Consider the following 57,671-nt stretch of genomic DNA (forward strand, 5'->3'; position numbering starts at 1 on the left):
GAGTTGATGAGTTGATGAGTTGATGAGTTGATGAGTTGATGAGTTGATGAGTTGATGAGTTGATGAGTTGATGAGTTGATGAGTTGATGAGTTGATGAGTTGATGAGTTGATGAGTTGATGAGTTGATGAGTTGATGAGTTTTAAAAAGGGTATATAAGGTACGAAGAATAAGATTCCCTCCTTCGAGGGAATTACATAGATTATGTGAGGTGATTGAGTGATTTTCGCTTTTCGCGAAAATAGTATCGAAATTACCTATTAGAAATAGAGTAACACTCTATTGTATGTTCTAAAAAGCTCCTTCCCTTGTAGCCAGAAGGTGGCTGTATCGAGGTAACGAGATACAGACGGAAGGGAGGGTGATCGAAATGACTATGCAAAAAACCAGTAATCTTCCACGGGTTTTTTAGTCCATTTTTGGAGGTGTTCTAAAATTTCTTTCTTCCCATCTGGAGAAGAAACAACAATGAGAATCTGTGGATTTTCTATGGTAGGAATGGCATCAAAAGATTGCATGCGTACATCATAAATATCTTTGCCTATCTGTTTTTGATTATTAGAAACCCAATGAAAAGTATCTTTATAAGACTGTAAGATCTTTGCCATATCTTTTCCATTACGACCTGCTCCCCAAAGTACCAAAGGTCTACTGTAATCACGATCGATCTCATAGAAGAAGCGCATTTTTAACTCAAAATAGCGATTGTCTTTATATTCCTCCCACGTTCTGGAAATACGATTAGAACGATCTCTCCAGTGATGTAAAATAATAGCTATTCCTATAACTTTTAAACCATGACGATACATCCTAAAACAGAGATCATAATCTTCTGGATATACAATGGGATCAAAAGCACCTACCGCATCAAAATCTTCTTTATGGATAAGCCAACAATGTGAAGGAATCACACATTCCTTATAAATTTGTTGGTAATGCGTGCTTGTTTTTGCGACTTCATTCAGCCAACGTTCGTAGCGTAAAAAGCCATCGCCTACTTCGCCTTCGTCTACAAAATGTTCTGTGCCTCCAGCAATGACATGACCTTTTCCGTATTTATGCCATTCGTCTACCAGCACTTGAATTTTATAATCTGGCATTTTATCGTCAGAGTCCATGCGATTGATGATTGTGCCTTTGACTTCTCGATATCCGTATTGTAAGGTTGGGATGAGTTTAGGCGTATCACTATGAAATACACGTATTCTTGAATCTGCTTTCGCGAAAGCGTCCAAAATCTCAGGCGTAGCATCGGTACTATGATCATTTACAGCAATGAGTTCCCAGTTTTGATAGGTTTGCGCTATGATGGAATCGATACAGGCATGTAAATACGGAGCCGTATCTTTTACAGCCATGATAATAGAAACGAGGGGTTGTGAATTCATAGGTTGTTATAATCGCTTTCGCGAAAGTAACTAAAGCTTCTAATATAGTCATAAGAAATACTCAAGATAAAAGAGAGAATTTCCACGCTATAACCATGACTTAGGTAGATTTTTAGTAATCTCTATGTTTTCAAATGTACTGCTTTCTCTTGCGCCATGTGTTTTGACCCAATCTACCATTTTTTGAATACCTTCTTGTAATGAGATTTCTGGTGATGGATTAAATACCGCTTTAAATTTGGAGTGATCTGAATACGCATGAACGACTTCTTCTCGTTGTTCAAGATGGTCTATGTGCACTTCTGTGTTCATTGCCGTAGCAATTTCTTGTGCCAATTCATTGACGGTAGTAGGAATATCACTTCCGATATTGAAGGTTTGATTATACGCTTTCGCGAAAGCGGAAGCCTTAGCAATATACGGAGCAACATCATCTATATAAGTAAAAGCACGACTTTGATTACCATCTCCAAAAACGGTTAACGATTCATTTTTTAGTATCTGATTCATAAAAATACCAACCACATTTCGATATTTATCTCCGATGTTTTGATGAGGTCCATATACATTATGGGGTCTAAAAATGATATAGTTTAAACCGAATAGTTTCTGAGCATTTTCTAAATCTAGCTCGACGGCATATTTGGCAATACCGTATGGATCTTCTGGTTGTGGTTTTTGCTGTTCTTTTAACGGTAATTCCTGATCGCCATATACAGCAATAGAAGAAGTGAAGACAAAACACTTGATGTTGTGATTTACAGCAGCATTGATGAGATTAATACTCCCAATGAGATTGTTCTGATAATTAAACTTCCGAATAAAATGACTTAAACCCTCGGCAGCATAAGCAGCTAAATGATAAACATAATCAAAGTTGTATTCCTCAAAAAGGGCATTTACAAGATGTGTATCTGTGATGGTACCTTCTTTAAAAATAGCTTTGGGATGTACATTTTCTTTAAATCCTCCTGAGAGATCATCTAAGACAATCACTTTATGATTTGCTTGTATAAGGTGATTAACTACATGAGAACCTATAAAACCTGCGCCTCCAGTAACTAAAGAAGTGTTTTGCATATCACAAACTTACGAATAAGGAATAGGCTTAGGAAATCTATAGGTAGGACTATAAAGAAATAGGTACTTATTTTTTAACCTGAGCTTTTGCTTGCTTAAAGTATTTGATAGGAGGGAATAGCATCCCAAAAGATTCTCCGTCGTGTTTTCCTAAATGTTTATGGTGCATTTTGTGTGCACGTCTTAAAGCTTTTCCATACCAGCCATCCGCATTTCTAAATAATTTAAAGCGCTGGTGAATGAAGATATCGTGTACCATAAAGTAGGCAACACCATAAGCAAATATTCCTAAACCAATAGGTAATCCAGCCCAAAAGCCTTCATAACGCCATAATAAGAAACAACCAATACTAATAAGTGCATAGAAGATAAAAAATAGGTCATTACGTTCCCACCAAGAATCATGTTTTTTATGATGATGATCTTTATGTACTGACCACATAAAACCATGCATTACATATTTATGGGTGAACCAAGCCATAAATTCCATGATACAAAAAGTAATTAAAAAAATTGAAATCCAAAGAAAGGTTTGCATTGTATAACTTAAATAAGATTTAAACGATATTTTACATAGCTACGTGCTAACAGACTCACTTTTACATGGTCGGGGACGCGTATTCTACTGTTTTTAATTTCTGAAGAAGGAACTCTTTTTAATTTAGTGAGCAATTTTTTATAATATCTATATGCCGCATATACACCAAATTTAGCCTCAATAGGAAGTTGGTGTATCCCAGCTAATCCTTTTTCAAAATCTCCTTCTATCTCTTTGATGATACGTTGTTTTGATTCTTCATCAAGTTCTTGAAGATTTGTGTTAGGAAAATATGTTCTACTCAATCCTTCAAAATCAGCTTTCAAATCTCGTAAAAAATTTACTTTCTGAAAAGCAGAACCTAAACTCATTGCACTTTGTTTGAGCGCATCGTATCGCTCTTTATCCCCTTTTACAAAAACCGTAAGACACATAAGTCCCACAACATCTGCAGACCCATAGATGTACTCTTTATATTCTTCATCCGTAAGGTAGTCAGACTTGGTAAGGTCTAATCGCATACTTTTCATAAAAGCATCGATCAAGTGCTTTTCTATTTTATATTTATGTACCGTTTCTTGAAATGCATTCAAAATAGGGTTTAAACTTATTTTATCTACAAGAGCATGTTCTAAATCCTGTTCAAATCTTTTGAAGAGTATTGCTTTGTCATAGTCGTGAAAAGAATCTACAATTTCATCGGCAAAACGAACAAAGCCATAAATATTATATATGTCTTGTCTAATGATAGGAGATAACATTTTTGTAGCACTTGAAAAAGAAGTACTGTATGACTTAGTTACAGTCATTGCACACTTTCTGGATACGATGTCAAATAGTGATTTCATGATTCTTAGTTGTTTTTGGCTATTAATTGTGCAGTGAGCTTTCCTGATATTAAAGCAGGAGGCACTCCAGGTCCGGGTACAGTGAGCTGCCCTGTAAAGTACAAATTCTTAACCTTTTTGCTTTTAAGTTTAGGTCTTAGAAATGCAGTCTGCGACAATGTATTTGCCATGCCATATGCATTTCCTTTATATGAGTTGTATTCTTTGACAAAATCATTTACACAAAATGATTCTTTAAATAAGATATGATTTTTAAAATCCTGTCCAGAAAGTCGCTCTAAGCGTTCCATGATGATATCAAAATATTGATTCCGTAACGCTTCAGTATCTTCTACCCCAGGGGCAATGGGTATTAGAAAGAAACCATTTTCTTTTCCTTCAGGTGCCATGGTTTCATCATTTCTTGAAGGGAAATTGGCATAAAAAAGCGGTTCTTTAGGCCACGCAAGATCATCATAAATGGTACGAGCATGCTCATCAAAGTCAGTGTCAAAAAACAGGTTGTGATGTGCTACTTTATCAAATTTGGTATCAAAGCCAACATAAAACAATAACGAAGAAGGGGCAAATGTCTTTTTATCCCAATAAGCTTCAGAATATTGTCTGTCTTTTTCAGAAAGCAATGTTTCAGAATGATGGTAATCTGCTCCAGAGACTACGATATCTACTTTGTGAAATGTGCCATTTATTTCAAGACCTTGTATGTTTCCATTTTCTACATTTATTTTTGTAGCGGGACTGTCTGTATGTAAGGTTACCCCTAGTGATTTTGCGAGATCAATCATTCCTTTAATCACCATATGCATGCCTCCTTTAGGATGCCAAGTACCTAATCCAAAGTCTGCATAATTCATAAAACGATAAAATGCAGGCGTTTTATTTGGTTTTGCTCCTAGAAATAATACGGGAAATTCTAATATAGAAACAAGCTTTTCATTCTTGAATGCTTTTCGGACATCATCACTGATAGTTCTGAAAAATTGATTCACACGCACAGCGGTTTCAGGAGTCACTAATTCAAAAGGAGAAATCCCAGGTTTATTTACTACATCATTAATCGCAATATCATAATTAACACCTGCCTTCTGTATGAATTTTTTCAGTGCTGGTGAACTTCCGGGTTCTATGCGTTCAAATTCTACAGCTATTTTGTCTAGGGTATCACCTATGGTTACAATTTCATCCTGGAACCATACTTGGTAGGCAGGATTTAATTTTTCTAAATCATAAAAATCAGATACATCTTTGCCAAAATCTTTAAAGAATTTCTCAAAAATATCTGGCATCCAGTACCAACTCGGTCCCATGTCAAACGTAAATCCGTCTCTTTTATATTGACGCGCTCTACCTCCTAATGTGCTGTTTTTTTCAAATATCTCTACGTTGTTGCCTTCTTTAGCGAGATAGCATGCTGCGGCAAGAGATGAAAATCCAGAACCTATGATGGCAATGTGTTTAGACATACTTTGGAACAGATTTATTAATAAGATTTACAAATTCTCGAATACTCATCATAACACGAATATTCTGAGGAACCGTACTTTCATCAATAACATTGGTCATATTTCCTAATACATATAGATGTAAATTTTGTCTTCCAAATAACGTATTAAAATCTTTAAAGTATTGAGGGATTTCTTCTTTAACCGGTTGTACCGTAAAATAGGTGACAAATGATAAGTTAGGATGATTTATAGATAAGTACTTAAGGTTTTCTAGCATAATACTTTGACCTAAGTAAATTACTTTATATCCATGAGATACAATCTCATAATTAAGAAATAAAAGTCCCAACTCGTGAATTTCATTTTCTGGAAGATATAATGCAAATGTTCTATCATTACGCGGTATTATTTCACGCTGCTTCTTTTCAATATTGATAAGAATTTTTTGCTTTATCAAATTAAAAATAAAGTGCTCATGAGAAGGATTGATAGTATCAGTTTGCCACAATAATCCTATTTCGTGTAATAGCGGGAGAAAAGATTCATAAAAAATCTCCTCAAACGTCTTTACTTCAAGAAGCGTATTATAGGTTTTATAAAAGAGATTTTGATCAAAATTCATCATAGCAATCTTAAATGAATTGATTGCATGGTTTTGATTGCCAATACTCTTTTCTGATACAATTTGAGCTACAATAGCCGCAATTTCTGTCGAAGAGTATTGCGCTATTTTAGAAATTTTGTATCTATTTTCAGTAAGAAATACGACATTAAGTAACTTTTGTAGGTCACTTAACGCATAGGTTCTTATATTGGTAGTCGTACGTTCAGGTTGTAAAAGATTATATCTTTTTTCCCAAATACGTATTGTATGCGCTTTGATACCACTAAGACTCTCTAAGTCTTTAATGCTAAATTTTGTCTTTACTACATTATCCATAAGCAATTTTTAACATATCAAATTTAAACAATAAGTTTCTTTTGTTTAACAAAAGATAGTTAAAATTTAAACAAAACTGAAATTAAAGCTGTGTACGCTTTCGCGAAAGCGTATAAAATTAGTTATAAATTAAAATGTATATTGTTTGTTATAAGGTATTTAGATTGTGGTAAAGGCGTGTTTATATTCCTTTTTTTGGTACACAATGATTTGTTGAAGTTGTTTAATGCAAATTGGTTTTAGAATTATAGGAAATTTATTTTGCTTGGTGGAGTATCGTACAATTTATCTGTGTATATACTACTTCGACAAGCTCGGTATGATATTTCGTTAATCTGCCTCGCTGGCAGGCAGGAGCAAATACCTAAAAAAACTAGCGTCTTCCCCCGTATCCACTTCCAGCACGATAGCTTAACGAAAACCCTTGCGAACTTCCCAACGGGGAATTGTTTAAAGCAATATTATAGGTGTAGTTTAAACGTACATTACTAAAGATGTAACACCCCACAAGCATATTCACAAGCGAGTTGGTACGATACCCAATACCTGCTTCTAGTTTGCTTTTATAATTTAGAAATACATTCATATCTACTTGCGTAGGTGCACCATTAGATACGATGACAAGTGCGTTTGGTTTTAGTAAAAATTCCTCTTGGTTTCCAAAATACAGTTTATAAGCCCCATACGCATAATAAGGAACTACTAGTTCTACATTCTTTTCTGAAGAGAGAAGGTCGCCTACGATATTAGGTGCAGCAATTCCTACATAAAAATTACGCTCGTTGTATAAAAATCCAGCACCTATCGTTGGAATAGAGGTGTTGATATTTTGCGCAAAATTGATGTCGTTTGTAATATTTAAGTCTAGTAAGTCTTCTGCATATTGTAACACACCAGCAGAGATACCAAATGACATGACATGTGGATTCCCATTGTGCCAACGAGGTACGTTTGAATCTTGTGACAAGAAAATCTTATACGCATACGAAGCAAAAAAATGTGTCGTAGTGGTTACACCAATTTCATCGCGTAAAATACCGCCTCCAAAACCGGAATAATCTCTAGGAATACTTGCCGAAAGCGAAAGGTATTTTGGCGTACCATCAAAGGCATCTACGAGTCCGCGATTGGTAAAAGCAATTTCTGTTTCTTCGTTTAGGCCTGTATGTGCCGGATTTATAATAATGGTATTGTAATTATAATCAGAAAATACAGGCGTTTGTTGTGCAAATGCATGCACACTATACAATACTAAGCCAACTATAGTAAATAGATACTGTCTCATAGTTATCGTTTTAAGACTACGTAGCCTTTTGTTTTAAGGTTATGAGGTACAGGAATTTCAATAGTGAAAAAATAGGTGCCTTCAGGTAATTTTCCTGCACCACGCCCTGTGGATTTATTAGCGTCTCCGCGAAAAGCGTTCCCTGCGTTGTTATATCCTTCTATTTGAAATACGAGATCTCCCCAACGGTTATAAATAGAAACGACATTATCTGGATACCTCCGAATTCCTTTAATTTCCCAAAACTCGTTGATACCATCTCCGTCAGGAGAGAAACCAAATTTTTGACTGTTATCGACTTCAATAGTGTTGTCTTCTGTGGTAAATGATTCTTCTTGACAAGATTCATTAATACCACCTAGATTATATGGATGTATAATAACATAAATTGTTGAATTATCGGGTAATTCTTCAGCAAGAGCTATTTCAGTTACATTGCCTACATCTGTTGTTGCAATAATATCATCGCCTCCAGAAAATGTTCCTATGGTAATAAAATAGCCATCAGCATCTGAAATAGGATTCCATGAGATTTCTGTATTTACAGGAACATTCAAGCTTTCATTTGATGGTGCAAGAAGTGTTGTACAGAGTGGTGGTAGTATCTCTGTAATAAAAGATACTTCTGTACAACCTTCTGCACTCCCCCCTATATTGTATGCTATTACAGTAATAAATAATTCTGTTTGTTGTGGCAGATCATTTGGCGGATCGTAGGTGGTTGTGTTACCTACATCAATACTATTTGCAATATCCGTACCTCCAGATGTTGTACCAATATTAATAAGATACCCTGTAGATTCAGTAACTTCTTCCCAGCTAATCGTTGTTGTTACAGGTACATCTGTAGCATCTTGTAACGGATTAATAATCGTCGTACAAGGCGGCGGAAATGTTTGTGTAGTAAAACTCTCTTCAGCACAATCTTGTGCATTTCCAGTAGCATTATACGGGATGATAGTAACAAAAATATCTGATTGATCCGGTAGATCTGTTGGTACATCATAGGTAGTAATATTTCCAACATCTAGGTTATTTACAATATCAGTACCTCCAGAAGTAGTTCCTACATTCAATAGATACCCCTCTGCTGTAGAGGCTGTTGTCCAAGATAGATTGGTGCCAATTAGTACTCCCGTTGCTCCATTTAGTGGATCTGTGAGTGTGACACAATCAGGAACAAAAAGTTCTGTAGTAAATGATTCTTCGGTACATGCTGTTGCATTTCCAGTAGCATTGTATGGAATGATGGTCACGAAGATTTCTGTAAACTCAGGTAAATCAGTGGGTAAATCAAAAGTAGTGACATTGCCTACATCTTGGTTGTTGAGAATATCCGTTCCTCCAGTTGTGGTTCCTACATTAAGGATATATCCATCTGCTGTAGCGGAAGCATTCCAAGAAAGATTAGTTCCTACAAGTACATCTATAGCACCATTCATCGGATCTGTAAGGGTAACACAATCAGGAACAAAAAGTTGTGTGGTAAATGATTCTTCGATGCATCCAGTAGCATTTCCAGTAGCATTGTATGGAATTATGGTTACAAAGATTTCTGTAAATTCAGGTAAATCTGCAGGAAGATCAAACGTAGTAACATTGCTTACGTCTTGATTATTTATAATATCAGTACCTCCAGAAGTAGTACCTACATTCAATAGATATCCAGCTGCTGTGGAAGCTGTTGTCCAAGAAAGATCTGTGCCGATTAGTACTCCCGTTGCTCCATTTAGTGGATCTGTGAGTGTGACACAATCAGGAACAAAAAGTTCTGTAGTAAATGATTCTTCTACACATCCTGTTGCATTTCCAGTAGCATTGTATGGAATAATGGTCACGAAGATTTCTGTAAATTCAGGTAAATCAGCGGGTAAATCAAAAGTAGTGACATTGCCTACATCTTGGTTGTTGAGAATATCAGTTCCTCCAGTTGTGGTTCCTACGTTAAGGGTATATCCATCTGCTGTAGTAGAGGCATTCCAAGAAAGATCAGTTCCCACGAGTACATCTATAGCACCATTCATCGGATCTGTGAGGGAGACACAATCAGGAACAAAAAGTTGTGTTGTAAACGACTCTTCAGTACATCCCATTGCGTTGCCCGTTGCATTGTATGGAATGATGGTTACGAAGATTTCTGTAAACTCAGGCAAATCTGCAGGAAGGTCAAACGTAGTAACGTTACCTACGTCTTGATTATTTATAATATCAGTACCTCCAGAAGTAGTTCCTACATTCAATAGATATCCAGCGGCTGTCGGAGCTGTTGTCCAAGATAGATTGGTGCCGATTAATACTCCCGTTGCTCCATTTAGTGGATCGGTAAGTGTGACACAATCAGGAACAAAAAGTTGTGTAGTAAATGATTCTTCGGTACATACTGTTGCATTTCCAGTAGCATTGTATGGAACGATGGTCACGAAGATTTCTGTAAATTCAGGTAAATCTGTAGGAAGGTCAAATGTAGTAACATTGCCTACGTCTTGATTATTTATAATATCGGTTCCTCCAGTTGTGGTTCCTACGTTAAGGATATATCCATCTGCTGTAGCAGAGGTGTTCCACGAAAGATCAGTTCCTACAAGTACATCTATAGCACCATTCAACGGATCAGTAAGAGTAACGCATTCAGGAACTAGTAATTCCGTAGTAAACGATTCTTCGGTACATCCTGTTGCATTTCCAGTATCGTTATAAGGTATAATAGTAACAAATACTTCTGTTAGTTCAGGTAAATCTGCAGGAAGATCAAACGTAGTAACATTCCCTACGTCTTGGTTATTTATAATGTCAGTTCCTCCAGAAGTTGTCCCTACATTCAATAGATATCCAGCGGCTGTCGAAGCTGTAGTCCAAGAAAGATCGGTGCCTACTAATACTCCCGTCGCTCCATTTAATGGATCGGTAAGTGTGACACAGTCAGGAATAAATAATTGTGTGGTAAATGACTCTTCAGAACATCCTTCTGCATTTCCACTATCATTATAAGGGATTATGGTGACAAAAATTTCTGTAAACTCTGGTAAATCAGCGGGTAAATCAAAAGTAGTAACATTTCCTACATCTTGGTTGTTGAGAATATCCGTTCCACCAGAAGTGGTACCCACACTCAATAAATAACCCATTGCCATGGACGAAGCTTCCCAACTCAAATCTGTTCCCACCAAAACATTGATACTACCATCGAGTGGATCTGTTAAAGAAGTACAGTCTGGAAAAAGTTCAATGGTTTCTGTTGTAAATGACTCTATTATACAACCTGTTGCATCACCAACATTATTATAAGGTGTTATAATAACGTAATATGTCTCATCTTCGTCCAAGTCTGTTACAAAATCAAATGTTGTAGTGTTATTCACATCTACCTCATTTAAAATTTCATTACCTCCTGGTGTAGTTCCTACTGTTAGCAAATAACCAGTTGCATCAGCGACAGCATCCCAGATTAGGTTCGTTGTAATATCTACATCAATAGCACCATCTATGGGTAGCGAAAGATTTGTACATCCCGGTGGTACAGGGATAAACTCTGTTGTAAAGCTTTCTTCAGCGCATCCTAAAGCATCACCAACATCATTTGTAGGTATTATAGTTACATAAATAAGGGTGTTTTCAGGCAAGTCATTTATTAAATCATAGGTCGTAACATTTCCTACATTTACACTGTCTAAAATATCGACACCCCCAGGAGTTGTTCCTACTGAAATAATATAACTATCTGCATTACTTATAGGATCCCATGATAGGTCTGTATTTACTACAACATCTACGGCTCCATTTAATGGATTGGAAAGTGATGTACAATCTGGAATAGTTGGATTAGGGTCTGAAATAATTGTAAATGTTTCTAAACCACATCCCATTGCATTTCCTTCGTCATTATAAGGAACAATAGTTACACTTACTACCTCGCCACCCGCAAAATCATTTGCAAAATTATAGGTAGTATCATTAATGATATCAATGTTAGTTACATTGTTTGGATTTGCAGGTACTGAAGTTACTGTAAGCGTGTATCCTCTAGCAAACTGAGCTGGCTCCCACGTAATATTTGTATTTACTGGGACATCTATGTCTCCATTTAATGGTGAAATTAATGTGGTACATGCCGGAAGAGGGCAGTCAAGTATGTCACCTACTATATTCCATCCAAAATCTAAAATTATAGAAGCGCGTTCTTCAAAAGCATCACAATATGGAACGTTAAGTGCTCCTAGTGTTAAACCAGGTGGTAATTGTTGTTGTGACCAATCTATTAATGTGGTGTCATAACTATCCCTAGACATTCCTGAATTATCTAGCATATTACTCAAATTGGTTACTTGAGACATATTCCAGTCTCCTAAAACTTGATCATATGCTGTGGCTCCATTAAACATGCTATTCATTGAAACTTGCCCTAAATCCCAGTCATTTAATGGTTGATTAAAAGAAGAAGCATTTTGAAACATACTGTCCATATTAACAACTCCTTCCACGCGCCAATTATTTAAAGGAGCGTCAAAAGCTATCGCATCCTCAAACATTTCTTCCATAGTGGTAACATCTCTTGTATTCCAAGGATCTATATTTTGATTAAATAAAGAAGCCCCACTAAACATACGACTCATAGTGGTTACTGAAGCGGTGTTCCAGTTCTCCATAGGTTGGTCGTACATTGTTGCGTCTTGAAACATAGCATCCATAGTGGTTACAAAAGAGGTATTCCACGTATTTATATTTTGGTTAAATACAGCAGCTTCTTTGAACATGGCAGCCATATTTTGTGCTTCATTGGTTTCCCAAGCATCCAATGGTGTGTTAAATTGTTGAGCACTTTCAAACATGGAAGTAAAAAAGGTAACATTAACAACATCCCAATCATTAATATTTTGATTAAACACCTGTGCGTTTTCAAACATAGAACTCATACTGGTTACCGAACTCGTGTCCCAGGTTGTTAAAGGTTGATCAAATAGCTGTGCATTTTTAAACATAGAAGCCATAGTTGCAACTGCACTAACATCCCAACTACCAATAGGCTGATTAAATACTTGTGCATTTTCAAACATAGACTCCATGTTTACCACAGAATTTACATCCCAAGGGGCGAGCGCTTGGTCAAAAAGTACAGCACTTCTAAACATACCTCTCATTGTAGTAACTTGAGATACATTCCAGTTGCTTATATCTTGATCAAATACACTGGTGCCATTAAACATAAATGACATATTGGTAACCGTCTCTACTTGCCAATTATTTAATGGTTGGTTAAATGCAATAGACCCTGAAAACATAGATCCCATGGTAATACAAGATAGGGTGTCCCAATCATTCAATGGTTGATTGAAAACGTTAGTATTACTAAACATAGAATCCATATTAACAACGTTTTCCACATTCCAAGTATTTAAATTTTGGTTAAATACATCTGCATTAGAGAACATGGAGGCCATAGTGGTTACATTACTCACATTCCAATTTGAAATATTACCGTTGAATGCTTCAGCACTATCAAACATTCTTTCCATAGATATTACATTTGATACATCCCACATATCTAATGGTTGGTTGAAATTTTCTGTAAATCGAAACATCCAACCCATGTCTTGAACATTTGATACGTCCCAGTTATTTAATGGTTGGTTAAAAGCCGATGCTGACCCATTAGCATCAAACATTCTAAACATGTTTGTTACATTGCTTACATCCCAGTTGTCTATAGGCTGATTGAATGCTCGTGCCACAAGAAACATGCCTCCCATGGTAGTTACATTACTTACATCCCAAGTGTCTAGAGGACTATTAAATACAAATGCCGCAGCAAACGTATTCGACATATTTGTCACATTACTAACATCCCAATTATTAATATCTGTATCAAATAAAAAACAACCAAAAAACATACTTCTCATATTTTCTACTTGAGATAAATCAGGAACATCCGTAGCATTATATGTCATGTTTTGACAGTTAAGAAATGCTTGGTCCATACTTTGCCATTGTTGGGTTCCCCACTGATCAATAGTCAAGAGTTTGAAATAATCTGTGTTTGAAAAGCTAAAGTAATGCGCTGGGTAATCTCCAATAATAGAAATAGTATAAGTTCCAGGTGTATCATAGGTATGCGTTATATCTCCTGATACATTATTATCAAATTGATTATCTCCCCAGTCTATAGAATAATTATAAGTGAAGCCATTATTTCTAGAAATTTTCAATTGATTGGCAGGAGTACTATCACCATTTGTTAAAGTAGTATTGTACGTTAGTTTAAAAGCTGCTGGACTATTCACCCAAGAATCAATAATAGTATAGGTTTCAATTACACAATTTTCAGCAGGACCCTCAGCATTAAATGGAACTACTTGTGCCGTCACAATATCACCAGCAACAAAATCTACTACAAAGTCCCAAGAGGTAACATTGCCTACATCAAAATTGTCTAAAATGGTAGTAACTACACCTCCTGTATCTTTGGTAACCGTGACCCTATAACCTGTAGCATTAGGTGTTGCTTCCCAAACTAAATCAAAATTACCAGGAACATTTATATCGCCATCAACAGGGGTAATGATGTCAGTACAAAAAACAAAGCTACAGTTTACAATATCATCATTTATAGTCCAGTTACTATTCGTAATTAAATTTTCTCTAGCAAAACGCCCATCACAGTATAATAGATTGGCAGCTCCAAGAATTACATTGTCATTAACGGTTTGCGCTTCCCATCCTATTAAAGTATTGTTGTAGTTTGTTTCTGAAAGCCCAGAATCATCTAGCATATTGGCCATTAGTGTGACATTTGAAATATCCCAAACACCCAAGTTTTGATCAAAGGCAGTTGCATTTGAGAACATAGAACGCATGTCACTTACGCTAGTTGTTACCCATAAATCAATAGGTTGATTAAATAAAGAGGCACCAGTAAACATTGAGTTCATGCTGTTTACATTGCTTACATTCCAATTATTGAGTAATTGATTAAAACTTGTAGCATTAAAAAACATGCCACTTGTATCAGTCAAAGAATTTAGCGTCCAGCCATTTAAAGGTTGATTAAAATCTGGAGCTCTGCGAAACATACCTGACATACTAGTAACATTAGTTACATCCCAACCTTCAATAGGTTGATTAAACCGCGAAGATTCAAACATCTCACGCATATTAGTCACATTAGAGGTAACCCACAAATCCAGGGGTTGGTTAAAAGTGGTAATTGCAGAATTAATCCCAGCAAACATATTTGACATATCTGTGACGTTACTCACATTCCAATTGTTTAAAGGTTGGTTGAACGCATAATTACGTTCAAACATTCCGCCCATATTCAAAACATTGCCTACTTGCCAGTTATTTATATTTTGATTGAAAGGAGTATCTCTAAACATCTCAAACATATCAGTCACATTATCCACTTCCCATTGATCAAGGGGTTGATTAAAGGGAGTAGATCTAAACATCCTAGCCATCGTGGTTACTTGAAGTACATCCCAATTGTTTAAAGGGAATGCCATATCTGATGCGCTAAACATATCACTCATATCTGTAACTTGCGATGTATTCCAACCATTAATATTCTGATTGAAATCATTAGCAGATATAAACATTCTCGCCATAGTGGTAACGGAGCCTGTATTCCAATTATCTAATGGTTCATTAAAATTATTAGCTCCGTTGAAAGTATCAGACATGTCAGTAATATTCCCAGTATTCCATCCATCCAATGGCCTATTAAAAGTATCGCAATCTTGAAACATTCCAGAAATATCTGTGATGCCGCTTACATTCCACGAATTCAAAATTCCATTGAAAATATTTGCCCTTCTAAACATATTCTTTAAGCTAGTGACTTGGCTTAAATCTGGTGGTGAAATGGCGTCAAAATTCAAATTTCTACACCCGTAAAAAGCATTCTCCATAGACTGCCATTGGATGTTTCCCCAAGAAGTAATCTCAATAATTTTATCCCTATCACCAGTATTATTAAAATAAATAGCAGGAAAATTTCCGCTAATACGAATAGTGTAATTCCCAGGCGTAGCGTAGGTGTGTGTTATATTGCCAGTTACTCCCGTGTCGGTATTACTATCTCCCCAATCTACTGTATAGTCATAGATGAATCCTGGGTTTGTGGGTATGGTTATTTGATTGTTGGGAGTAGATAAGTTAGTGTTCCAAACGGATGTAAAGTCCTGACCATAGGAATTTATACAGGTACAAAGAAATATAGTTATGAGAAGTAAAAACTTCATTCTAGGCAATACTATCATAAAACATACATTTTGATACTTATACAAGTGAACTATATACACTAACTTTTTTCTGATTGCGTTGCATAAAAAAGATGTATTATTAATGAAGTTCTATTACCATCAGGTCATATTTAAAATCGATTTTTATAAATAGGCATGACTAAAGAATCTCATATGAAAGTATCAATTATTTTTAGGTAAATTTCATTATTTATATTTAAAGTTCTGACCTTATATAATCAAAAGAGGTTCCATTCAATGGAATGGAACCTCTTTTGATAGGAAAACACTACTACTTATAAGGTTTTTCTATATTCTGAAGGCGTTTGTCCAGTATAATTTTTAAATACTCTATTAAATGTAGTTTTACTTTTAAACCCAGAATCAAATGCAATAGCAATAATTTTTGCAGTTTTATATTGTGGTTGTTTCATTAATTCTTGTGCTTCTAAAACACGATAAAAATTAATAAAATTATAGAAGTTTTCTTTAAAGGAATAATGTAAAACCTCCGAAAAATGCGAAGTGCTCATTTCTAATTTTGAAGCCAATTCACCCAATCTCAAATTAGGATCTAAATAGGGCTTTTCAGTTTTCATTAATGTGATAATACGTTCTTTATATCTTTCTCTATCAGCAGTTGTTAACGAAGAGTTTTTATAAGGCTGTTCTTCTGTTATTGAAGTTGTTTTTTCTATAGGAATTTCAGATGTTGTTTGTTTTTCTTTTATTGCTTGTTTTAATATGGCATATTTCTCTTGAAGATCATTTTTCTCTACTTCAATACGCTTTTTCTTTTTGATATAAAAAAACAATGTAATAAGTAGAAATAATACAGTAAGACTTCCAACGAAGATTAATTGTTTTTTATTCTCTGCTGCAGAAACTACTGCCTTTTCAGTGGCTTCTACTATTTCTTCATTTTTAGAAATATCTTTAGAAAGATCTACAATGGTTGCTTCTTGATTATCACCTTGTATCAAATCTCTGATGCGTGTATACTCCTTTTGAGCTTCGTAAGAAGCTTTAAAGTTTTTTTTCTTTTCATATACTTTAGCTAAATATTCATAACTGTACATTGCAATCTCATTGAGATTTTTGTTTTCAGCTAGTGTTAATGACTCTTTAAAACGTTGCAATGAAAGATCGATATTAGATAAATGGTAATTTGCGACCCCGTTATTAAATAGGAGCCAAGCCCGTTTTTTAGTAGGCTTCTGTATATGTGGTAATTGTAGTCCTTTTTCGGTAGTTTCTAGAGCACTTTTATAATCTTTAAGGCTTATATAAATATCACTTATATTATTTAAAGAAGTAGCAACTACTTCTTCATCTTTCATATATTCCCCTAAAGCAATAGCGCGCTCAGCAAACCGTAGTCCTTTTTCATATTCATTAAGCTCTATGTAATTTGTAGATTGGCCTACTAAAGCAGCCGCTTTTATTCTTGAAAAACTTCGGATGGTATCTGTAACTACCAATAATTCATCCATTGCTTTGATAGACTTCTCATAAGCACCAATATCGGTGTAGAGATTCCCCATATTAACAAGAATCATAGCCTTTGGACCTTGATTATTAGCAACCAATTCACATTTTTCTAATGCTTGATGGTAAATCTCAATAGCTTTTTGCCGATTACTTCTGTTCTTATAATAAATCGCCTGACTATTAAGTGCCAAAATACCCATGTCATTAATTCCATATAATTCTGAAATTAATAATAAGGAGTCGCTATATACTTTATGTAATTCGTAGTCGCCATTTTTATAGTATTCCTGTAATAATCTAGAGTATCTAGCCGCTTCTTCCTGACCATTAGTAGGAGAGGAGAGATCTATTTTACTGTCATTTACTTGTGCATTTATGTAAAAGGGCGTGCATAAAAGTAAAATACAAAAAACAACTACTTTATTCATTTTAGGGGGACCTGCATATATGAATAACAAAAGTAACTTTTTTATTTTTTAAAAAGATGGGTACGCTTTCGCGAAAGCGTATAATGATACATTAAAATTTTAATAGTAATACTGTTTTAAGAAAAAGATACATAAACAGCACTGCTTTGTGTCGATGTCATAACAAAATAGAATTGAACAAAATGTACAGATGAAAACTTCTCAATTTTGGAGATTAGAAGTACTATTCTAATTATATCTAGTGGTTTGTTATGTTTTTAGGAAGTAAAAAATGACCAATCATATATTGATTAGCCATTAGTGGTGCCCGAGATGGGACTTTTGGGAGTCGTGACAGGGTGTTTGAAAAATCTATTTATTAAAATGATACAGTAAGGTGACTGAGTGTTTTTCGCTTCAAGCGAAAAAAGTATCGAAGTATCGATTATTTTAAACCACCCTAACTAATACTAGTTGCTTATTTTAGGAAATAAAAAATGACCAACCATATACTGATTAGTCATTAGTGGTACCCGAGATGGGACTTTTGGGAGTCGTGACAGGGTGTTTGAAAAATCTATTTATTAAAATGATACAGTAAGGTGACTGAGTGTTTTTTTGCTTTAAAGCTAAAAAAGTACCGAAGTCTCGATTATTTTAAACCACCCTAACTAATACTAGTTGCTTATTTCAGGAAATAAAAAATGACCAACCATATATTGATTAGCCATTAGTGGTACCCGAGATGGGACTTGAACCCACACGCAACTAGTGCACACGGCCCTCAACCGTGCCTGTCTACCAATTCCAGCACTCGGGTAGGTAGGTGTATAAAAGTAAAAAAGTCGTGCATTATGCGACGACTTTTTGTGACCTGGCTGGGGCTCGAACCCAGGACCCTCTCCTTAAAAGGGAGATGCTCTACCAACTGAGCTACCAGGTCTTTTCCTGAATGCGGGTGCAAATATACAGCCAATTAATTTATATATCAAAGCCTTTTTAAAATAAATTTTACATTTTTTTCATCTTTTGACAATACCTTTGCATCTCAATACAAAAAATAGCACATGGATATATATTTGATGGGATATATGGGGTCGGGAAAAACCACTATAGGTCAGCAATTAGCAAAACATATAGGATATGATTTTGTAGATTATGATCAATTTATTACCGAAAGAGAAAAGATGTCTATCTCAGAAATTTTTGAATCTAAAGGCGAAATTTACTTCAGAAAAAAAGAAGCACTATATCTAAAAGAGATATTACAAGAAACCAATACTAAAAAAATAGTCGCCTTAGGAGGCGGAACCCCTTGTTACGGAAGTAACTTACAGGAGATAAAAGAGAGTGGTGTAACGTCTATCTATTTAAATGTACCCGTATCACAACTCACAGATAGATTGTGGGAAGCAAAATCAGAACGACCTGTCATTGCAGGGCAACAATCTAAAGAAGAACTAGAAGAGTTTGTAAGGAAACATCTTTTTGAAAGAGGATTCTATTACAATCAAGCCTCTAAAGTGATTAAAGTACAAGAACAAACAGAAGCAGCAATTGTAGAAGAAATTGTAGCGACCTTATTCTAAGACAGCCATATCATTTCCTTTCCTAAACATCACCTTTACAGATTCATTAAGGGAAGTGCTTAATGAGATTCCTTTAAAATCAGCTTTTACGGGATACTTCTTATGATTTCTGTTTACAAGCACAGCTGTTTTAAAGCGTTTTAGAGGCACATTTAAAAAATGTTGCACTCCATAGATAAGAGTTGTGCCAGAGTTCAACACATCGTCTATAAGGACAATAGATTTATGTGCGTATTCTTCTTTTGTAAGGCTTGTCTTAACAGTGCCTAATGGATCTTGCTTATTCATGGTAACTTTACATAAAATGGTTTTAAAGCTTGCAATTTCTTCAAGAGTAACCTGAAGACGTTCGGCAAACTTATACCCATTGTCAGCAATACCTGCTAAAATGATTTCTTCTTCGTTTACATTACTTTCATATATCTGATATGCAATACGGCGTATTTTATGTTGAATAGCTTTATGATCTAGTATTTTGTCAAGTTTTACTTTCATAATTGTTTTATTAGTACATTCCTAAAACATTATTCTTCTTCACCATCACTAATATCGGTGAAAAAATCATCATTCTCATAGATTTCGTCTATATCTCTACGATCTTTTTTCGTAGGACGTCCAGTACCTTTTTTTCTGTAGTAATCCTTAGAATATTTTAATAAATCTAATTTCTCTAAATTTTCTTTAGGTGTTGTATCCTTTCTGTAGATGTCAACCAATTTAGCTCCAAGTCTGCTTGTGGGTAGGTCTAATACTTCTAACATGTAGACTACTTGATTCTTACGCACGCTAATCGTATCAGTAGGATAGACATCTCTAGAAGGTTTTACAACCTTGTCATTTACCTTTACTTGTCCTTTTTTACAGGCATTGGTAGCAATAGATCGTGTCTTAAAATAACGGATACACCATAAATATTTATCGACTCTCATATAAAAATGCTTAAAAGCACGTTAATCTATGTAATTATATGGTCAAAAATACGTCAAAATTGTATCTTGCACCCTCGAAAAAGAATTTTATGACTTTTAAAAATTATCTAAGCGTACTAGCGGTATTGGTTTTATTTATTTCCTGTGGAGAAGATGACAATACACCAGAAGCGATCCCTTTTAGAGATAGGGGAGAACAATCTATAACAGACGATGCTTTTATTAGAGAATATCTAGAAACGCATTTTTACAATTATGAAGAGTTTGCAAACCCACCAGAAAATTTCGATTATGAAATTCGTTTTGATACCATAGCTGGTAATAATGCAGATAAAACACCTCTTATACAACAAGTAGAATCCAAAACATATGATCGTTTTGAAGCCAGTAATACCTTATACATTTTAACAGCTAGAGAAGGAACAGGGGCTCCTACCTCACAAGTAGATTCTACATTTGTGACTTACAGAGGAGAAAACATTGGAAGTAATGTATTTGATGGTGCTACCAATCCTATATGGTTTAATCTTCCTGCGACTATTGATGGTTTTGCAAATGGAATAGAAGGTGCTAGAGGAAGTGCTTCAGGACCTACTGTTCAAGATGATGGTTCTGTTGAATACATAGATGAAGACGGAGTGCCTGATTATGGTGTAGGTGCTGTATTTATTCCCAGCGGATTAGGATATTTTGCGCAACCACCAAATAGTGATATTGGTATATATTCATCCCTTGTATTTACATTTTCTTTATATGCCAGTATCGTGACCGATCATGATGGTGATGGTATCCTTACAATAGACGAAGATATAGATGGGAATGGATTCTTATTTGACGATATAGATAATACAGACGGTGATGTACAAGCAAACTTTAATGATCCAGACGATGATAATGATGGGGTGACGACGCGTTTAGAAACTATGCGTGATGATGAAGGAAACTTCTTAGGCCTTATTGATACAGATAATGATGGTACATTTGATCATTTAGATACAGATGATGATGGTGATGGTATTGATACAGTAGATGAGATCACTATTAATTTTAATACAGGCGAAATTACCTATCCAGATACAGATGGTGATGGTACACCTGATTATTTAGATTCGGATAGTTAATAGCCCGCTTTCGCGAAAGCGTATATGTATAAAAACAAAAATGGCAACTCACTGAGTTGCCATTTTTTTTATATGGTTATGATGAAAGAAATATATTTACTTCTTATCTCCGTTACCTTTTAGTTGATAAGATAGACTTAAAATCCACTGAGAAGGTCTGGAATCTATGACAAATCCAAAGTCTTGAACATTTGCATCTGAAACCGCATCGTTATCTTGAAAAGCGCCCTCATAACGCAAATCAATGCCAAGCCTTCCTAATTGAACTCCAGCTCCTAATTGATATCCTATAGTAAATGAGTTTTCAGGATCTTCTATAGCTACTCCTAATCCATCTAGATCATTATTAAGGACTAATTGAAATGAAGGACCTGCTTTAATATTTAATGGACCTGCAATATCAAGACCCACTAATAAAGGAATGTCTATTTTAGAAAAGTTATAATCAGCACTCGTTCCGTTTTGACTATATTCAGTATTTAAACGTGTATATACGATTTCTGGTTGTACAAAAATTCCTAGAAGTTTAAATTTAGAGTACAATCCTAAATGGAAACCTACTTTATCATCTCCATCTATCGAAAAGCCATCTGCAAATGCGGAGAAAGTGTCTAATCCTCCAGTAGATCCATAGTTAAGTCCTCCTTTGAGTCCAAATTGCGCACTTTGCCCAAAAGCAGTTACGGATGATACAAACAGTATCAGAATCATTAGTTTTTTCATAATTGAGTTTTAGTGTTTGAATGAATGACAAAAATAAAGGCAGAATGTTACACTCTGCCTTACAATATATTACAAAAACGTAAAAGTACGATCTTTATTTTCTTGTGATTACTTTCTTTGAAGCTTTTACAATAGCAGCGGCATTAAGTCCGTACTTCTCCATAAGCTGGGCAGGTGTTCCACTTTCTCCAAAGGTATCTTGTGTCGCAACAAACTCTTGTGGCGTTGGATGTGACGTTGCTAGTGTTCTTGCAACACTTTCTCCCAATCCTCCTAAGAAATTATGCTCTTCGGCAGTGACAACACAGCCTGTCTTTTTTACAGATGCAATAATGGCTTCATCATCTAACGGCTTTATGGTATGTATATTAATAACTTCGGCAGAGATTCCTGCTTCATGTAATTCTTTTGCAGCTTCTAGTGCTTCCCATACGAGATGTCCCGTTGCAACGATAGTTACATCACTTCCTTCTTGTAAGTGTACTGCTTTTCCAATTTGAAAACTTTGATCTTCTGGAGTGAAGTTTGCTACTTTTGGACGTCCAAAACGTAAATATACAGGGCCATTATGTGCAGCAATAGCAATAGTAGCTGCCTTGGTCTGGTTATAATCACAGGTGTTTATCACCGTCATACCTGGAAGCATTTTCATAAGTCCTACATCTTCTAAAATCTGATGTGTAGCACCATCTTCTCCAAGCGTTAATCCTGCGTGAGAAGCACAGATTTTCACATTCTTTCCAGAATAGGCAACACTTTGACGTATTTGATCATAGACACGACCTGTTGAAAAGTTGGCAAAAGTTCCTGTAAAAGGAATTTTACCTCCTATCGTCATTCCAGCAGCAAGCCCAATCATATTTGCTTCGGCAATACCTACTTGAAAGAAACGTTCTGGATGATTTGCTTTAAAGGCATCCATTTTTAGAGATCCTGTAAGATCTGCGCAAAGAGCTACTACATCTTCATTGGTTTTTCCTAGTACTTCTAGACCTGCACCAAATCCTGATCGGGTATCCTTATTTCCTGTGTTTTCGTATGTTTTCATTCTGATATTTTAAAGCTGTTATTTAGGCTTATTTTTCGAGGTTTTGTATCTACATCAATGGCTTCAAGTAAAGGACGTTTATCACTATCCATAATTGCTAGGATGATCCCTTCTGGTAATTCTCCTTGTATATCTCCAGAGCTATCTGTAGCAGAAATCATTAATTGAATAAAACTCATAAGTAAGGCTGAGTTATTCATTTCTTTAGATTCATCTACAGCAAATGTCATTGCACTATCTGGTTCTACATCTGCATATACTTCATATGTGGGATACTTCCCGCCATTAAAGCTAAACATGTTTGAAGTTTGCCTAGATTCTAATACTATTTTTTCATTAAACTTATCATCTTCTGAAAAGGTTCCTTGCATAGCTATAGCAATATCCATATCCATCATCATATTAAGAGGACCTAGAAATACAGCCATGTAGAATTTATTACTTTCACTTGCATACACAAAATTAGAAGCACCTTCCGGAATAGAACCAAGCCCAGGCATAACCTCAGAAGCAAACTCTGCTGCTAATCCTTTGTAATTAGACCAGATATATTTTCCATTTTTTTCAAATCCAATGGTAATCGTATCTTTAACTCCTTTTTTTGCATTGTCTATGTGATACTTAACAGTATAGTCCATAGTGAATTCATGACTTTGAGATTGCCCCCAAAGTGTTATAGAGAAAAGAAAGCCTATTACTAAATATAGTGATCTCATGATTAGTAATCTCCTAAAGTTTCTGCATTTTGAGCAAGACCTGTAGCTAGTTGCTCATCATTAGGTGCTTTTCCATGCCAAGCATGTGTATGCATCATAAAATCAACTCCGTTCCCCATAATGGTATGCATCAAAACACATACAGGTTTTCCTTGACCACTAAGACTCTTTGCTTCTTGTAATCCTTTCACTACAGAAGCCATATCATTTCCTTTTTCGATATCTAGTACGGTCCATCCAAAAGCTTCAAACTTTGCACGCATACTACCTAAAGCAAGGACATCATCTGTACTTCCATCTATTTGTTGCCCGTTAAGATCTACAGTAGCAATCACATTGTCTATCTTATTTGCCGCAGCATACATAATAGCTTCCCAGTTTTGCCCTTCTTGTAATTCTCCATCTCCCATTAAAGCATATACCTTATGACCACAGCCATTTAGTTTTTTTGCTTCGGCAGCTCCAAGAGCAACACTAAGTCCTTGTCCTAAAGATCCAGATGCCATTCTAATACCTGGAAGCCCTTCATGTGTAGTAGGATGTCCTTGTAAACGAGAGTTTAATAATCTAAATGTATTAAGCTCTTCTACAGGAAAATATCCTGATCGTGCTAAAACACTATAAAAAACAGGAGAGATATGACCGTTAGATAAGAAGAAGAGATCTTCTCCTAATCCGTTCATATCAAATCCTTCTTTGCGATCCATAATCTCTTGATATAGGGCTACAAAGAATTCTGCACAACCTAAAGACCCTCCTGGATGACCAGAGTTTACTTTATGTACTTGTCTTAAAATATCTCTACGTACTTGAGTTACCAGTGCTTCGAGCTTTTGAATATCTGCCATTAGAATGTTATATTATTTTGATGTTCAAAAATACTTTATTTGCCTCCGACAGCCTATACAGATACTGGGAGGTTATCAACTAAAATCAATAAATAGTAAACAATTTAGATGCTTTATTGACCAATACGGTCCATATTTGTAGCTAAGGTTTCAATAAATTTTGTGATAGGTCCTTTGATCATCATAGACATCATTGGATTAAAATCTCCTTCAAAATGTAATTGAACTTCACTCTTCGTATCTTCAATCTGAGTAATATTTCCCGTAAGGGTAAAAGGCAATTTATCACTTGCAGCACCCAGAACTACTTTAGAATGTGGAACCCCCTCTTTAAGGTCTAGTACAATTTCGGGCATTCCTTTTAATGCAAAAAGAAAACGGGTGTCGTTAATCTTTTCAAATTTTGTGTTTTCTGGCATAAGTGTTTCAAAATTTTCAACGTTCATTAAAAATTGATATACTTCTTCGGCAGATTTGTCAACTACTTTTGTTGGACTTTCTAAATTCATTTGGCTTTTTTTAATTAGGTGTTACCCCCAGTTTGCTGGATCTTTACGCCAGTTTTCTAATGTGGTTTGTTCTTCTTCTGTGATATATTTTGTGTCTGCAGCTTGCTCTAATAGGTGTGAATAATCACTAAGTGTATGTAGCGTTACGTTTGCTTCTTTAAAAGCAGCAACACTTTTTTCAAACCCATAAGTAAAAATGGCAAGCATCCCTTTTACATTTGCTCCCGCTTCTTTTAACGCATCTACTGCTTTAAGGCTACTCATGCCAGTACTGATTAAATCTTCTATAACCACTACAGAGCTACCAGATTCTAAATGCCCTTCTATTTTGTTTTGACGTCCATGTTTTTTTGCTTCAGGACGAATGTATACAAAGGGAAGGTTTAGATAATCTGCAACAAGCATACCAATACCAATGGCTCCTGTAGCTACACCAGCTATTGCGTCTGGTTTGCCATAGATTTCTTCAACTTGTTTTGCCATCTCTTGATGTAAATAGTTTCGTATAGCAGGATATGATAGCGTAATTCTATTATCACAATAAATAGGAGATTTCCATCCAGATGCCCAAGTAAAAGGGTCTTGTGGTTGTAATTTTATTGCATTAATTTGCAATAATAATTCGGCAGTTTTTTTTGCCGTTTCTTTGTCTAAAATCATACTGCAAATGTATAAAGTTTTTGTGAATGATATTCCTATAATTCTATCAACAGAAAAAGAGATTGGGAATAATTATAAATCGATTCCGCTTAAGAAGGTAAAGCTGAAGAGAATTATAAAGAAGATGATTAAAGGAGAACTCATTTATGTGAATCTTTATCATAAAAATGAAGAAAAACTTCTTAAGTTTTTAAAAAAGAAATTGCCTGTAATCGTTGCTGGTGGCGGACTCGTATATAATTCCAAAAAAGAAATCCTATTTATTTATAGAAATGGAAAATGGGATTTACCAAAAGGGAAGATTGAAAAAGGAGAAGATATCAAAACGTGTGCTGTACGAGAAGTTGAAGAAGAAACTGGAGTTTCTGGTGTTATAATCAAAAAGTTTATCACAAAAACATATCACGTCTTTAAGCGCAATGGCAAGTTTAGACTCAAAGAAACATATTGGTACGAAATGTATACCGATTATGATGGCGAATTAATTCCTCAAGAAAATGAAGGTATTAAAAAAGTAAAATGGAAAGGCTTTCAAAAAACACAACAGGCATTAGAAAAATCCTATAATAATATCAAACTTCTTTTTCCAGCAGCATATCTAACGAAGCATCCTAACGATCGGATATCGTAAGTGCGCTTTTTCATAATTAGGTGATTTTTTATGAATCCAACTTAGTTGTGCATACCAGTTTTGTGCAAAGGAAGGTTCTGCGGCTTTTTTAGCTTCAAATTCTGCTTTGATAGCTGGATTTTGATTTAAAAACTCCAAAGCTTTATCTTCCCATACATAGGGTGAGAATCCTTCTTTTTGTTGGAGAATGGTGTCAAAAAAGTTCCAGTTAAAAAAGCTATCATTGGCTTCTGGTTCTAAGGTTTCTAGTAAATAGCGTAGTCCTTTTTTATTTTTTTCTAAGAGTATCATATATCCATCTCTTGGAATGGTCACTTCTTCTTGTGTCTTTCTTACTTGAGTTCCATAATGTGGATAATGACCTTCATACGCATTTCTATAGGTTTGATAGGAGTCTATATGATATACCTCTGCCATAAATGTAGTATCCTTTTTTAACTGCTTAAATCGGATTTTATTTTCGCGTAATTTTAGAACAATATCTCGATATCCTCTCGGAATGAAATACGCTTTTGGAATACTTACTTCATTGGTAGGTTTGAAGTAGTTATAATACGTGACGTCTTTAGTAAAGGGTTTTTCACGATTGTATTTTAAACGTTGACTTCCTGTGATTTCACTGGGTATCATTTCGCCTTCGTATCCTAAAAATTGTAAGGTAGATGTTTGTGTGCTATCTATGCTGTGTGCTAGTGGGTAGGTATCCGCTTTCGCGAAAGCGTTAAAAGCATCTTTACGCAAAGCTTTGATCTTCTCTCCCTCCTGAGCCGTTACTTTCAATGCACTTTTCATCAACTCATAGGTGCCTTCTACGCGAGGTTTATACGGTTTAAGCATATGCGTTTCTACCATGAGTCCAATAGTATTCCATAAGGTTGTGTACCCCGTAGAATATCTCGGATGATCCATAAACTGACTAAACCCCTTTTCTGGTGTGCTATTAAAAACATTAACATAGGGCGTAATGTCCCAGTCTTTTGATTTTAAATCTTGTTCTAATTTTGGTTGAAAATCTTGATACGTATACTCACCTAATACACCTCCTAATTTGTTGTGCTGTGTAAATAAATGGGTAAGTGTGTACTGATAATCAGCACCATTACTTACGTGATTGTCTATAAATACATCAGGTTCTACAAGATGAAAAATCTCTGTAAATGCTTGTGAATTTTTCGTGTCATTTTTTATAAAATCACGGTTGAGGTCATAATTTTTTGCATTCCCTCTAAAGCCATAGCTCTCAGGACCATTTTGATTGGTTCTTGAGGTACTATTTCTGTTAAGTGCGCCTCCTATATTATACACAGCGATAGCGCCAACCCATGTGTTTTTAGGAGCCTCTATAGTTCCTTGTGCTAAATCACGCATAAGCATCATTGTAGCATCAATACCATCAGATTCTCCTGGGTGAATACCGTTATTAATAAGAACACGACGTACATCTTGATCTTCTGAAAATTCACTTTCTAATGTGCGATTCGGATTAAAAGTGATCAGTGTTAGAGGTTTTCCTATGTCGGTTGTTCCTACTTCATACGTTTTTATAGAAACATAGGCCTTGTCTAAATCTTGATAAAACTGTATGACCTCATCATAGGTAGGAGTTTGTGTACCGTTGCTTTTTTCAAAAATTGTAGTAAAGTCAATATTATCAGGATTATCTACAGACTTTGAACAAGAGAATAGTACTGCTATAGATAGAAGGTAAAATATGTATTTCATAAATGGTTGATTGATCTTGTGAAGATACGGAATGTGTATAATTATTTCTAAGAATTTAACGTTGCTGCCTGTAATAAGATTTAGAATAATCGCATAAAAAATCCCAAGCAATGACACTTGGGATTTTTAGATAAAAGAAGTATTCCTTTATTGCTTTATAATACGTTTTACAGCACTCGCTGTAGCAGTCTCAATTTGAACAAAATAAACGCCAGTGGCATAGGTCGAAATATTGATTTGTCTCTCAGAGATACTGTTGTTAGAAATAGATTGAATCACACGTCCATTTATATCAACAATCGTAATTTGAGTAATAGGTTCATTGCCCGTATTGGTAAGAGTAATTACATCTCTAGCTGGATTTGGGTAAATACTAATAGCATCATTTAACGTTTCGTCATCTATACCTAAAGACGACAATACCGTAATGTCAAATGTACATATAGCTGTATTTCCAGAAGCATCTGTTGCTGTCATGGTAACAGTTTGAACCGTATTTTGATCCAAAATAGTTCCTCCTATAGGGTCTTGAGTAATTGTTATAGATTCACTACAATTATCGCTAGCTATTATAGATACTGTGAAATCTTCAAGTGTTACCGTTGCATTTCCTTCTTGGTTCACTTCAAAGTCATCAAGACATCCTATAAAGAATGGTTGTGTTTCATCTACAACAGTAACATCAAATGAACAACTTAAAATAGAACCATCATTTCCTGCTACTTCATAGGTGTTGGTTGTAGTTCCAGCGGGATATACAGCACCACTTTCTAAACCTCCAGTTTGTATAGGTGCATTGGGTGTTCCTGTAGCGGTCGGGAAATCAAACATAACAATAGCATCACAAGAAGTGCCTACAAAGGCAATTTCTGCAAATCCTGTATCATCATCTCCATGATTACTCAGTACTTCTAAGCGTATAAAAGCAGCTTCTGTATCGATAAAACCAAATTGTTCAGGACCTACTGGGCCATTTTCAACTACTTGGTCAACTGTAACAGGAAAATCAGGAATAACGGTATAATTTACACCATCCGATGAAGCCGATAAGATAATTTCATTAATACCTTCTTCTCCACCACCGCCTGGACCACCTGCATTTTGATTCCATATGGCTACACCGTTAAGTATAAAGGTACCGCCTAAATCAAAATCAAAACTTCCAGTAATTTCATTATCACTTACAAAAGAGTTATTTGGTGAAGTGTCATCATGTGTTGCATTTACATCAGGGAATTCAGAAAGACCAGAACCATCTATAAGTGCTTCAGGTACTGTATTAAAACCAGGAGTGAATGTTGTGGTTACTGCAACAGGTACGATCGTAGGGTTATTAACCACTTCAATGTCTTCAGGACATAAAATAGCAAAAGAAACAAACGTCATACAGAAGTTATCTAGCGTTCCCATATCACTACTACTAAACACATCTATGATTGTTAAGGTCCAATCACCATTGATTTCTTCTCCCATAAAGGTATCTGCAAAGGTTCCTCCTTGTGGTTCAAAAGTTCCTGTAAAAGGGGGGGAAGTCGCATTGATTGGATCTCCGCCATCTTGAAAAACAGTATCAGTATAATTATTTCCGCTACCGCCATTTTCATTAGATAATATTAAAGTAGTTCCTTGAGGGGATGTTAAATTAAGATCTAAATCTCCCACAAAATCGTGTGTAATAGATAGCATTAAGCTTTCTATTGAAAATTCATTGCCTATGGTTCCGTTTTCTGCAACGGTTATGATAGAAGTCACCGTATCTCCATCATTGGATGCATCTGGATCAATTACCTGTCCTGTTGGACCACATACTGTAAACGTTTCATTAGCTAGTGAATAACGTATAGCACTTATTCCATCTAACGGTACGGGATCGTTAAATGCATATTGATATACGGTAGTTTCACTCACAACACCGATGGTTGCACTTTGTCCGTTATCAAAATCTGGGTCATCAAAAAGAACATCTTCATATACAAAAAGGATATCATTTGTTGTTTCAAAGAGAACTACTTGAAATGTAGCAGGGTCAATTTCTGTTTGGCCTGGAAAATGAGGTCTGTCTTCCCATTGGATAATCACACGTCTTGCAGGTTCTGTACCTCGTACTTCCCAATAAACATCTCCAGTTTCATCATCAAAATCATCCCAAAAAGGAACAATTCTAGGAGACTGCCCATCTAATGGTAAATTGCCAGCAAATAGGTCACCTTCGGTAACACCATATAAGATGCCTCCGTTATTTCCAATTCTTAGATCTGAAGATACTTGTCCATCTAGATTAAATTCAAAAGGAATGACAATGTTTTCTTCTCCATCATCTGTAAGGCCAAGGGCAGTACCCGTAGCGCTAATATCTTCAAAAGGAGTGGTGTCTGTATCATCTACCATAAGTTGGCCGTAGGAAGCAACATATGAGCATAACACAAAAACAAGTAGGGTAATTTTTTTCATAATATATAATAGATTTAGGTAGGATAAAACTACTGAATATTTTTAAATATGTGATATACAGTAGTACGGAAGTACTTGTTTAAGACTAAAAAAGGACTATTTGACAATAAAAATGAACAAAAGCGTATTAAAAAAAAGGGGTGTATTGTAGTACTCTAAAATCGATAGTCGTAAAGGCAGGATTTTCATTTTTTAGCTTTTTGTAAAGTGCTAGACTTCCCACAGCTCTATTAGCGGCCCCAGAAGGTGCGGTAAGAGATACTGTTTTAATCGTGCGACCAGCCCAAGCAAATGAATGAATACGAGGTACTTCGTTTGAGATGATATCTAGTTTTATGTTTTGCTCTTTTGCCTTTCGGCGAAAAAAGTATTCGGGGCCATTCTTGCTATTTCCTCCAGTGAATAATAAGGTGTCGATGTTAGGATGTTTAGCTAAGTATCCAAAAATATCCCGCAATTGAACGTTTTGCATCCCAATATCTGAGGCATCTATTTTGATTCTTTCTGAGGAAGCAACGATATCACACACGCCTATTTTTCGCGAAAGCAAAAAATGTTTACGTTGTTCAATAGCGTGATGTGTATTTTCATACACCAATCCAAGATTAAATATCTTATCTAAAATAGGCCATAACTGCCCATTACTACTTCCGTAGCAAAAGTCAACATCTTTATCGTTTAAATCACCTGTTGTAAATCTAGGCGGAGGTAAGGTGCCTACAATAATTTTAGTAGCGCCTTCTAAATTATAAGGTTCGTAGGGATGTGTATGGAGAAAAACAGACATCTATCTTAGGTACTAAGGGTATCGTATAACTTCTGAATCTCCACAAACGTGGTTTTATACAATTGTTTGTTGGGTTTGGTCATATAATCCCCTTCTGCAATTAATTCTTCAAGCAATTCTTTTGCTTCCTCTATTTTCTGAGTGTTTTTATAAAACTGAGCTAGCATAAGGCGTTCTTCATAATTTGAATAGCGCTTGTCGACTTTTTTTAGAATGATTTCGGCCTCCTCATCTCTTTTTAGTTTTGATAGCGAAAGACCATATAAAAATTGTGCTTTAGAAGTTTCAAAATCAGATTTGCCTTTAATAATTTGCGCTGTAGTAACCACATCTTCATAGGCTTCTGTATGATAATAGGCGTTTAGTAACTGTGCAGTACCATAGTAATCTTGGCTATGACTTCCCGATAGGGCATTTTTGTAATGAAGGATGGCATCTTCAAAATTGCTAAGCTCAGCGTAGGCATCGGCGAGGTCTACTCTGTTCTGAAAGGTGTCAGCAAACGCGACTTTTGCTTCTAGGTCTTTTACTTTCTTGGTGGGATTAATAACGGCTGTAATTTCTTTCTGGACAACAGCTACATCTTTCTGGGTAAATACTTGGGTGATCAAATAGACAGCAGATCCTAGGCCAGGCGCTAAAAGAATGATAAAGTACCAATAGATTTTATTGCGTGTGGTATAAGCATGATATAGGCAATATATCTGAATTCCAATAATAAGATAGTATAACATACTCCAAAAGTAGGGAAAGGGTAGCGAACTATCGTTGAATTCTTGTTACTTCTTTAAGAAGAGTAATTTCTTTTGATTTTTTTTAAAGGTAGGGTAACTATCTAATAAAAACCAACTCATTTTTATCTAAGTCAGAATGCTCTTCACTAAAGCCGTAGCCTTCATAATCAAAACCTTTTAAACCTTCTAAGGTAGTAATGTCTTTATCTATGATATAGCGTACCATCATACCTCTTGCTTTTTTAGCAAAGAATGAAATCACTTTGAGCTTATCGTTTTTGAAATCCTTAAAAATAGGCGTAATCACAGGTACTTTTAAGTTTTTAGGTTGTATGGCTTTAAAGTATTCGTTACTAGCTAGATTAATGAATAATTCATCATCTTCCAGCTCATCATTCAGATGATTGGTAAGGGTATCTCCCCAGTATTTATATAAATTGTCTTTACGCCCTACTTTTAGTTTTGTACCCATTTCCAAGCGGTAGGCTTGCATCAAATCTAAGGGTTTTAAAATCCCATACATTCCTGAGAGAATACGTAGGGTATTTTGAAGTGTATCTAATTTTTCTTCAGGTAAGCTATAAGCATTAAGACCTGTATACACATCACCATCAAAAGTATACACCGCAGGTCTTGCGTTTTCTGATGTAAAGGGCGTCGTAAAGTCAAGTGTACGTTGTTTGTTCAATTCAGCAAGTTTATCACTGATATGCATGAGCTCTCCAATGGCCTTTTTTGATTTTCGCGAAAGCGCACCATTCAACGTACTTGCATGCTCTAAAAATGCAGGTTGTGTCGCGCGTGTTGTTGGAATTTCTGATTCGAGATTTAGGGATTTGGCAGGAGAGACAACAATTTTCATCTATTCAATTTTTTTAGTAAAACTTAGCTTTGAAAAGTCTGAAAGACGCATTCAAAACAATGAGTTGAGCTAATCCCGCTTTTTGTGCGGGATCTCATAGTCAACTACTATTGATTTTTCTTCCTTTCAAAAATAAGAAATCTCAGCTTGAAAATAGACGATATTGTATAGATTGTATGTAGGTTGGTATAGAGGTAAGCTATAGATTTATGAATCGGTAATTTCGGTACACTTCCGCAGAAAAAGCAAAAGCACTCAATCAGGAGAGAAACACATATAAATAAAATCTATTCTCTTTTCTATATTCTTTTAGAGATTACTGCTGATGCGTAGCATACCCTTTCCATTTAGCAATACACGCAGTCATATCTTCTGGAATAGGTGCTTCAAAACGCATCAATTCTCCCGTAGTCGGATGAACAAAACCTAAGGTTTTTGCATGTAATGCCTGACGAGGTAATATCTTGAAACAATTATCTACAAACTGTTTGTATTTTGAAAAAGAGGTTCCTTTTAAAATAGCATTTCCTCCATAACGCTCATCATTAAATAGCGTATGACCAATGTATTTCATATGTACTCTAATTTGATGTGTACGTCCTGTTTCTAATTTACAAGCCACAAGAGTTACATAGCCCAAACGTTCTATAACTTTATAATGTGTAACCGCATGTTTTCCAAGACCTTCATCATCATCTTTGTAGACCGTATTCTGTAATCTGTTTTTTGGATGACGTCCTATATTACCTTCAATCGTACCTTCATCTTCTTCTACATTACCCCACACGATAGCTACATATTCACGTTCGGTAGACTTGTCAAAAAACTGTTTAGACAGATGTGTCATGGCATGCTCTGTCTTAGCAATTACTAAGAGTCCGCTGGTGTCTTTATCGATACGATGCACAAGTCCTGGGCGATCACTACTATTATTTGGTAAGTTATCAAAATGATAAATAAGTGCATTGATTAATGTTCCCGAATAATTACCATGCCCCGGATGCACCACCATACCAGCAGCTTTATTGACTACCAATACAGCATCATCTTCATATACAATATCTAGCGGAAGATCTTCTGGTGTTAATAAATACTCATACGGCGGATGCTCAAAAAGCACTCGCACCACATCATTTCCTTTGACTTTATAATTCTGTTTTACAACCTTTCCATTTACCTGAATGCTTCCATTTTTGGCTGCTTTCTGGATTTTGTTTCGTGTGGCATTCTCCACAAAATTCATTAAGAATTTATCTACACGTAATGGTTCTTGCCCTTCACTAGCTGTAAAACTATAATGCTCATACAACTCATCATCTTGTGGTTCAGGTCCTATAGGACTAGTTTCCTCCATCGGTATCGTTATTTTGAGAGTCGTTATCGTCACTTTGACTTGATCTATACGAACCTTTTCCGTTTCCTAATACAAGATCTATGGTAGACGTTTTTTCAAGCTGATCACCTGGCTGAATACGTTTTCCTTTGTGGTACATTTCACGTAATTCATTTTCACCGATATAATCCACAAACGTAATCTTCCCTATTTTAAAACCAAGTGATTTTAAGGTAGGTTCTGCCTGTCTACGTGTTTTACTAATCACGTTAGGAATAGTGATTTTACGATATCCCGATGGATTTAATACCAGATAAATCTGCCTGTTTTCTTTTACAAATTTATCTGCCGCCGGACTTTGCTCTATCACAGAATACTTAGGGTACTTAGGATTAAAGTTAGCACTGTCCATAATAAAATAGCGTAAATCTGCATTACTTAATTCCTGCTCTACCACATCAAGTGTCATTCCTTTAAGATCAGGTACTGCAATACGTTGGTCATGATTTGTAGTGCCACCTAACCACCATTTTACAATAAAGATAAAGGCAACAAGAATCAATACCGCAAGACCTAGTTGTTTTAAGAAAGTCTTACTAAACAGAAAACGAAATATACTCATAAGGTTATTAGGTTAGTTTGGCAAAGATATAAAATTGACTGCCTTTTGATAGCCCACTTTGTATCTAGTATTTTTGATATTCAAAATAAGAACGTAAATAACTGAATTTTCTTTTAACACGTCTCTATAAATTATACTATTTTTAGGTTATCATTTTATATACGTGTAAAATAGTATAAACTCTTCTTTTATGTCAAAAAATGTTGCCGTCCTCATGGGAGGATATAGCACTGAGTATGAAATCTCTATTCAGAGTGGTACGACTGTGATGAATGCTTTGGATACTCAAAAATATACACCTTATGCCGTACATATCTTAAAAGATAAATGGGTATGTATCTATGAAAACGAAGAGTTTTATATGGATATGGGTGAGTTTAGTGTATTACTCCCTTTCGGGAAAGTATATTTTGATGTATGTTATAATACCATTCATGGCACACCTGGAGAAGATGGAGAAATCCAAGCCTACCTTAAAATTATGGGCATCCCACAAACCAGTTGTGATTTCTATCAAAGCGCATTGACATTTAATAAAAGAGATACCCTAAGTGTACTTCGTCCATACGGGATTGATATGGCGCAATCGGTGTATGTCAATAAAGGAGATGTGGTGGATGACGCTTTCGCGAAAGCAATAAAAGAACGTATCCAATTTCCTTGTTTCGTAAAACCTAACCGAGCAGGATCTAGCTTCGGAATTAGCAAAATTTATAATGAAAAAGGATTTGTGCCCGCCTTAGAGAAAGCCTTTGCCGAAGACAACGAAGTCCTTATCGAATCTTTCTTAAGTGGCACTGAAGTCTCTGTAGGTGTATGTACCTATCAAGGAAAAACCAAAGTATTACCCGTATGCGAAATCGTGTCAGAAAATGACTTCTTTGATTACCAAGCCAAATACGAAGGCAAATCTCAAGAAATCGTTCCCGCACGGTTAAGTGACAATCAAACGCAAAGTGTACAATCCTTAACGGGAGCTATTTATGAAGTATTAAAACTGAAAGGTATCTGCCGTATAGACTTTATCTTCCATAATGGAAAACCACATTTTGTAGAAGTCAATTCCAACCCAGGACTCTCTCCAGAAAGTATCATCCCAAGACAAGCCAAAGCCGCAGGTATTTCCTTGACAGATTTGTTAGGAAGTGCTATTGAGTCGGCGATGGGATAGTCTTTAGTTTTTAGTCGGTAACTATTAGTCGGCGATCGGTTGTGTCATTGATATAGGTTGCTTTTAATGCTTACAGGAAGCATTCCTTCCTAAGAAGGCGTTGTGCTGAGCTTGTCGAAGTAAGGGTTAGGGAGGTGTGAAAACTCCTCGTTGATTACTTTAACTATCAAAAAAGTGCTTACTCAACTTTAACACACCTCTTACTCCTCTCTCTAGAGGGGAAACTCAATTCTTTACTTCAATAAGTTGAGCTAATTCTACTTTTCAGCGGGATCTTGGTTTAATACCTCGACCCGTGGGTCGATTCCTTTTATTGGGTCTAGGGCTTACTCTGGAGTTTAATACCTTTCATTTAAGTGATTTAGATAATTGTGTGTAGTAATTTAGATGTTAGAAAACTTTTAAGAAAAAATATACCTAAATAATCTACTAGGAATAATTACAGTTTTGCGCTTTTATTGAAACATTTTTTATACTAGAATAATAAATAAATACCATTCCTAAAATTCGTATTTTTAAGGCATGAGAAGAGCAGTATTTCCAGGGTCTTTTGATCCCATTACAATGGGACATTATGATATTATAGAACGTGGTGTCACATTATTTGATGAAGTGATCTTAGCCATAGGCGTGAATTCCGCAAAAAAGTATATGTTTTCATTAGAACAGCGTTTAAAATTTCTAGAAGAAACATTTAAAGATGAGCCTAAAATCAAAGTGATGAGTTACAAAGGACTTACGGTTGATTTTTGTAAACAACAAGATTCAGAGTTTATCTTACGCGGTCTTCGTAATCCTGGAGATTTTGAGTTTGAAAAAGCGATCGCGCATACCAACAGAAAGCTCTCAGGAATTGAAACGGTCTTCTTACTGACGTCTTCTGGTAAAAGCTATATATCTTCTTCTATTGTACGAGACGTTATTCGTAATGGTGGAGATTGCTCAGATTTAGTACCTGCGATTGTTCGTCCTTGTGCCAATGATATTTGGGTGAAAGAACATCAAGGGAAGTAGTAAAATAAATAGATAAGACATTATAAAAGTCCTGATGAATACTATTCATCAGGACTTTTTAATAAGGTGTGCTTAAAATAATGAATTCAATTTCTTCAATTCATTTTGTAAATCTTTAATAGTATATTTCTTAAACTCTAAATCTAACTCCTCTAAACGATCAGTGGTTACATTTTTGATAGCCAATTGATATTGATTATCTACAATTTTTATAGCAATAAGTGCTACTTCTTCTCCTTTAGGAACATCTCCAAAACTAAAACCATCTTGAGTGGGAAGACCTGATAAAATGGAACGCATACTTTTGAAGACTATTTTTACATCGGTACCATCACTATCTTTAATTTTGATCTTGTATTTAATTTTAGGAGCAGTACTTCGTATAAAACGATCACAGTTAATCCAACCCAACCGAGAAGCGTTAAATAAATAATTGGTTGCTCCAGCTTGTCTAGGGACTAATCGTGCAAATTGTCTATCTGGAATTTGAGTTTCATCCCATCGTTTCCGAATCACATTACCACCTCTTGTAATAGAATCAGTAGGTAATATCGTAAACCCTGAAGCTGGATCTTCTATTACAGCTTTACGTATAAAAACATAACGTTCTCCTTTTATTCTTCGCTCTTGAATCAGTCGTTTCTTTTTATAGTTTTCATATCGGTCTATAAAAGCCGTATCAACTTTTGCATTCTTGTTATGTAGTATTTCTTTGATATCTTCTATCACTGTGCGAACACCATAAAATACAGTGTCATTAACAACAGAAGATACCAATACGTTACTTATCGTATCCATAGTACGAGTACCTCTTCTACGATTAGTTGCTGACCCTTCAAATTTGGCAAAGATAGGTAAGGAATAGAGTGTGTTTACAGGGATACCTCTTTGTTTTCCGGGAGATAATCTAGGAACCAATTCTAATACTCTTTCTACTTCTTCTTGAATACCTGGGAAAGCAGGTCTGGAACTAATATTAGTAATGTCTCCGTTGGTATTGATCGTAAATGAAGTGAAGATTCGAAGTACATTATTTACACTTAATTGTTCAAAATTATCAGCATTAAAATTTTTCTGTACTATACGTTGAAATATGTTGGATACACATTCTTTTGTCTCTTCTTTAGATCTATTTTGGCATTCAGGAAATGAAGGAATTTGTTGAATAATGGCAAAAGGAACATTTACAATTTCTTCTAGTAATTCATCCACTTCAACAACTTCTGAAGGGGTATCCAGCAACCAATTAATACCTTGTTCTGTTTCTTGACCAATGAATAACTGCATGTCGTCTTTTTTGTTCTCCGTAGGGATTTCTATAGCGATATCTTTATCGAGTTCTAATACTTGTTCTCCAGAACGAGCTTCTAAAAATAGCATACCTCCAGTCTCTAATAATTGGTCATTAGATGTTGTCGTAAGATTTGCTAAGAGGATATCTGATACTTGGTAGTATTCTGTTACTTCTAATTTGATGGTTCCTGTAGCAAGTTGATCCGTTCCAAGATAGATAAAGGAATTGGCTTTAACCCTTAATTTTGTTCCTTCTTTACATATGATAATAGTATCTCTCTGTGTATTTATAGTATGTATTTCAGGATTTTTCTTTGATACTGTATATAATGAATTAAAACGCTTAGTTTCCTTAGTATACAATGATGTATCTATGCTTTTTTGATCAATAATAGAACTATCGTTAGTTTCTATGTTCTTTGTATCGGTAGTAAGATCACTACTTTGAACACGTATTCCAGTGGTAGATTTCTCTTCTTCTTGGATGTTATATTGTCCTTGAATTGTTGTGGTTGGCGTTGAGGTTTGTGTCGTATCTTCTTTAGAAATCAAACTATAAATCCCTATAGAAAGACCAATAACTCCTACAGTAATTGCCAGATATTTGATCCACTTTGTTTGAAGATATCCTTTATAAGCTGCTTGAATTTCTTGTTTTAATTCAATGCGTTCTATACCTCCTAAAAAGGTTAAGTGCTCATCGTACAAGGCTTTAAATTCAAGGTCAGTTTCTAATTGCTGCTCAAACGCTTGTATTTCCTCTTTAGATAAGGTACCGTTTATATATTGATTAATGCGTTCTATGTTTTGTATGTACTTTTCCATGATGCTACGAATTAAGATTGAACCGTTTTGTAGTTGGTTTTAAAGATGTCTTTTGCTTTTTGTAAGCATTTATACTTCTGGTTTTTTGCAATTTTTTCAGATTTAAATTGCATCATTTGAGCAATGACCTTAAAGGATACAGCTCTGTGATAAAACAGTTGTAATAATTCTTGACATCGTTCTCCTAATTCGAGAAACGCTTTTTCTGCATATTGAAACTTTTTCTCTTCCAATATGCTGTGGAATGTATCCACTTCTTCAGGTTTTAATACGTGTAATTCTTGTTTTGAATATTGTTTTTGAGTATCCTTCCAGATAAATCGAGATACAGCATAGATATAGGTGTAAAAAGAAGACGTTAGTTTAAAATCAGATTTCTCTAGATTCTTACTAAGAATAATTAATGCCTCTTGAAATACATCTTGCGCATCGTTTTTAGACCCACCCTTAGAAAGCACTAACTTCTCAATTCTTGGGTAGAGACTATATAATTTTTGAAATGCCTTATCTCGCTGACCATTTTTAAAAAGCATCATTATTTTTTGATCACTCATAAAAGTATGTTTTACTTATTAATGGTCATTTTGTGAAAAGGTCTCCTCAATTTTATGAATTATTTTTAAAAATAGTTGATTAACAATAGTCATACCTATTTATTCGTCAAAATCAATACTAACAGGACTATGATCACTGAGTGCCGTCCAATCTTGATGATCTCCTACATATACATTTTGTAATTTCTTGAGGAGATTTTGAGAAACAAAACAATAATCTAGATGATAGGGACGCCCTATTTGTTTATAAAGATAAAAGGTAGGGTCTTTTTCTTTGCCTTGTAATTGATTATGAAAATGATGATAGGTACTTTCTATTCCTAATCGAGAAAGATAAGCGACTACATTTGAGTGATTAGATGCTCGGTTGGGTTTATCCCAAAAGGTATTGCTATTAAAATCTCCAACAAGAAGTAAGTTATCTAATGATAGTAGATCTGTATAATAGTTGATGGCTTTCCAAATATGAATGCCATAATTGTCATTAGAATTTGGTTTTTGCGCCCAAATAGCAAGCAATGTATACGTGTTTTTAGTATTAGAAATTTGTAGAGGAACTACAAAGCGAAAATCTGTATTATGGTCAGGAAGTGATGATATCGTATAATCTCCATAGGTAAAAACGCCTAATCCTTTGTGGGGATTATCTCCAAACCAAAAAGAGTCATTCGGTTTCTGTATTTCGTCTTTAAAGATTAATTTATCAAGCCGTTCACATTCTTGAATAATGACTATATCAGGATTTTTGGAAAGTAAGGCGTGTGCCTTTTTTCGATATGCCATATTACAATTCCAAGTACTAATTTTCACACCTATGGATTAAAACGATCAATAAAATCAGTAAAGGATTTGATGAAATGAAGGCGTGGTGTTTCCAAGAATGCAGCATGATCTCCTCCAGAAATGACAACCCAGCTTTTATCTTTTGTTTTTAATTGCGTAAAAAGGGTTGCTTGTTTATTTGTTGGACCAATAGGGTCTTCGGCTCCTTGTACTACTAATACAGGTATATTGATAACTGCAGGATCAATCTGGTTATACTCATTTTGTTGTTTCCAATCTACTCGAATCGGATCTGCTTCTAGCGCCATTTTCACGTAAGTGTCCACAGCATTTTTACTGATAGATCCAGGAATGATAAAATCACTGGCAGCAGCTTCGGCAGTATTAACTCTTTTTTCTAATGCAATATCAGTAGGGTCTTCTGGAATTACAGTATTAATATCTAACCAAAAGCCAAATAGAGTCAAACTCGCAATATGCGTATCGTCTTTTTGAGTCGCTAGTAACGAAAGGGTAGAACCCATAGACCAGCCAAATAAATGTACTTTTTGATTCTTGTTTTGAGTAGAAATCCATTGTAATACAGTATTGATGTCTTGGGCTGCTTTGAGAGGTGTATTCCATTCACTAGCATCTCTTGGTGTTGCTCCATATCCGCGTAAGTCAATAGCATAGGTGGTATATCCTTGTTCGATCATTCCATCCATTAAGGAAAGATCTTCGCCCTCTACTTGTAAATCAAAATCAGGAACCCCGCTCCAAGTACGCCCATGAACAAAAAGAATAACGCCTTTAGAATCGGGCGCTTTTTTCTCCCATACAGTCATTGGGTGTCCTTCTGAAGGAACAGTGTGTTGTATAAGCTGGTTTTTTACAATAGTCGTTGTTGTATTTGTAGGGGTTACTTCTTTTTTACAAGAAATAATAACTAGCGTACAAATAAGAAAAATGATTTTAAGGATGGTTTTCATATATAATGTATTTTTAACTGTTATCCAGCAATTTCTTCCAGTGCTTTTACTAAATAATCAATGTCTTTCTTGGTAATAAAAATGGCAAAAGAAATCCGAACGCCATTTAAACCAAATGTACTCATTGGGCGTGTATCTATGCCATATTTTTCTGAAAGTTGTTTTTTAACATCTTGCACATTCGTACTCACAATTTCTACCGTTTGTATAGCACAAGATAAATTATCATGTGCAGGAGTTCTAAATTTGAAAGCAGGATTGTCTTTCAGTTTGTTTTTAAAATAATGTTTTAGTTCATACGATCGTTGTGTGATTTTTTCTTTACCAATGTTCGTATGGAAATCTATGGCAGCACCAAGTCCTAAGTATTCAGGTAAATTCCGTGTATTATAATTCTCAAGACGTCGTATGCTGGTATCATCGTGTCCATAAGCAACTACGAGTGGTTTTAAATATTGCTGGCTTTCTTGTTTTGCGTAAAATACACTTATGCCTTTCGGCGAAAAAAGCCACTTGTGGGCACTTGCTGTATAAAAATCACATCCTAAGTCGTGAAGGTCTATCGAAAACATACCCGAGCCTTGCGCTCCGTCTACAGCGACTAGAATTCCTCTTTTATGTGCCATTTCTGAAATCTCCTTTACTGGTAAAATCATACCATTTGTATTTACAATATGACACATAGAGATTACTTTCGTTTTAGGAGTAATCGCATTTCTATACACAGCAACAATATCCTCAACAGTTTCTGGAAGTATAGGAAGTACAGGACGTACTAATTGAACTCCTTTAGATTCTTGCCATACTTTCCAAGGAATCGTGCCGCTATGATGTTCATGATCGGCAAGGATGACCTCATCTCCAAGCTGCAAATCAAAACTACGGGCAATAAGATTCATTCCTTCTGTTGTGTTATGCGTAATGGCAATTTCTTCTTTTGATACAGAAAACAAATCAGCTACTTTTTGGCGAACGACTTCTTTTTTATCACTCCATCCGCCCCACATATATTTAGAAGGGAATGCATCTAAAGTTGCCCTAAATGTATTGGTAGCTTCTTGTACTGGAATAGGAGAAGGACCTAAAGAGGCATTGTTAAAATAATGAAGTCCGTCCGCAAAGACAAACTGTTTTTTGACCGTTTCCCAGAAAACTTCCGAATCATCAGAATGATCTAATGAAGGAACTGCGTTTTTATCGTTAGAATTAGAAGCCGTTGCCGTATATGAAGGCAATAAAGTAACTCCCGTAATTCCAGCAACTAATTGTTTTACAAAAGACCGACGACGATTATTTTTCATAAAAGATTGATTTGTCTAACCTGGATTATGCAATAGAACTTCGTTATGAGGGTTGAAACAGCAATAAAATATAGCGTTTTCTAGGTTTTAGCATAGCATCGCTATGGTTAAACTTAAAAATGTAGCGCAGCGATATATTTTACAGCAGTTTCAAGACGGAATAGATTTTCTATTGCATAATGCAGGTTTAAGTATTTATACTAAGATAGCACCCTCGATACTAATAACGTATACGCTTTCGCGAAAGCGTATAAAAACCAATTTCAAAGGTATGCTGTTTAGAAGGTAACTTAATTATTCTATATCGTAGGTAAGATACGCAGAAACCATCCAATAATTATTTTCAGTATCCGTAGCAACTTGCGCTTCTGGAATGGCAATACTCAAGGTATGTTTACCCGCTGTTACATTTTCTAAAGAAATGACCTCTGGTATGACATCACTTCCTGGACACCAATTAGAACGTGAGAAGTCTGAAGATGCTATCTGTTGTGTAGAAGTCTCACCTTCCATAATTTTATTTGCAGGCCACGTCGCCGAGGTTGGATTAAAACGCCTAAAACTCGCACAATCATCTCTCCAAGGAATAAATGATTTAATCGTTGTTCCATCTAGCGAAATAACATTTTCTTTCTTTACAAATTCATCACCGCCTCCATGACCGCCATGACCTGTGGTGATATAGTGCAGTTTTATATTTTTAAACGACGCATCTATCGAAAAGTCTACGGTAAGTGTGTTTTTAGAAAAGGCATCAAATAATCGTTGCCCTGAGGCATATTTGGTTGTATTGACTAGTGGTAAAACCTCTTGTTTTTTTGCAATGTGATTGGGAAAATCACTTTCGTCAAAATCTAAAGAAACTGAGATGTTATACCCTTCTTTTGTCCATGTATCAATGTATACGCCTATATACACCTCATCTTGTAAAAGAGGTAAGAGATGTGATATATCTTCTGACCAAGAAACTTCTTCCTCCCAATGTGGAATATAAATAGGCTTACGATCTTTTACACGTTCGCTATCTGTAAAATGCCCAACACCAAAAGGTGTCATAAATCGTAGTAACTCTACATTAGGTCTGTATTTTGTACTGTCTTTTGTGAAAGCAGTAACGGCAGGATATGTTTCTTAAAGTTGAGAGAGCTCATAATTACTATTCTCAAAATCTAATAAAGAAATATCTGTATCTGTTGGAATAACAAACAAAGAACCTGATTTATCCCAAGGATCTCCATGAGAAGTTAAGGACACATTCACGGTAGCTTTTGTGTGTAGTACATAGCTTGGAACGGTTACTTTTTTAAGAATAACACGTCCTGCATCCAAGCGTAAAATGCTATCCTGTATAGGTGATGGTCCAGACTTAAAAGCCATATCAAAATATAGATTCGTATCCTCAAATACATGTATTGTTCTATCTCCTAATGGTTCGGTATTAGCTTGCTTACAGGAAAAGAATACGAAGAATAAAGCCATGCTTAGAAGGAATTGTGTTTTCATATAGTGTATTTAGCGATTTGTTTGTATTTGATTTCTCCAACCTCTTTTTTCGAGATTTCGTACATTATGAAGATCTTTAAGAGATTTAAGATATGTTGAAAGTAATTGCAATTCTTGATCATCTTGATTTCCTTCAAATGGATTGATATATATAGCATTGCCAAAATTATCTCTTGTTTTTTCAGGAGAATCATCTACAATAAGCATGCGTTCTATTGCATATCCTTGCTTCTTTACTTTCTTAAGACGCTTTTCGTGAACATAGGTGTCTAAGTTATAATCTCTTCTTGTTGTGCAACGTGATCTTCCCCAAACGAATGTGAAATCTACAAATGGAGGTTTTATTCTAGCAACAATTTCTTCTACATATCTATCATCTGCAGATGACCATATAGCTATATCAAAATCGGTGCTAATTGCCCTTAGAAATTCTTCTAAGTAAGGTCTTTTATATATAAAATAGTCGGCATACCTAAAACTGTACGGAATCTCCAAGGGAGTTTCTGTGGCATGTATTAAAGTCTCATCGAGATCTAATATGAGTACTATGTTATTTGAAGTTTTCAGGAATTAACAAGCTACTAATTGTTTTTGAGGAAAATTAAGAATAATAATCTTGATCTTCCTCTTTATTTTTTCCAAAAAGAGTTTCAGCATTAATACCAAATATCTTGATTCCTTTTGGAAAGAAATATGCAAGTACACACAGCCCAATACATATAAGTATCATTATAAAAGTTCTCATGTATGATTGGTATATAATAGTATAGAAATGTTACATAGAGGTTCTGACTTGATTTAAAAACAAAACGTGTCTATGTGATTTGGATTTAGTTCAAAAAATAAAAACAGAGACACTTGGGGAGATATCTCTGTTCTTACTATCGATTAGGGGTAAAATAATCTAGGGTATGGGGTGAAAGCTGTTGTAATTAATATATAATTGCAAGCGTATTTTTTGTATCCGTTTTTAGACCTGTTGCATACATACGGATACGTCTTAAATTGGGTAATAGGCTAATTTTAGTAGGTAAAAATCCTGTGAAGTCATTTGAATATACATATAAATATTCAAGACTTTCTATGTTTGATATTTCTTTAGGAATGTTTCCTTCTAATGTGTTTAGAGAAACATTAAGTTTTTTCAATTGAATTAAATTTCCAATAGTAGCAGGCAACGTTCCTGTTATTGTATTGTTGTGGAGGTTTAAAACTTTTAAATGTGTTAAGTTTCCTATAGATACAGGAAGTTCTCCATTGAGGTTATTATTTGTAAGTTGTAATGCAACTACTCTATGATCTATAATAGTAACTCCTTTCCAATTTTCTACAGGAGTTGTTAAGTCCCAAGATTCTGTCCAACGATCACCATTTGTAGCATGATATAAATCAATGAGTGCTTGTTTTTCAAAAGAAGGTACTGTAGTAGCTGTCGCTGTAAATGAAAAAAATGATAGCACTAAAATAATAACGATTTTCATATTCTTGAGTTCTGTGATTACAAAAATATGAGGAGTTTAGCTTATCAACTTTTTTGACATTGAAATCATCGATGAATCGTTGAAATGTTTAAAATCATCGATGAAACACTCAAAATAAATACAATTTAATATTCTTGTATGATTTTTGACTACCGAATTGTCTTCACAAAATCTGCAACACTATTTGCTCCATGAGCAGAGATATGTTTTATAAATGCACTTCCGATGATGGCACCTTTCGCGAAAGCGGTAGCCGCCTGAAACGTATCTGAATTACTAATGCCAAAACCAACAATTTGAGGATTCGTAAGATTCATAGCATCAATACGTTTAAAATAGTCAGATTGTGTGTTGCCAAAACCACTTTGTGCTCCTGTTGTACTCGCACTACTCACCATGTATATAAATCCATTACTAGCAGCATCGATCTGTCTGATACGTTCATCACTGGTTTGAGGTGTGATTAAAAACACATTTATCAATCCATGTTTTTCAAAAATCGTTTTGTATTCTGCTTCATATTCGGCGAGAGGGAGATCTGGCATAATAATACCGTCAATTCCAATTGCTGCACAGGTAGCACAAAACTTCTCCACTCCATATTGCAGCATAGGATTAAAATATCCCATCACAATAAGTGGAATATCAATAGTTTTTCTGACATCTTTCAATTGATCAAAAAGTAATTGTGTGGTCATTCCGTTTTTTAAGGCAGCCGTGCTGCTTTCTTGAATCGTTGGACCATCTGCTAATGGGTCTGAAAAAGGAAGTCCTATTTCTACCATGTCAACCCCACTATCTTGTAATTGCTGTAGAATAGACATCGTGTCATTAATAGCTGGATACCCAGCTGTAAAATAGAGACTGAGTAATTTTTTATTTTCTTGGAGTTTTTGTTGTATTCTGTTCATGTATTACTATTTTTTCATTTCCGCGAAGGCGGAAATCTTATTCTGTTTTACGCTTTCTTATGTTTTCGAGAAAACAGGAATTTATCTCTTTGTCTGGAAAAAATAAATTTTTCTCCTAATTCATTCTATCATCCAACTCAAATCATTCCAATCTGGATTCATAGTGTTAATTAAATTTTCTTTCCACTCACGATTCCATTTCTTAATTTGTTTTTCTCGTTTTATAGCATTATTTACATATTGGTTAGTTTCAAACCAAACCAGTTTAGTGACATTATATTTTTTAGAAAAACCTTTTGAACTTGTATATGTATGTTGCTTTAATCGTTGTTTTAAATTATTAGTGAAACCAATATATAAAACAGTATGTCCTTTATTTGTGAGGATATATGTGTAAAATGTATCAGTTTCCATACACTTTTAAGTGTGGTTGTTTGGATTTCCGCCTTCGCGGAAATGAAAAAGTTTTAAATATTACAATTTAAAATACTCGATATATGTATTCAAATCCTTATCTCCACGTCCTGACAGATTAATCACAATAACATCATCGGGTTTAAACTTTCGCTCTTCAAATATAGCGAGTGCATGACTCGTCTCTATGGCAGGAATAATCCCTTCTAGTTTACTTAATTCAAGACCTGCTTGCATAGCATCATCATCAGTTATGGAGATAAACTCTCCGCGACCTGTTCTAAATAAATTTGCATGCATAGGACCAACGCCTGGATAATCCAATCCTGCCGAAATAGAATACGGTTCTGTAATCTGTCCGTCGGGTGTTTGCATTAAGAGCGTTTTACTTCCGTGTATGATCCCTTCGCGACCTAACGCCGAGGTAGCTGCACTTTCGCCTGTATCAATTCCTTTTCCAGCAGCTTCTACTGCAATAATACCTACTTCTGGCTGATCTAAATAATGATAAAAAAGACCCGCAGCATTACTTCCGCCTCCTACGCAAGCCACTACATAATCAGGATTTTCACGTCCTTCAACTTCCTGTAATTGTTTTTTTGTCTCTTCAGAAATCACCGATTGAAAACGAGCCACCATATCTGGATACGGATGTGGTCCTACGACAGATCCTATAATATAGTGTGTGTCTACTGGATTATTAATCCAATCGCGTATCGCTTCGTTTGTGGCATCTTTAAGCGTTCTACTTCCAGACATAGCAGGACGTACAGTAGCGCCAAGCATTTTCATACGCGCTACATTGGGTGCTTGTCGTTCTATATCAATAGCGCCCATATATACAATACATTCTAATCCCATTAAAGCACAAACCGTTGCTGTAGCCACACCATGTTGTCCGGCGCCTGTTTCTGCAATGATTCGGTTTTTTCCTAATCGTTTGGCCATTAATATTTGACCAATCGTATTATTTACTTTATGAGCTCCCGTATGACATAAATCTTCTCTTTTTAAATAGATTTTTGTATTGTACTTTTTACTGAAGCGTTCTGCATAATAGAGTGGCGTAGGGCGTCCTACATAATCCTTTAGTAGTTGATTAAACTCCTTTTGGAAAGAAGGTTCTTGCATGATTTGCACATACTGAGAACGTAATTCTTCTACATTTGGATAGAGCATTTCAGGAATGAAAGCCCCTCCAAAATCACCGTAATATCCTCGGTCATCTGCTTGGTAGTTAGTTTGTGGTTCTGTAATCATAATTTCATTTTTATTTCCGCGAAGGCGGAAATCTTACCCACCTTAACGTTATGTTAGTTTCTCGTCCTTGCCTGCCTGCAGGGACACGAGAAATGTCTTGAATTGCGAAGGCGGAAATCTTATCTACCTTAACGTTATGTTAGTTTCCCGTTTTCACAGGAAATGTTTGTTTTTAGAGCATCCAACTCAAATCATCCCAATTTGGATTCTTATCATTGATTAGGTTTTCTTTCCATTCTCGATTCCATTTTTTAACTTGACGTTCTCTTATTCTAGAATCTTTTACGGTTTTAAATGTTTCAAAATAGATTAATTTATCAAGGTTATATCTACTCGAAAAACTTTTTTTATAAACTTTGTCTTTATGTTCTTTTATGCGTTTTTTCAAATTGACAGTAAAGCCAATATATAAAACTTTGTTGTACGTATTTGTCATCATATAAAAGTAAAATTGTTCTTCTACGAATTCCATTTTACTTACACTTTTTCATTGATGAGTCTTCCGCCTTCGCGGAAGTGGTTTTGAAATTCTTGTAGCGCTGCTACATTTTTCTGTCCAGGCGTATCTTCAAACTTGCTATTTACATCGAGTGCAAGAATAGGAAGATCGGTTGCTAGGATTTCTTTTATGTTGTCTATCTCTTCCAATCCAATACCACCACTTAAAATAAAAGGGGTTTTAGATGGGTATTTTTTTAAAACACTCCAATCAAAGGTATATCCGTTACCACCTTTTTCTTTTCCTTTGGTATCAAATAAAAAGGCATTTACAGTTCCTTCATAAGGTGTAAGTCTATCAAAATCAAAAGTGTCTTTAATGGAGAATACTTTCCATACTTCAACCCCTTCCGTCTTCACTTCCTGTGAAGACACCTTCCCCTGTTTAGGGGAAGGAGCTAAAAGTTCTTGTATATATTCAGGAGATTCGCTTCCGTGTAATTGGATGATGTCTAAATTGTATTTTTCAATGTGCGCTTTCGCGAAAGCAATATCAGCATCTACAAATACGCCTACTTTTTTTATATTTTCTGGAAGCGTTACTATCTCTCCATCATAATTACGCGGACTCTTCTCATAAAATATAAACCCAAGATAGTCTGGTTGCAATGCAGCGACTTCTTGTGTGTTGTATTTCATTCCGCATACTTTGAGTCTCACGGAAGTAGGAGTCTCATGCTCCTGAGTTGTATGTTTATGATTTTTTGACATGTACTCTTTCTGCTAATTCTTTAATGATATCATGATCATCTGGAGTAAAACTTACTTTACGTAAGATGATTTTTTTATTTTCCCCATAAAATGTATAATCGCCTGCATATTCATCGATATGCTCAATCTGATCAAATGGGAGTTGTTTAGTATATAGTATATAATTTTGAGTGATACTCTTTTCATCAATGATGATATACGAATTGAGTTTGTACACTAGCCAGCATAGTAAGTGTATGCCTCCTAAGGATAATAATATTTTCCAAAAGGGAATAGATGATAATAGGAATCCAAAACCTCGTTCAAAAATTAATTGAATAACACCCAACATTGTCCAAGCTACCCCCATTTGTAAAAAGTAGCGTAGTCGTTTATAACTAAAAGGAAGGCGTTGTTCTGAGATCATAATTGGTTTATAAATGTAGTAGCACTTGCTCCTGGATTATCGGTTTTCATAAAATTTTCTCCTATTAAAAAGCCTTCAAATCCATACGGTTGTAATTCTTTAATAGCATTTACACTACTAATCCCACTTTCCGACACTTTTACAAAATCATCTGGGATTAATGTGACCAAGTCCTTACTTGTTTGAATACTTACGTCAAAGGTCTTTAAATTTCTATTATTAATCCCTAACATATCTACGGTAGGAACAATAGATTTGAGGAGTTCTTCTTTATTGTGGGATTCACAAAGGACATCGAGGTGTAACGCTTTCGCGAAAGCGGAAAAAGAAACAATCTCTTCTTTGGTGAGTGATGCAGCTATCAAAAGAATTGCATCTGCACCATGTGCTTTGGCTTCCAGAATTTGATATTCATCTACAATAAATTCTTTACGTAATAGCGGAAACTGAGTGCTTGCTCTAGCGAGTATTAAATCGTCTAGGGAGCCTCCAAAATATTTTCCGTCTGTCAGTACAGACATACCACTAGCGCCTGCATTTTCATATCCTTGTGCGACATCTTGCACACTCAAACTATGATTGATTACAGATTTACTAGGCGACCTACGTTTGTGTTCTGCAATAATGCCAGACCCCTGTCGTAATGCATTTGCAAGCGAACTCGTCGCACGATCAAAAAGCGGGTACTGCTCTAATTGACTTGTTGAGATCAATTGCTTTTTAAGAGCGACCTCTTTATGTTTATCGGCTATTATTTTGTCTAATATTGTCATTTTATTCCCGCGAAGGCGGGAATCTCATCCCGCTTTCTATTTGATTTTTATAAAACGGGAATCTCATCCCGCTTTTCTATTTTATTCCCGTTTTCACGAGAATCTGTTAAATTTTATATTTTTTCACCTCACCCTAGCCCTCTCCTCAAGGAGAGGGAATTAGTATTTTTATTTACTTAATTCTTGTAATTTCTTTAATTTCTCAGCAGCTTTTCCTGATAATAAACTTTCTTTTGCTTGTTCAAACCCTTCTTTTGGAGTGAGGCCTTTTACGGTAGCAATGGCCATTCCTGCATTGGCACATACTACATTGTTTTGTGGAGTTGTTCCTTTACCAGAAATGACATCAACAAATATCTTTGCAGATGCTTCTACACTATCACCACCATAAATATCTTGTTGTGTATGTGCTATTACTCCAAAGTCTGATGGGGTAAGCATGGTTTCTGTTTGATTTGTAATGGTTTTTGTTGAACCTGTTAATGAGATTTCATCATATCCATCTAGGGCATGTAAAATGGTAAAGTTTTTAGTTCCCTTTTGATAGAGATATCCATACATTCTAGCCAATTCCAAATTAAAAACACCTACCAATTGATTTTTAGGAAATGCAGGATTTACCATAGGTCCTAACATGTTAAAAAATGTTTTGACTCCTAATTCTCTACGTATGGGAGCTACATTTTTCATAGCAGGGTGGAAGAGAGGCGCATGTAATACACACATACCAACCTCATCCATAGAACGCTTCAAGAAATCTTTGTCATTACTGAATTTTATCCCTAGATATTCCATGACATTACTACTTCCACTTACGGAAGATACGCCATAGTTTCCATGTTTGGTTACATGTACACCTGCACCTGCCGTTACAAAACTAGATAAGGTAGAGATATTAAAAGTATCTTTTCCATCACCTCCAGTACCACATAAATCTATCGTATTATAATCAGAAAAATCTACAGAAAGACATAAGTCTAGTAATGCATCTCTAAATCCTTCTAATTCTTCTACGGTAATGCTACGCATCATATATACAGTAAGGAAAGAAGCAATTTGACTTGGGTTGTATTTTCCTTCTGATATGTTGACTAGAATCTCACGTGATTCTTGTTTTGAAAGAATATCGTGTTGTATAAGTCTGTTAAGTATCTTTTTCATATTAATTTTCCGTGAAGACGGAAATCTTATTTTAGTTATTCTGTAATCCCTTATTCTTTTGGTCTATTGATATAAATAATCTCTAACTCTTTTGCATCTATTGCTAGATTATTTTTTCCTTTCTTAAGTATGTTTTCTTGTTTTGGAATTCCTTTTCCAAAAACATTTCTATCTATATAATTATAAATTCCAGTATTCGTAGAGGCGATCCATCCTTTTGCAAAAGAGGACTTGGTAATTGTTACGGCACCGCCTTTATAGTTTGATAATAGTTTTTTAGCAGCTCTTCTAGCATCTTTTTCTGCTGTATTATTTGGGAAAACCATATAGGTGCCATTTTTAAAAAGCACCCAGTTTTTTCTATCTGGATTTACACCAAGCTGTACATTAAAAATAAGAGATTTATAGTCTTCTCTTTTTTTATTTACGATTTCTGTTTTCTTCTTTTTTACTACCTTTTTTTTAACTTCTTTTGCTTGTACTGGTGGTGTAGGAGGTTCTAGTTCTGGTATAGAATCTTCTACAGGGGTTTGTGGTGGTTCTGGAGCTTCAATAACCTTAGGTGGCGCAGGAGGTTCAGGTTTTTTAGGTTGATCTTTTGCGCAAGAGAACAGTAAACTGCTTAGTAGTACATAGAAAAAGAGACGTCTCATTATTTTGGCTTTAATTAGTTGTTAACCCAGTTTTTAATCATTGATTTTCCATCTGGAGTCAATACGCTCTCTGGATGAAATTGTACACCACGTACATCATATTCTCGGTGGCGTAATCCCATAATTTGTCCTGTACTATCTACTGCAGTGATTTCTAAGCTTTCTGGAAATCCCTCTTGTGCAACTACCCATGAATGGTATCTTCCAACATCTATCTGACTGTCTAGTCCTTTAAAAAGAACAGTGTCTTCTTGTGTGATGTTAATTTGAGTAGCAACTCCATGAAACACTTCATCTAAATTAATAAGTGATCCGCCAAAAACTTCTCCTATAGCCTGTTGTCCTAAGCATACCCCTAAAATACTTTTGGTAGGGGCATATTTTTGAATTACTTCTTTCAATAATCCTGCTTCTTCAGGAATGCCTGGTCCAGGAGATAATAAAATCTTATCATAGTCTTCGCAATCATCAATATGAAATTGATCATTACGCCTCACTATTACAGTACAGTCTAACTCTTCCAAATAGTGGACGAGATTATATACGAAACTATCATAGTTATCTATAACGAGTACTTTTTTCATCTATTTTATTTTTAGTTTATATACTGAGAATATATTATATCTCTTCAGCAAGTTGTAGTGCTTTTGTTAAGGCACCTAATTTATTGTATACTTCTTGTAATTCCTTTTCAGGATCACTGCCTGAGACAATTCCAGCCCCAGCTTGGTAATGTAATGAATGATTCTTACTTAAAAATGACCTGATAATAATAGCATGATTAAAATTACCATTAAAGTCCATAAAACCGATAGCGCCTCCGTAAAATGTGCGATTTCGATTTTCGTATTTTTCTAAGAGTTGCATCGCCATATGTTTGGGAGCTCCACTGAGCGTCCCTGCAGGAAATGTGTCTGCGACAACTTGTAATGTACTTGAAGACGTATGTTTCTGAGCCGTTACTTTACTTACAAGATGTATCACATGTGAGAAAAATTGAACTTCTCGATAAGTTTCTACTTGAACACCATGACCATTTCTAGAAAGGTCATTACGAGCAAGATCTACAAGCATTACGTGTTCACTATTTTCTTTTTCATCTACGGCAAGTTGCTTTGCAAGTTCTGCATCCTGTTCATCATTTCCAGTACGTTTAAAGGTTCCTGCGATAGGGTGAATTTCTGCTTTTCCATCACTAACGATAAGTTGTGCTTCTGGAGAAGATCCAAATATTTTAAAATCTCCATAATCAAAATAGAATAGGTACGGAGATGGATTTACACTTCGTAAGGCTCTATAGACATTAAATTCATCGCCTTTAAATTGTTGTGAGAATCGTTTACTGGGTACAATTTGAAAAACATCTCCACGCTGACAATGTTTTTTACAGGTTTCTACTAGGTTTTTGAACTCTTGGTCAGAAATATTTGTATCCGGAGATCCTTCTCTATTAAAATTATATTCAGCAAAGTTTTTAACTTTTAGTAGCTGCTCTATTTGTGCAATGTTATTTTGTTCTTCTGTGGTATGGCAAAAGATATAGGCTTCGTTATTAAAATGATTAATTGCAATGATATTTTGATACACGGCATAATACATATCTGGAATCGCTAAATCCTGCTCCTTTTTTGTGATTTCTATATCTTCAAAAAAGTGAACAGCATCATAGGATAGGTATCCAAATAGACCGTTATTTATGAATTTAAAATCGGATGATTCTGTTGAGAACGCTTTCGCGAAAGCGTCCAAAACCCCAACAACATCAGTTTCTGAAGTAATTTTTTGTGTTGTTGTATTGCCATCAGGAAATTGCTGTATAATCTCATCTCTATCTATTTTTATAGAAGCTATAGGGTTACAACAGATGTAGCTAAAACTGTTGTCGTTTGCATGGTAGTCACTACTTTCCAGTAGTAAACTATTAGGAAAACGATCTCGCAAACGTAAATATACAGACACAGGGGTAATAGTATCTGCGAGAAGTTTTTTTGAGTATGTTTTTAATATGTATGTCATTGCATATACTTTTATAAAAATGAAAAAGCCTGTCGTAAGACAGGCTTTTAATATATTTTAAATACATAGGAGCTTCTTACGACAACGTTTGTTTCGTATTCCACCACCAAGTATGTACTGTATTATTTCTCATTTAGAGTGTAAATATAGGAAGCTGTTTTAAATAAAAAAAACCTTGATCCTAAATTTTGAAAAATAGTCTCAAGGTATATACTATCCTTACAATAAAAATTAATTAAAATTTTAAACTTACTGCAAGTTCAAAGTTGTCATTAATTGCTTTGTCTTTTAAATTGTCAAAGAAACTTCCAGAACCGTATGTAATTCCATATTTAGTGCGATCTACAGTAAGTTTTGTAGAAGCTGTATTCCCATTTATATTCATGAGAACCTTCATGGTTTGTGTGATCCCTTTAATGGTCATGTTTCCTGATACATTATATCCATTACCACTTTTAGTAACTTCAGTGATTACAAATGTTGCTGTAGGGAAATTATTTACACCAAAAAATTCATCGGTTTTTAAATGTCCTTCTAATTTTTCTTTTCCTTTTCCTGCTTCTAGATCTGTTACTTGAATAGAAGTCATGTTTACGGTAAAATTTCCTCCTACGAGTTCATTTCCTTCCATAATAAGAGTTCCTTCTTGTAACTCAATAGTACCTGTATGTGATCCTGTTACTTTTTTTCCAGTCCAAGTGATCGTACCTTCTTTTACTTTTACTTCTTTTTTTATTGGGTTAGAAGCAAAAGCTCCTGTTACGATAAGTGCTAAAATTGCTGTAAATAGTTTAGTTTTCATTTTGTTTGTTTTAAAGTTATTGTCTGAGTTTGTTGAGTAGTTTATTGAGTGTCTCAAGCTCATTGTCGTTTAATTGTTGTGTAACTTTCTTTTCTGCGGTAGTTACGATAGGGTTTATAATGTCTAGAAGTTTCAATCCTTTTTCTGTGATAGTAATTTCTACTTTTCTCCTATTTGTTGGACAAATAGTACGTTCTGTATATCCTTTGGCAATTAACTTATCTACGAGTCGAGTGGTGTTACTGGTCTTTGCTACCATACGAGAATTAATCGTAGAGAGATTTGCAGGTTTACTTTTTTGTCCTTTTAAAATACGTAATACATTAAATTGCTGTAGTGATATGTCAAAAGGTTTTATAGCTTCTGTAATAATATCATTAGCCCAATTTGCTGAATATAAAAGGTTAATCGTTAGCTTTCGCGAAAGCGATAACGTCTTAGTTTGAATCACTTCTTCTATTGTCATTACAATTGTTGTGTATACAAATGTAATAAAACTCTTCTTTCTGTTTGGAATATTTAACAATTTTTTAAAAATTTGGAGTATTAGAGAAATCAATACAACAAATATTTAACGTATAATTCCCAAAGTTTGTTAATAGTACATAGAGAATACAAATCGTACTATACTTTTGTACTAATGAAATTTTATGCATTCATAGGATTATTGCTTTTGATAAGTTGTAAGGGAGGGAACCAAGAGATTGTATCTTTTACAGATTTAGAGGAGGATATGCCTTTTGTAACGGTAGATTATGAAGGGTTGGAGTCATATCTAGAAGCTTCTGATGCAGCGGTGCATGTGGTAAATTTTTGGGCTACTTGGTGTAAGCCATGTGTCAAAGAATTACCACATTTTGAAGAATTAAGAACGACATATGGTACCGAAGGAGTAAAGGTAATTTTAGTGAGTTTAGATTTTCCTGAGCAGACAGAACGTCTCACACATTTTATAGAAAAACGGAATATTCAATCAGAAGTAGTATTTTTAGACGATGGGGATGCCAATAGTTGGATACCAAAAGTAGATGTTAGTTGGTCTGGGGCTATTCCTGCAACCATTATATATAGTGATGAAAAACGTTCTTTTTACGAGCAATCTTTTACCTATGAAGCGCTAGAAAAAGAGCTTAAATTATTTTTATGAAAACATTAAAGATTTTAACTGCTATTGCTGTTGTTGTGATTTTATCGGCTTTTGTCGTAAAATCTATCAACCCAAATAAAGTAGGAGGCAACGGATATGGAGTAGGAGATGTTGCAGCAGATATTTCACTAAAGAATATTGATGGGCGGTATGTGTCCTATTCAGATTATACAGACGCAAAAGGATTTATTGTCATTTTTACCTGTAATACCTGTCCTTTTTCGGTTGCAAATGAAGATCGTATCATTGCGCTAGATGCAAAGTATAAGAATTTAGGATATCCAGTCATTGCAATTAATCCTAATAATCCAGCTGTAAAACCGGGTGATAGTTTTGATGCAATAAAGCAAAGAGCAAAAGAGAAAGGATTTACATTTCCATATCTTTTTGATGAAGGTCAAAAGGTATATCCAACCTACGGCGCTACAAAAACACCTCACGTATATTTACTTCAAAAAACGGATAAAGGGAATGTCGTAAAATATATAGGTGCTATCGATGATAATTCTAGAAATGCCAATGCCGTAAAAGAAAAGTATCTTGAAAATGCTGTAGATGCATTGCTTACAGGTAAAACAATTGAAGTTACAGAAACAAAAGCAATAGGTTGTTCGATAAAAGGATAACGAATTACGCTACTATATTTGTAAAAATCGAAACTTAATCAAGTTTCGATTTTTTGTATCTCCCTATTTTATTTCCTTAAATTTGCATTAAACTATACGTGTTTATGATCTTAGAACAGATGTATACAAAATGCTTAGCTCAAGGGGCTTATTTTATATGTTCCCAAGGAGAAGCTATCATTATAGATCCTTTACGAGAGGTGCAACCATATCTTGATCTTGCTAATGATCATGATAGTACTATTAAATATATATTTCTTACGCATTTTCATGCTGATTTTGTAAGCGGACAGGTAGATCTGGCAAAGGCAACTGGAGCTACTGTAATACTTGGACCTAACGCAAAAGCTGCTTATGACTATCATGGTGCTAAAGATGGAGAAGTTTTTCAGGTTGGAGCACTTCAAATAGAAGTTATCCATACACCTGGACACACGATGGAGTCTACATGTTATTT

54 protein-coding genes, 2 tRNA genes and 1 pseudogene (1 of these 57 running past the window's edge) are annotated in these 57,671 nt (G+C 35.2%); 9 read left to right on the forward strand and 48 right to left on the reverse strand.

Features of this window, described 5'->3' with window-relative positions:
• Positions 1-373 precede the first annotated feature (373 nt).
• The 11 genes from Q1A60_RS16585 to Q1A60_RS16635 all read right to left on the reverse strand — a co-directional run bounded on the left by Q1A60_RS16585 (position 374) and on the right by Q1A60_RS16635 (position 18,598).
• Complete coding sequence (locus tag Q1A60_RS16585; protein WP_299767637.1) at positions 374-1,387, reverse strand: glycosyltransferase family 2 protein; 1,014 nt, start codon at positions 1,385-1,387, stop codon at positions 374-376.
• An 87-nt stretch (positions 1,388-1,474) separates the two neighbouring features.
• A complete protein-coding gene (locus Q1A60_RS16590; protein WP_299767636.1) occupies positions 1,475-2,467 on the reverse strand; it encodes an NAD-dependent epimerase/dehydratase family protein in 993 nt (330 codons plus the stop codon).
• A gap of 67 nt (positions 2,468-2,534) precedes the next feature.
• Positions 2,535-3,005: a sterol desaturase family protein gene (locus tag Q1A60_RS16595; RefSeq protein ID WP_089372695.1), complete on the reverse strand. Its 471-nt coding sequence runs from the start codon at positions 3,003-3,005 to the stop codon at positions 2,535-2,537.
• 8 nt (positions 3,006-3,013) lie between these two features.
• Positions 3,014-3,853, reverse strand: a complete 840-nt coding sequence (locus Q1A60_RS16600; RefSeq protein ID WP_299767635.1) for a phytoene/squalene synthase family protein — start codon at positions 3,851-3,853, stop codon at positions 3,014-3,016.
• 5 nt (positions 3,854-3,858) lie between these two features.
• Complete coding sequence (locus tag Q1A60_RS16605; RefSeq protein WP_299767634.1) at positions 3,859-5,316, reverse strand: oleate hydratase; 1,458 nt, start codon at positions 5,314-5,316, stop codon at positions 3,859-3,861.
• Entirely contained in the window at positions 5,309-6,238 is a 930-nt protein-coding gene (locus tag Q1A60_RS16610) for a MerR family transcriptional regulator (protein WP_299767633.1), read from the reverse strand. Before Q1A60_RS16610 ends, Q1A60_RS16605 begins: the two co-directional genes overlap by 8 nt.
• Before the next feature lie 373 nt (positions 6,239-6,611).
• Positions 6,612-7,523, reverse strand: coding sequence for a PorP/SprF family type IX secretion system membrane protein (locus Q1A60_RS16615; protein WP_299767632.1), 912 nt, complete (start codon positions 7,521-7,523; stop codon positions 6,612-6,614).
• 2 nt (positions 7,524-7,525) lie between these two features.
• The gene (locus Q1A60_RS16620; protein ID WP_300008017.1) at positions 7,526-15,757 is read right to left on the reverse strand and encodes a BspA family leucine-rich repeat surface protein; all 8,232 of its coding nucleotides are present in this window, start codon (positions 15,755-15,757) and stop codon (positions 7,526-7,528) included.
• A 296-nt stretch (positions 15,758-16,053) separates the two neighbouring features.
• Positions 16,054-17,676: a helix-turn-helix domain-containing protein gene (locus tag Q1A60_RS16625; protein ID WP_299767630.1), complete on the reverse strand. Its 1,623-nt coding sequence runs from the start codon at positions 17,674-17,676 to the stop codon at positions 16,054-16,056.
• Between the two features lie 713 nt (positions 17,677-18,389).
• Positions 18,390-18,475: transfer RNA gene (locus Q1A60_RS16630), tRNA-Leu, on the reverse strand.
• 50 nt (positions 18,476-18,525) lie between these two features.
• Positions 18,526-18,598 (reverse strand) — tRNA-Lys (locus tag Q1A60_RS16635).
• A 124-nt stretch (positions 18,599-18,722) separates the two neighbouring features.
• Here Q1A60_RS16635 and Q1A60_RS16640 point away from each other — a divergent pair.
• Complete coding sequence (locus Q1A60_RS16640) at positions 18,723-19,244, forward strand: shikimate kinase (RefSeq protein WP_299767629.1); 522 nt, start codon at positions 18,723-18,725, stop codon at positions 19,242-19,244.
• On the opposite strand, the gene Q1A60_RS16645 is transcribed toward Q1A60_RS16640, so the two are convergent.
• Both Q1A60_RS16645 and Q1A60_RS16650 read right to left on the reverse strand, forming a co-directional pair.
• Positions 19,236-19,739 carry a phosphoribosyltransferase family protein gene (locus Q1A60_RS16645; RefSeq protein ID WP_299767628.1) on the reverse strand — a complete coding sequence of 168 codons (504 nt, stop codon included), beginning with the start codon at positions 19,737-19,739 and terminating at the stop codon, positions 19,236-19,238. The genes Q1A60_RS16640 and Q1A60_RS16645 overlap by 9 nt on opposite strands.
• A gap of 29 nt (positions 19,740-19,768) precedes the next feature.
• A complete protein-coding gene (locus tag Q1A60_RS16650; protein WP_299767627.1) occupies positions 19,769-20,173 on the reverse strand; it encodes an RNA-binding S4 domain-containing protein in 405 nt (134 codons plus the stop codon).
• Positions 20,174-20,262: 89 nt separating this feature from the next.
• Here Q1A60_RS16650 and Q1A60_RS16655 point away from each other — a divergent pair, with 89 nt between their 5' ends.
• A complete protein-coding gene (locus Q1A60_RS16655; RefSeq protein WP_299767626.1) occupies positions 20,263-21,294 on the forward strand; it encodes a hypothetical protein in 1,032 nt (343 codons plus the stop codon).
• A gap of 96 nt (positions 21,295-21,390) precedes the next feature.
• Here the strand turns inward: Q1A60_RS16655 and Q1A60_RS16660 are convergent, their stop codons facing one another.
• The 6 genes from Q1A60_RS16660 to pyrE form a co-directional block, all read right to left on the reverse strand.
• Entirely contained in the window at positions 21,391-22,017 is a 627-nt protein-coding gene (locus tag Q1A60_RS16660; protein ID WP_299767625.1) for an outer membrane beta-barrel protein, read from the reverse strand.
• Between the two features lie 94 nt (positions 22,018-22,111).
• Positions 22,112-23,065 (reverse strand): transketolase C-terminal domain-containing protein, encoded by a 954-nt coding sequence (locus Q1A60_RS16665; protein WP_299767624.1) that lies wholly within the window; start codon positions 23,063-23,065, stop codon positions 22,112-22,114.
• Positions 23,062-23,781: a hypothetical protein gene (locus tag Q1A60_RS16670; RefSeq protein WP_299767623.1), complete on the reverse strand. Its 720-nt coding sequence runs from the start codon at positions 23,779-23,781 to the stop codon at positions 23,062-23,064. The genes Q1A60_RS16665 and Q1A60_RS16670 overlap by 4 nt, the downstream gene beginning before the upstream one ends.
• 2 nt (positions 23,782-23,783) lie before the next feature.
• The gene (locus Q1A60_RS16675; protein WP_299767622.1) at positions 23,784-24,629 is read right to left on the reverse strand and encodes a transketolase; all 846 of its coding nucleotides are present in this window, start codon (positions 24,627-24,629) and stop codon (positions 23,784-23,786) included.
• A gap of 113 nt (positions 24,630-24,742) precedes the next feature.
• Positions 24,743-25,138 carry an SRPBCC family protein gene (locus Q1A60_RS16680; protein ID WP_299767621.1) on the reverse strand — a complete coding sequence of 132 codons (396 nt, stop codon included), beginning with the start codon at positions 25,136-25,138 and terminating at the stop codon, positions 24,743-24,745.
• 21 nt (positions 25,139-25,159) lie between these two features.
• A complete protein-coding gene (gene pyrE, locus Q1A60_RS16685) occupies positions 25,160-25,798 on the reverse strand; it encodes an orotate phosphoribosyltransferase (protein WP_299767620.1) in 639 nt (212 codons plus the stop codon).
• 7 nt (positions 25,799-25,805) lie between these two features.
• On the opposite strand from pyrE, the gene Q1A60_RS16690 reads away from it, so the two are divergent.
• Positions 25,806-26,429 carry an NUDIX hydrolase gene (locus Q1A60_RS16690; protein ID WP_299767619.1) on the forward strand — a complete coding sequence of 208 codons (624 nt, stop codon included), beginning with the start codon at positions 25,806-25,808 and terminating at the stop codon, positions 26,427-26,429.
• On the opposite strand, the gene Q1A60_RS16695 is transcribed toward Q1A60_RS16690, so the two are convergent.
• The 7 genes from Q1A60_RS16695 to Q1A60_RS16725 all read right to left on the reverse strand — a co-directional run bounded on the left by Q1A60_RS16695 (position 26,397) and on the right by Q1A60_RS16725 (position 34,940).
• Positions 26,397-28,151, reverse strand: a complete 1,755-nt coding sequence (locus tag Q1A60_RS16695; protein ID WP_299767618.1) for a M14 family metallopeptidase — start codon at positions 28,149-28,151, stop codon at positions 26,397-26,399. The genes Q1A60_RS16690 and Q1A60_RS16695 overlap by 33 nt on opposite strands.
• Positions 28,152-28,298: 147 nt before the next feature.
• Positions 28,299-30,602, reverse strand: a complete 2,304-nt coding sequence (locus Q1A60_RS16700) for a T9SS type A sorting domain-containing protein (RefSeq protein ID WP_299767617.1) — start codon at positions 30,600-30,602, stop codon at positions 28,299-28,301.
• A gap of 127 nt (positions 30,603-30,729) precedes the next feature.
• Positions 30,730-31,389: a uracil-DNA glycosylase family protein gene (locus Q1A60_RS16705; RefSeq protein WP_299767616.1), complete on the reverse strand. Its 660-nt coding sequence runs from the start codon at positions 31,387-31,389 to the stop codon at positions 30,730-30,732.
• A 5-nt stretch (positions 31,390-31,394) separates the two neighbouring features.
• Entirely contained in the window at positions 31,395-32,123 is a 729-nt protein-coding gene (locus Q1A60_RS16710; RefSeq protein WP_299767615.1) for a tetratricopeptide repeat protein, read from the reverse strand.
• Between the two features lie 97 nt (positions 32,124-32,220).
• A complete protein-coding gene (yaaA, locus tag Q1A60_RS16715) occupies positions 32,221-32,985 on the reverse strand; it encodes a peroxide stress protein YaaA (RefSeq protein ID WP_299767614.1) in 765 nt (254 codons plus the stop codon).
• A gap of 316 nt (positions 32,986-33,301) precedes the next feature.
• Positions 33,302-34,339, reverse strand: a complete 1,038-nt coding sequence (locus tag Q1A60_RS16720) for an RluA family pseudouridine synthase (protein ID WP_299767613.1) — start codon at positions 34,337-34,339, stop codon at positions 33,302-33,304.
• Positions 34,326-34,940 (reverse strand): PASTA domain-containing protein, encoded by a 615-nt coding sequence (locus Q1A60_RS16725; protein ID WP_299767612.1) that lies wholly within the window; start codon positions 34,938-34,940, stop codon positions 34,326-34,328. The genes Q1A60_RS16720 and Q1A60_RS16725 overlap by 14 nt, the downstream gene beginning before the upstream one ends.
• Before the next feature lie 190 nt (positions 34,941-35,130).
• Between Q1A60_RS16725 and Q1A60_RS16730 the strand changes: the two genes are divergently transcribed.
• Both Q1A60_RS16730 and coaD read left to right on the forward strand, forming a co-directional pair.
• The gene (locus Q1A60_RS16730) at positions 35,131-36,111 is read left to right on the forward strand and encodes a D-alanine--D-alanine ligase (RefSeq protein WP_299767611.1); all 981 of its coding nucleotides are present in this window, start codon (positions 35,131-35,133) and stop codon (positions 36,109-36,111) included.
• A gap of 522 nt (positions 36,112-36,633) precedes the next feature.
• The gene (gene coaD / locus Q1A60_RS16735) at positions 36,634-37,125 is read left to right on the forward strand and encodes a pantetheine-phosphate adenylyltransferase (protein WP_299767610.1); all 492 of its coding nucleotides are present in this window, start codon (positions 36,634-36,636) and stop codon (positions 37,123-37,125) included.
• Between the two features lie 72 nt (positions 37,126-37,197).
• On the opposite strand, the gene Q1A60_RS16740 is transcribed toward coaD, so the two are convergent.
• The 5 genes from Q1A60_RS16740 to Q1A60_RS16760 all read right to left on the reverse strand — a co-directional run bounded on the left by Q1A60_RS16740 (position 37,198) and on the right by Q1A60_RS16760 (position 42,852).
• On the reverse strand, positions 37,198-39,243 hold the full coding sequence (locus Q1A60_RS16740; RefSeq protein ID WP_299767609.1) for a hypothetical protein: 2,046 nt from the start codon (positions 39,241-39,243) through the stop codon (positions 37,198-37,200).
• 11 nt (positions 39,244-39,254) lie between these two features.
• Positions 39,255-39,797 (reverse strand): sigma-70 family RNA polymerase sigma factor, encoded by a 543-nt coding sequence (locus tag Q1A60_RS16745; protein ID WP_299767608.1) that lies wholly within the window; start codon positions 39,795-39,797, stop codon positions 39,255-39,257.
• Between the two features lie 99 nt (positions 39,798-39,896).
• On the reverse strand, positions 39,897-40,607 hold the full coding sequence (locus Q1A60_RS16750) for an endonuclease/exonuclease/phosphatase family protein (RefSeq protein WP_299767607.1): 711 nt from the start codon (positions 40,605-40,607) through the stop codon (positions 39,897-39,899).
• A gap of 2 nt (positions 40,608-40,609) precedes the next feature.
• Positions 40,610-41,551 (reverse strand): alpha/beta hydrolase, encoded by a 942-nt coding sequence (locus Q1A60_RS16755; protein ID WP_299767606.1) that lies wholly within the window; start codon positions 41,549-41,551, stop codon positions 40,610-40,612.
• Positions 41,552-41,571: 20 nt separating this feature from the next.
• Positions 41,572-42,852 (reverse strand): aminotransferase class V-fold PLP-dependent enzyme, encoded by a 1,281-nt coding sequence (locus Q1A60_RS16760; protein WP_299767605.1) that lies wholly within the window; start codon positions 42,850-42,852, stop codon positions 41,572-41,574.
• Between the two features lie 103 nt (positions 42,853-42,955).
• Here Q1A60_RS16760 and Q1A60_RS16765 point away from each other — a divergent pair, with 103 nt between their 5' ends.
• A complete protein-coding gene (locus Q1A60_RS16765) occupies positions 42,956-43,141 on the forward strand; it encodes a hypothetical protein (RefSeq protein ID WP_299767604.1) in 186 nt (61 codons plus the stop codon).
• 5 nt (positions 43,142-43,146) lie between these two features.
• On the opposite strand, the gene Q1A60_RS16770 is transcribed toward Q1A60_RS16765, so the two are convergent.
• The 17 genes and pseudogenes from Q1A60_RS16770 to Q1A60_RS16850 all read right to left on the reverse strand — a co-directional run bounded on the left by Q1A60_RS16770 (position 43,147) and on the right by Q1A60_RS16850 (position 55,907).
• On the reverse strand, positions 43,147-43,722 hold the full coding sequence (locus tag Q1A60_RS16770; protein WP_300008046.1) for a peptide-N-glycosidase F-related protein: 576 nt from the start codon (positions 43,720-43,722) through the stop codon (positions 43,147-43,149).
• Positions 43,714-44,355 (reverse strand): annotated as a pseudogene (locus Q1A60_RS16775) (PNGase F N-terminal domain-containing protein); the annotation flags it as partial. The gene Q1A60_RS16770 and the pseudogene Q1A60_RS16775, both read right to left, overlap by 9 nt.
• Positions 44,356-44,364: 9 nt before the next feature.
• Positions 44,365-44,922, reverse strand: a complete 558-nt coding sequence (locus Q1A60_RS16780; protein WP_300008048.1) for an HAD family hydrolase — start codon at positions 44,920-44,922, stop codon at positions 44,365-44,367.
• A 365-nt stretch (positions 44,923-45,287) separates the two neighbouring features.
• Positions 45,288-45,836 carry a hypothetical protein gene (locus Q1A60_RS16785; protein WP_299767602.1) on the reverse strand — a complete coding sequence of 183 codons (549 nt, stop codon included), beginning with the start codon at positions 45,834-45,836 and terminating at the stop codon, positions 45,288-45,290.
• A gap of 149 nt (positions 45,837-45,985) precedes the next feature.
• Positions 45,986-46,747: a tryptophan synthase subunit alpha gene (gene trpA, locus Q1A60_RS16790; protein WP_299767601.1), complete on the reverse strand. Its 762-nt coding sequence runs from the start codon at positions 46,745-46,747 to the stop codon at positions 45,986-45,988.
• Positions 46,748-46,867: 120 nt separating this feature from the next.
• Complete coding sequence (locus tag Q1A60_RS16795; protein WP_299767600.1) at positions 46,868-47,161, reverse strand: GIY-YIG nuclease family protein; 294 nt, start codon at positions 47,159-47,161, stop codon at positions 46,868-46,870.
• Positions 47,162-47,221: 60 nt separating this feature from the next.
• Positions 47,222-48,421, reverse strand: a complete 1,200-nt coding sequence (gene trpB / locus Q1A60_RS16800) for a tryptophan synthase subunit beta (RefSeq protein ID WP_299767599.1) — start codon at positions 48,419-48,421, stop codon at positions 47,222-47,224.
• A gap of 172 nt (positions 48,422-48,593) precedes the next feature.
• The gene (locus tag Q1A60_RS16805; protein WP_299767598.1) at positions 48,594-48,893 is read right to left on the reverse strand and encodes a GIY-YIG nuclease family protein; all 300 of its coding nucleotides are present in this window, start codon (positions 48,891-48,893) and stop codon (positions 48,594-48,596) included.
• A 5-nt stretch (positions 48,894-48,898) separates the two neighbouring features.
• Positions 48,899-49,558, reverse strand: coding sequence for a phosphoribosylanthranilate isomerase (locus Q1A60_RS16810; RefSeq protein WP_299767639.1), 660 nt, complete (start codon positions 49,556-49,558; stop codon positions 48,899-48,901).
• A gap of 55 nt (positions 49,559-49,613) precedes the next feature.
• The gene (locus Q1A60_RS16815; protein ID WP_299767597.1) at positions 49,614-50,036 is read right to left on the reverse strand and encodes a hypothetical protein; all 423 of its coding nucleotides are present in this window, start codon (positions 50,034-50,036) and stop codon (positions 49,614-49,616) included.
• Positions 50,033-50,809 (reverse strand): indole-3-glycerol phosphate synthase TrpC, encoded by a 777-nt coding sequence (gene trpC / locus Q1A60_RS16820; protein WP_299767596.1) that lies wholly within the window; start codon positions 50,807-50,809, stop codon positions 50,033-50,035. Before trpC ends, Q1A60_RS16815 begins: the two co-directional genes overlap by 4 nt.
• 168 nt (positions 50,810-50,977) lie before the next feature.
• On the reverse strand, positions 50,978-51,970 hold the full coding sequence (gene trpD / locus Q1A60_RS16825; protein WP_299767595.1) for an anthranilate phosphoribosyltransferase: 993 nt from the start codon (positions 51,968-51,970) through the stop codon (positions 50,978-50,980).
• A 50-nt stretch (positions 51,971-52,020) separates the two neighbouring features.
• Positions 52,021-52,623 (reverse strand): hypothetical protein, encoded by a 603-nt coding sequence (locus Q1A60_RS16830; protein WP_299767594.1) that lies wholly within the window; start codon positions 52,621-52,623, stop codon positions 52,021-52,023.
• A 14-nt stretch (positions 52,624-52,637) separates the two neighbouring features.
• Positions 52,638-53,207, reverse strand: coding sequence for an aminodeoxychorismate/anthranilate synthase component II (locus Q1A60_RS16835; RefSeq protein WP_299767593.1), 570 nt, complete (start codon positions 53,205-53,207; stop codon positions 52,638-52,640).
• Positions 53,208-53,241: 34 nt separating this feature from the next.
• Positions 53,242-54,639 carry an anthranilate synthase component I family protein gene (locus Q1A60_RS16840; protein ID WP_299767592.1) on the reverse strand — a complete coding sequence of 466 codons (1,398 nt, stop codon included), beginning with the start codon at positions 54,637-54,639 and terminating at the stop codon, positions 53,242-53,244.
• 235 nt (positions 54,640-54,874) lie between these two features.
• Complete coding sequence (locus Q1A60_RS16845; protein WP_299767591.1) at positions 54,875-55,441, reverse strand: YceI family protein; 567 nt, start codon at positions 55,439-55,441, stop codon at positions 54,875-54,877.
• A 16-nt stretch (positions 55,442-55,457) separates the two neighbouring features.
• Positions 55,458-55,907, reverse strand: a complete 450-nt coding sequence (locus Q1A60_RS16850; protein WP_299767590.1) for a MarR family transcriptional regulator — start codon at positions 55,905-55,907, stop codon at positions 55,458-55,460.
• A gap of 174 nt (positions 55,908-56,081) precedes the next feature.
• Between Q1A60_RS16850 and Q1A60_RS16855 the strand changes: the two genes are divergently transcribed.
• The 3 genes from Q1A60_RS16855 to Q1A60_RS16865 form a co-directional block, all read left to right on the forward strand.
• Entirely contained in the window at positions 56,082-56,588 is a 507-nt protein-coding gene (locus Q1A60_RS16855; RefSeq protein ID WP_299767589.1) for a TlpA disulfide reductase family protein, read from the forward strand.
• On the forward strand, positions 56,585-57,214 hold the full coding sequence (locus tag Q1A60_RS16860; protein ID WP_299767588.1) for a thioredoxin family protein: 630 nt from the start codon (positions 56,585-56,587) through the stop codon (positions 57,212-57,214). Before Q1A60_RS16855 ends, Q1A60_RS16860 begins: the two co-directional genes overlap by 4 nt.
• Positions 57,215-57,318: 104 nt before the next feature.
• Positions 57,319-57,671: the 5' end (the start) of an MBL fold metallo-hydrolase gene (locus tag Q1A60_RS16865; RefSeq protein WP_299767587.1), read on the forward strand. 1,036 nt of this gene lie beyond the right edge of the window; only the first 353 of its 1,389 coding nucleotides appear in the window; the start codon lies at positions 57,319-57,321; the stop codon falls past the right edge of the window.

Source organism: uncultured Dokdonia sp., from assembly GCF_947492535.1.
Taxonomy (GTDB): Bacteria; Bacteroidota; Bacteroidia; order Flavobacteriales; family Flavobacteriaceae; genus Dokdonia.

Bases quoted from the DNA above. Each gene is read 5' to 3' on its own strand.
- Q1A60_RS16810 (WP_299767639.1), bottom strand. From the start codon at position 49,558: ATGAAATACAACACACAAGAAGTCGCTGCATTGCAACCAGACTATCTT.
- Q1A60_RS16815 (WP_299767597.1), bottom strand. From the start codon at position 50,036: ATGATCTCAGAACAACGCCTTCCTTTTAGTTATAAACGACTACGCTAC.
- Q1A60_RS16860 (WP_299767588.1), top strand. From the start codon at position 56,585: ATGAAAACATTAAAGATTTTAACTGCTATTGCTGTTGTTGTGATTTTA.
- Q1A60_RS16660 (WP_299767625.1), bottom strand. From the start codon at position 22,017: ATGAAAAAACTAATGATTCTGATACTGTTTGTATCATCCGTAACTGCT.
- Q1A60_RS16620 (WP_300008017.1), bottom strand. From the start codon at position 15,757: ATGAAGTTTTTACTTCTCATAACTATATTTCTTTGTACCTGTATAAAT.
- Q1A60_RS16690 (WP_299767619.1), top strand. From the start codon at position 25,806: ATGTATAAAGTTTTTGTGAATGATATTCCTATAATTCTATCAACAGAA.
- trpB (WP_299767599.1), bottom strand. From the start codon at position 48,421: ATGATTACAGAACCACAAACTAACTACCAAGCAGATGACCGAGGATAT.
- Q1A60_RS16805 (WP_299767598.1), bottom strand. From the start codon at position 48,893: ATGGAATTCGTAGAAGAACAATTTTACTTTTATATGATGACAAATACG.
- Q1A60_RS16675 (WP_299767622.1), bottom strand. From the start codon at position 24,629: ATGGCAGATATTCAAAAGCTCGAAGCACTGGTAACTCAAGTACGTAGA.
- Q1A60_RS16665 (WP_299767624.1), bottom strand. From the start codon at position 23,065: ATGAAAACATACGAAAACACAGGAAATAAGGATACCCGATCAGGATTT.
- pyrE (WP_299767620.1), bottom strand. From the start codon at position 25,798: ATGATTTTAGACAAAGAAACGGCAAAAAAAACTGCCGAATTATTATTG.
- coaD (WP_299767610.1), top strand. From the start codon at position 36,634: ATGAGAAGAGCAGTATTTCCAGGGTCTTTTGATCCCATTACAATGGGA.
- Q1A60_RS16785 (WP_299767602.1), bottom strand. From the start codon at position 45,836: ATGAAAATCGTTATTATTTTAGTGCTATCATTTTTTTCATTTACAGCG.
- Q1A60_RS16760 (WP_299767605.1), bottom strand. From the start codon at position 42,852: ATGAAAAATAATCGTCGTCGGTCTTTTGTAAAACAATTAGTTGCTGGA.
- Q1A60_RS16730 (WP_299767611.1), top strand. From the start codon at position 35,131: ATGTCAAAAAATGTTGCCGTCCTCATGGGAGGATATAGCACTGAGTAT.
- Q1A60_RS16840 (WP_299767592.1), bottom strand. From the start codon at position 54,639: ATGACATACATATTAAAAACATACTCAAAAAAACTTCTCGCAGATACT.
- Q1A60_RS16700 (WP_299767617.1), bottom strand. From the start codon at position 30,602: ATGAAAAAAATTACCCTACTTGTTTTTGTGTTATGCTCATATGTTGCT.
- Q1A60_RS16680 (WP_299767621.1), bottom strand. From the start codon at position 25,138: ATGAATTTAGAAAGTCCAACAAAAGTAGTTGACAAATCTGCCGAAGAA.
- Q1A60_RS16610 (WP_299767633.1), bottom strand. From the start codon at position 6,238: ATGGATAATGTAGTAAAGACAAAATTTAGCATTAAAGACTTAGAGAGT.
- yaaA (WP_299767614.1), bottom strand. From the start codon at position 32,985: ATGAAAATTGTTGTCTCTCCTGCCAAATCCCTAAATCTCGAATCAGAA.
- Q1A60_RS16625 (WP_299767630.1), bottom strand. From the start codon at position 17,676: ATGAATAAAGTAGTTGTTTTTTGTATTTTACTTTTATGCACGCCCTTT.
- Q1A60_RS16640 (WP_299767629.1), top strand. From the start codon at position 18,723: ATGGATATATATTTGATGGGATATATGGGGTCGGGAAAAACCACTATA.
- Q1A60_RS16695 (WP_299767618.1), bottom strand. From the start codon at position 28,151: ATGAAATACATATTTTACCTTCTATCTATAGCAGTACTATTCTCTTGT.
- Q1A60_RS16645 (WP_299767628.1), bottom strand. From the start codon at position 19,739: ATGAAAGTAAAACTTGACAAAATACTAGATCATAAAGCTATTCAACAT.
- trpC (WP_299767596.1), bottom strand. From the start codon at position 50,809: ATGACAATATTAGACAAAATAATAGCCGATAAACATAAAGAGGTCGCT.
- Q1A60_RS16845 (WP_299767591.1), bottom strand. From the start codon at position 55,441: ATGAAAACTAAACTATTTACAGCAATTTTAGCACTTATCGTAACAGGA.
- Q1A60_RS16595 (WP_089372695.1), bottom strand. From the start codon at position 3,005: ATGCAAACCTTTCTTTGGATTTCAATTTTTTTAATTACTTTTTGTATC.
- Q1A60_RS16725 (WP_299767612.1), bottom strand. From the start codon at position 34,940: ATGAGTATATTTCGTTTTCTGTTTAGTAAGACTTTCTTAAAACAACTA.
- Q1A60_RS16605 (WP_299767634.1), bottom strand. From the start codon at position 5,316: ATGTCTAAACACATTGCCATCATAGGTTCTGGATTTTCATCTCTTGCC.
- Q1A60_RS16585 (WP_299767637.1), bottom strand. From the start codon at position 1,387: ATGAATTCACAACCCCTCGTTTCTATTATCATGGCTGTAAAAGATACG.
- trpD (WP_299767595.1), bottom strand. From the start codon at position 51,970: ATGAAAAAGATACTTAACAGACTTATACAACACGATATTCTTTCAAAA.
- trpA (WP_299767601.1), bottom strand. From the start codon at position 46,747: ATGAACAGAATACAACAAAAACTCCAAGAAAATAAAAAATTACTCAGT.
- Q1A60_RS16670 (WP_299767623.1), bottom strand. From the start codon at position 23,781: ATGAGATCACTATATTTAGTAATAGGCTTTCTTTTCTCTATAACACTT.
- Q1A60_RS16705 (WP_299767616.1), bottom strand. From the start codon at position 31,389: ATGTCTGTTTTTCTCCATACACATCCCTACGAACCTTATAATTTAGAA.
- Q1A60_RS16745 (WP_299767608.1), bottom strand. From the start codon at position 39,797: ATGAGTGATCAAAAAATAATGATGCTTTTTAAAAATGGTCAGCGAGAT.
- Q1A60_RS16765 (WP_299767604.1), top strand. From the start codon at position 42,956: ATGGTTAAACTTAAAAATGTAGCGCAGCGATATATTTTACAGCAGTTT.
- Q1A60_RS16755 (WP_299767606.1), bottom strand. From the start codon at position 41,551: ATGAAAACCATCCTTAAAATCATTTTTCTTATTTGTACGCTAGTTATT.
- Q1A60_RS16655 (WP_299767626.1), top strand. From the start codon at position 20,263: ATGACTTTTAAAAATTATCTAAGCGTACTAGCGGTATTGGTTTTATTT.
- Q1A60_RS16795 (WP_299767600.1), bottom strand. From the start codon at position 47,161: ATGGAAACTGATACATTTTACACATATATCCTCACAAATAAAGGACAT.
- Q1A60_RS16615 (WP_299767632.1), bottom strand. From the start codon at position 7,523: ATGAGACAGTATCTATTTACTATAGTTGGCTTAGTATTGTATAGTGTG.
- Q1A60_RS16650 (WP_299767627.1), bottom strand. From the start codon at position 20,173: ATGAGAGTCGATAAATATTTATGGTGTATCCGTTATTTTAAGACACGA.
- Q1A60_RS16830 (WP_299767594.1), bottom strand. From the start codon at position 52,623: ATGAGACGTCTCTTTTTCTATGTACTACTAAGCAGTTTACTGTTCTCT.
- Q1A60_RS16740 (WP_299767609.1), bottom strand. From the start codon at position 39,243: ATGGAAAAGTACATACAAAACATAGAACGCATTAATCAATATATAAAC.
- Q1A60_RS16600 (WP_299767635.1), bottom strand. From the start codon at position 3,853: ATGAAATCACTATTTGACATCGTATCCAGAAAGTGTGCAATGACTGTA.
- Q1A60_RS16720 (WP_299767613.1), bottom strand. From the start codon at position 34,339: ATGGAGGAAACTAGTCCTATAGGACCTGAACCACAAGATGATGAGTTG.
- Q1A60_RS16850 (WP_299767590.1), bottom strand. From the start codon at position 55,907: ATGACAATAGAAGAAGTGATTCAAACTAAGACGTTATCGCTTTCGCGA.
- Q1A60_RS16590 (WP_299767636.1), bottom strand. From the start codon at position 2,467: ATGCAAAACACTTCTTTAGTTACTGGAGGCGCAGGTTTTATAGGTTCT.
- Q1A60_RS16710 (WP_299767615.1), bottom strand. From the start codon at position 32,123: ATGTTATACTATCTTATTATTGGAATTCAGATATATTGCCTATATCAT.
- Q1A60_RS16855 (WP_299767589.1), top strand. From the start codon at position 56,082: ATGAAATTTTATGCATTCATAGGATTATTGCTTTTGATAAGTTGTAAG.
- Q1A60_RS16835 (WP_299767593.1), bottom strand. From the start codon at position 53,207: ATGAAAAAAGTACTCGTTATAGATAACTATGATAGTTTCGTATATAAT.